Annotated in this window: 41 protein-coding genes (1 of these 41 running past the window's edge); 29 read left to right on the forward strand and 12 right to left on the reverse strand. The window is 69.5% G+C overall.

Annotation, left to right across the window (positions count from 1 at the left end):
* The 20 genes from AB0F44_RS20320 to AB0F44_RS20415 form a co-directional block, all read left to right on the forward strand.
* Positions 1–594: the 3' portion of an ABC transporter ATP-binding protein gene (locus AB0F44_RS20320; RefSeq protein WP_357358447.1), read on the forward strand. Its footprint begins 225 nt before the window's first position; 594 of the gene's 819 nt are visible here — the last part of the coding sequence; its start codon lies off the left edge, out of view; the stop codon is at positions 592–594.
* Positions 594–1,298, forward strand: coding sequence for an ABC transporter ATP-binding protein (locus AB0F44_RS20325; RefSeq protein WP_350665569.1), 705 nt, complete (start codon positions 594–596; stop codon positions 1,296–1,298). The genes AB0F44_RS20320 and AB0F44_RS20325 overlap by 1 nt, the downstream gene beginning before the upstream one ends.
* A 9-nt stretch (positions 1,299–1,307) precedes the next feature.
* Positions 1,308–2,186 carry a branched-chain amino acid ABC transporter permease gene (locus AB0F44_RS20330; RefSeq protein ID WP_357358449.1) on the forward strand — a complete coding sequence of 293 codons (879 nt, stop codon included), beginning with the start codon at positions 1,308–1,310 and terminating at the stop codon, positions 2,184–2,186.
* Between the two features lie 3 nt (positions 2,187–2,189).
* On the forward strand, positions 2,190–3,272 hold the full coding sequence (locus tag AB0F44_RS20335) for a branched-chain amino acid ABC transporter permease (RefSeq protein WP_357358451.1): 1,083 nt from the start codon (positions 2,190–2,192) through the stop codon (positions 3,270–3,272).
* Positions 3,269–4,597, forward strand: coding sequence for an ABC transporter substrate-binding protein (locus AB0F44_RS20340; RefSeq protein ID WP_357358453.1), 1,329 nt, complete (start codon positions 3,269–3,271; stop codon positions 4,595–4,597). Before AB0F44_RS20335 ends, AB0F44_RS20340 begins: the two co-directional genes overlap by 4 nt.
* 116 nt (positions 4,598–4,713) lie before the next feature.
* Positions 4,714–5,493 carry an SDR family oxidoreductase gene (locus tag AB0F44_RS20345; protein ID WP_350665576.1) on the forward strand — a complete coding sequence of 260 codons (780 nt, stop codon included), beginning with the start codon at positions 4,714–4,716 and terminating at the stop codon, positions 5,491–5,493.
* A 10-nt stretch (positions 5,494–5,503) separates the two neighbouring features.
* Positions 5,504–6,274, forward strand: coding sequence for a serine hydrolase (locus AB0F44_RS20350; protein WP_357358455.1), 771 nt, complete (start codon positions 5,504–5,506; stop codon positions 6,272–6,274).
* Entirely contained in the window at positions 6,271–7,431 is a 1,161-nt protein-coding gene (locus tag AB0F44_RS20355; protein WP_357358457.1) for a dipeptide epimerase, read from the forward strand. The genes AB0F44_RS20350 and AB0F44_RS20355 overlap by 4 nt, the downstream gene beginning before the upstream one ends.
* A complete protein-coding gene (locus AB0F44_RS20360) occupies positions 7,428–8,009 on the forward strand; it encodes a C40 family peptidase (RefSeq protein ID WP_357358459.1) in 582 nt (193 codons plus the stop codon). The genes AB0F44_RS20355 and AB0F44_RS20360 overlap by 4 nt, the downstream gene beginning before the upstream one ends.
* A gap of 85 nt (positions 8,010–8,094) precedes the next feature.
* Entirely contained in the window at positions 8,095–9,834 is a 1,740-nt protein-coding gene (locus tag AB0F44_RS20365) for a glycerol-3-phosphate dehydrogenase/oxidase (RefSeq protein WP_350665584.1), read from the forward strand.
* 43 nt (positions 9,835–9,877) lie between these two features.
* A complete protein-coding gene (locus AB0F44_RS20370; protein WP_357358461.1) occupies positions 9,878–10,477 on the forward strand; it encodes a hypothetical protein in 600 nt (199 codons plus the stop codon).
* A 48-nt stretch (positions 10,478–10,525) separates the two neighbouring features.
* Complete coding sequence (locus AB0F44_RS20375; RefSeq protein WP_357358463.1) at positions 10,526–12,148, forward strand: succinic semialdehyde dehydrogenase; 1,623 nt, start codon at positions 10,526–10,528, stop codon at positions 12,146–12,148.
* Positions 12,145–13,857 carry a GMC family oxidoreductase gene (locus tag AB0F44_RS20380; protein ID WP_357358464.1) on the forward strand — a complete coding sequence of 571 codons (1,713 nt, stop codon included), beginning with the start codon at positions 12,145–12,147 and terminating at the stop codon, positions 13,855–13,857. Before AB0F44_RS20375 ends, AB0F44_RS20380 begins: the two co-directional genes overlap by 4 nt.
* Positions 13,858–14,104: 247 nt before the next feature.
* Positions 14,105–15,679, forward strand: coding sequence for a glutamine-hydrolyzing GMP synthase (gene guaA, locus AB0F44_RS20385; RefSeq protein ID WP_357358466.1), 1,575 nt, complete (start codon positions 14,105–14,107; stop codon positions 15,677–15,679).
* A gap of 36 nt (positions 15,680–15,715) precedes the next feature.
* A complete protein-coding gene (locus AB0F44_RS20390) occupies positions 15,716–16,747 on the forward strand; it encodes a hypothetical protein (RefSeq protein WP_357358468.1) in 1,032 nt (343 codons plus the stop codon).
* Positions 16,748–16,814: 67 nt separating this feature from the next.
* Positions 16,815–17,156 (forward strand): DUF3140 domain-containing protein, encoded by a 342-nt coding sequence (locus AB0F44_RS20395; RefSeq protein WP_357358470.1) that lies wholly within the window; start codon positions 16,815–16,817, stop codon positions 17,154–17,156.
* Positions 17,153–17,788 (forward strand): UdgX family uracil-DNA binding protein, encoded by a 636-nt coding sequence (locus AB0F44_RS20400; RefSeq protein WP_357358472.1) that lies wholly within the window; start codon positions 17,153–17,155, stop codon positions 17,786–17,788. The genes AB0F44_RS20395 and AB0F44_RS20400 overlap by 4 nt, the downstream gene beginning before the upstream one ends.
* A gap of 76 nt (positions 17,789–17,864) precedes the next feature.
* Positions 17,865–18,236 (forward strand): DoxX family protein, encoded by a 372-nt coding sequence (locus AB0F44_RS20405; protein ID WP_357358474.1) that lies wholly within the window; start codon positions 17,865–17,867, stop codon positions 18,234–18,236.
* A gap of 184 nt (positions 18,237–18,420) precedes the next feature.
* A complete protein-coding gene (locus AB0F44_RS20410; protein ID WP_357358476.1) occupies positions 18,421–18,693 on the forward strand; it encodes a hypothetical protein in 273 nt (90 codons plus the stop codon).
* 10 nt (positions 18,694–18,703) lie between these two features.
* Positions 18,704–18,967: a hypothetical protein gene (locus AB0F44_RS20415; protein WP_357358477.1), complete on the forward strand. Its 264-nt coding sequence runs from the start codon at positions 18,704–18,706 to the stop codon at positions 18,965–18,967.
* Positions 18,968–18,997: 30 nt separating this feature from the next.
* Here the strand turns inward: AB0F44_RS20415 and AB0F44_RS20420 are convergent, their stop codons facing one another.
* Positions 18,998–19,639 carry a GntR family transcriptional regulator gene (locus AB0F44_RS20420; protein WP_357358479.1) on the reverse strand — a complete coding sequence of 214 codons (642 nt, stop codon included), beginning with the start codon at positions 19,637–19,639 and terminating at the stop codon, positions 18,998–19,000.
* Positions 19,640–19,786: 147 nt separating this feature from the next.
* On the opposite strand from AB0F44_RS20420, the gene AB0F44_RS20425 reads away from it, so the two are divergent.
* The 5 genes from AB0F44_RS20425 to AB0F44_RS20445 are packed head-to-tail and all read left to right on the forward strand — an operon-like array spanning position 19,787 to position 25,967.
* A complete protein-coding gene (locus AB0F44_RS20425; RefSeq protein WP_357358481.1) occupies positions 19,787–21,043 on the forward strand; it encodes an NRAMP family divalent metal transporter in 1,257 nt (418 codons plus the stop codon).
* 14 nt (positions 21,044–21,057) lie between these two features.
* Positions 21,058–21,831 carry a 5-oxoprolinase subunit PxpA gene (locus tag AB0F44_RS20430; RefSeq protein WP_357358483.1) on the forward strand — a complete coding sequence of 258 codons (774 nt, stop codon included), beginning with the start codon at positions 21,058–21,060 and terminating at the stop codon, positions 21,829–21,831.
* Complete coding sequence (locus AB0F44_RS20435; protein ID WP_357358485.1) at positions 21,828–22,622, forward strand: putative hydro-lyase; 795 nt, start codon at positions 21,828–21,830, stop codon at positions 22,620–22,622. Before AB0F44_RS20430 ends, AB0F44_RS20435 begins: the two co-directional genes overlap by 4 nt.
* Positions 22,619–24,241, forward strand: coding sequence for a 5-oxoprolinase/urea amidolyase family protein (locus AB0F44_RS20440; protein WP_357358487.1), 1,623 nt, complete (start codon positions 22,619–22,621; stop codon positions 24,239–24,241). The genes AB0F44_RS20435 and AB0F44_RS20440 overlap by 4 nt, the downstream gene beginning before the upstream one ends.
* Position 24,242: 1 nt before the next feature.
* Complete coding sequence (locus tag AB0F44_RS20445) at positions 24,243–25,967, forward strand: biotin carboxylase N-terminal domain-containing protein (RefSeq protein ID WP_357358488.1); 1,725 nt, start codon at positions 24,243–24,245, stop codon at positions 25,965–25,967.
* Here AB0F44_RS20445 and AB0F44_RS20450 read toward each other — a convergent pair.
* The 3 genes from AB0F44_RS20450 to AB0F44_RS20460 all read right to left on the reverse strand — a co-directional run bounded on the left by AB0F44_RS20450 (position 25,964) and on the right by AB0F44_RS20460 (position 28,238).
* Positions 25,964–26,815 (reverse strand): alpha/beta hydrolase, encoded by an 852-nt coding sequence (locus tag AB0F44_RS20450; RefSeq protein WP_357358490.1) that lies wholly within the window; start codon positions 26,813–26,815, stop codon positions 25,964–25,966. The genes AB0F44_RS20445 and AB0F44_RS20450 overlap by 4 nt on opposite strands.
* Before the next feature lie 10 nt (positions 26,816–26,825).
* Positions 26,826–27,878, reverse strand: coding sequence for an adenosine deaminase (locus tag AB0F44_RS20455; protein WP_357358492.1), 1,053 nt, complete (start codon positions 27,876–27,878; stop codon positions 26,826–26,828).
* A gap of 120 nt (positions 27,879–27,998) precedes the next feature.
* Positions 27,999–28,238 (reverse strand): hypothetical protein, encoded by a 240-nt coding sequence (locus AB0F44_RS20460; protein WP_357358494.1) that lies wholly within the window; start codon positions 28,236–28,238, stop codon positions 27,999–28,001.
* A gap of 126 nt (positions 28,239–28,364) precedes the next feature.
* On the opposite strand from AB0F44_RS20460, the gene AB0F44_RS20465 reads away from it, so the two are divergent.
* The gene (locus AB0F44_RS20465) at positions 28,365–28,760 is read left to right on the forward strand and encodes a VOC family protein (RefSeq protein WP_350841089.1); all 396 of its coding nucleotides are present in this window, start codon (positions 28,365–28,367) and stop codon (positions 28,758–28,760) included.
* Here AB0F44_RS20465 and AB0F44_RS20470 read toward each other — a convergent pair.
* Positions 28,757–29,215, reverse strand: coding sequence for a DUF5709 domain-containing protein (locus tag AB0F44_RS20470; protein ID WP_357358496.1), 459 nt, complete (start codon positions 29,213–29,215; stop codon positions 28,757–28,759). The genes AB0F44_RS20465 and AB0F44_RS20470 overlap by 4 nt on opposite strands.
* Before the next feature lie 127 nt (positions 29,216–29,342).
* Here AB0F44_RS20470 and AB0F44_RS20475 point away from each other — a divergent pair, with 127 nt between their 5' ends.
* Positions 29,343–30,884, forward strand: a complete 1,542-nt coding sequence (locus AB0F44_RS20475; RefSeq protein ID WP_357358498.1) for a sulfatase-like hydrolase/transferase — start codon at positions 29,343–29,345, stop codon at positions 30,882–30,884.
* Here AB0F44_RS20475 and AB0F44_RS20480 read toward each other — a convergent pair.
* Positions 30,869–31,837 (reverse strand): formylglycine-generating enzyme family protein, encoded by a 969-nt coding sequence (locus AB0F44_RS20480; RefSeq protein WP_357358499.1) that lies wholly within the window; start codon positions 31,835–31,837, stop codon positions 30,869–30,871. The genes AB0F44_RS20475 and AB0F44_RS20480 overlap by 16 nt on opposite strands.
* Positions 31,838–31,847: 10 nt before the next feature.
* Positions 31,848–33,062, reverse strand: a complete 1,215-nt coding sequence (locus AB0F44_RS20485) for a hypothetical protein (RefSeq protein ID WP_357358501.1) — start codon at positions 33,060–33,062, stop codon at positions 31,848–31,850.
* A 156-nt stretch (positions 33,063–33,218) separates the two neighbouring features.
* Between AB0F44_RS20485 and AB0F44_RS20490 the strand changes: the two genes are divergently transcribed.
* Complete coding sequence (locus tag AB0F44_RS20490; RefSeq protein WP_357358503.1) at positions 33,219–33,797, forward strand: nucleotidyltransferase domain-containing protein; 579 nt, start codon at positions 33,219–33,221, stop codon at positions 33,795–33,797.
* Positions 33,797–34,198: a HEPN domain-containing protein gene (locus AB0F44_RS20495; protein ID WP_357358505.1), complete on the forward strand. Its 402-nt coding sequence runs from the start codon at positions 33,797–33,799 to the stop codon at positions 34,196–34,198. The genes AB0F44_RS20490 and AB0F44_RS20495 overlap by 1 nt, the downstream gene beginning before the upstream one ends.
* Positions 34,199–34,347: 149 nt before the next feature.
* On the opposite strand, the gene AB0F44_RS20500 is transcribed toward AB0F44_RS20495, so the two are convergent.
* The 5 genes from AB0F44_RS20500 to AB0F44_RS20520 form a co-directional block, all read right to left on the reverse strand.
* Entirely contained in the window at positions 34,348–36,873 is a 2,526-nt protein-coding gene (locus AB0F44_RS20500; protein WP_357358507.1) for a bifunctional FO biosynthesis protein CofGH, read from the reverse strand.
* 37 nt (positions 36,874–36,910) lie between these two features.
* Positions 36,911–39,190 (reverse strand): serine/threonine-protein kinase, encoded by a 2,280-nt coding sequence (locus tag AB0F44_RS20505; protein ID WP_357358509.1) that lies wholly within the window; start codon positions 39,188–39,190, stop codon positions 36,911–36,913.
* Positions 39,191–39,304: 114 nt separating this feature from the next.
* Positions 39,305–40,483 carry a hypothetical protein gene (locus tag AB0F44_RS20510; protein ID WP_357358511.1) on the reverse strand — a complete coding sequence of 393 codons (1,179 nt, stop codon included), beginning with the start codon at positions 40,481–40,483 and terminating at the stop codon, positions 39,305–39,307.
* Between the two features lie 333 nt (positions 40,484–40,816).
* On the reverse strand, positions 40,817–43,090 hold the full coding sequence (locus tag AB0F44_RS20515) for an MMPL family transporter (protein ID WP_357358512.1): 2,274 nt from the start codon (positions 43,088–43,090) through the stop codon (positions 40,817–40,819).
* A gap of 92 nt (positions 43,091–43,182) precedes the next feature.
* A partial coding sequence (locus tag AB0F44_RS20520) for an LLM class flavin-dependent oxidoreductase (RefSeq protein ID WP_357358514.1) occupies positions 43,183–43,524 on the reverse strand: 342 nt, incomplete at its 5' end.

Raw genomic sequence — 43,524 nt, forward strand, 5'->3', positions numbered from 1 at the left:
CGTCCGTACCAGCTCGCCGGCCACGGCATCGCCCGGACCCTGCAGGGACTCGGGCTCTTCGAGCGGATGACGGTGCTCGACAACGTGATGGTCGGAGCCGACCGTCTCGCCCGCGCCGGCTTCGTACGCGGCCTGCTCGGGCTCGGCCACCGCGACGACGCCCGGCTGGCCGCCAAGGCTCGTGAGGTCCTCGGCGAGCTCGGTATCGAGTCGTACGCCGCCCGCTACCCGGGCAGCCTGCCTTACCCGATCCGGAAGAAGGTCGCGCTCGCGCGCGCCCTGGTGGCCGAGCCGGAGCTGCTGCTCCTCGACGAGCCCGCCAGTGGTCTGAGCGCCGAGGAGATGAGCGAGCTCGGCGAGATCATCACCGGGCTGACCGAGCGCACCGCCGTGATGCTCGTCGAGCACCACATGGACCTGGTGATGTCGGTCTGCCACCGGATCACCGTGCTCGACTTCGGCCGCGTCATCGCGGCCGGCTCACCCGACCAGATCCGCAACGACCCCGCCGTCCTCGCCGCCTACCTGGGTGACCAGGTCGAGCACGACGACGCCGCCGAGGTCCACGCCCTGACCGTCGCCGAGGAGGCCTGATGTTCGCCGTCGAAGACCTGAGCGCTGCGTACGGACCCGTCAAGGCGCTCAACGGCGTCACCTTCACCGCGTCGAGAGGCCAGGTCACCGCGGTCCTGGGCGCCAACGGCGCCGGCAAGACCACGCTGCTGCGCACGGTGTCCGGACTGGTGAAGTCCAGCAAGGGCAGCGTGAAGCTGGACGGCAAGGACATCACGCGCACCGCGACCGAGAAGCTGACCTCGTACGGCCTCTCCCACGTCCCGGAGGGGCGCGGCGTGATCGCCGAGCTGACCGTCACCGAGAACCTCCGGCTCGGCGGGCTGCACCGCGCGACCGGCTCCGAGCCGATGCCGGTCGAGCGGGTCTTCGAGCTCTTCCCGCGGCTGGGCGAGCGCCGCGAGGCCACGGCCCACATGCTCTCGGGTGGTGAGCGGCAGATGCTCGTCATCGGCCGTGCGCTGATGGCGCGGCCGACCGTACTCCTGCTCGACGAGCCCTCCCTGGGGCTCGCGCCCCGGGTGGTGGCCCAGATCTTCGACCTGCTCCGCGGGCTGGTGCAGACCGAGGAGCTCACCGTCGTCCTGGTCGAGCAGAACGCCCGCAGTGCCCTGTCCATCGCTGACCACGGAGTCGTGCTCAACCTCGGCAAGGTCGTCGCCTCGGCGCCGGCCGCCGAGCTGGCCGCCGACGAGCAGCTCCGCCACGCCTATCTCGGGTTCTGAGGAGCAGACATGCAGCAGTTTCTCGACACCACCCTCGGAGGGCTGGTCCTGGGCGCGGTCTACGCCGCGTTCGCGCTGGCCCTGTGCCTGATCTGGCGCTCGACCCGGATCGTCAACTTCGCCCAGGCGGCGATGGCGATGGTGACCACCTACATAGCTCTCTCGCTGATCAACGCCGACGTGCCCTACTGGGTCGCATTCATCGCCGCCATCGCCGCCGGCTTTGGGCTCGGCGCCGTGATCGAGCGGGTCATCATCCGCCCGGTCGAAGGCAAGGCCGAGCTCAATGCGGTGATCCTCACCCTCGGGCTGTTCATGGTGCTCCACGGCCTCACCGCGATCACCTTCGGCGTCCAGCACCGCGGCTTTCCGGCTCCGGTCAGCACCAACGCGATCAACGTCGGGGACACCTCGATCGGGATCACCCCGTTCGGCATCCTCACGATCGTCGTGGTCGCCGTCGTGATGGCCGGCCTCGTGGTCCTCTTCCGTTTCACCGACCTGGGGCTGCGGATGCGGGCCGCGGCGTTCAACGGCGAGGTCTCCCGGCTCCTGGGCGTACGCGTCGGCCGCATGCTCACCCTCGGCTGGGCGCTCGCCGCGGCCGTGGGTGCGGTGGCCGGAATGCTCATCGCCGGCGGCGACCTGGTGAACCCGGCGTTCATGGACCCGTTCGTGATCTACGGCTTCATCGCGGCCGTGCTGGGTGGCCTCGACTCGCCGCTCGGGTCGGTGATCGGCGGCCTGATCCTCGGGCTCTCGCTCTCCTACGTCACCGGCTACGTCGGTGAGCACCTGGCGCCGCTGGTCGCGCTCGGGATCTTGATGGTGGTGCTGCTGGTGCGTCCCAGCGGCCTCTTCGCGGCCGCCGCGGCCAGGAGGGTCTGACCCATGGAACGTCTGCGTTCTCTCGTCCGTCCGGTGACCTCGGTGCCGCTGGCACGTCACGTCATCGTCGCGCTCATCGCCTTCGTGGTCGCCATGGCCGTGATCGGCAGCTCGAGCCAATATCTGCAGACCCGCTATGCCGAGATGGCCTACTTCGCCATCGCCGCCGGCGGGCTCACGCTCCTGACCGGCCTCTCCGGCCAGCTCTCCCTGGGCCACGGCGCGCTCATGGCCGTCGGTGCGTACGCCGCAACCCTCGTGCTCGAGCGCACCGGTGGCGAGACCCTGGCCGACGTCTTCGTCGCCCTGCTCGTCGCGATCGCGGTCTGTGCCGTGGTCGGGGTGGTGGTCGGGGTCCCTGCGGCGCGGCTGCACGGGCCGTACATCGCCGGCGCGACGCTGACGCTGGCCGTCGCGGTGCCCCGGCTGGCCAACCAGTGGGAGTTTCTCGGCGGCGAACAGGGCCTCCAGGTGCCCGTGCCCCGCGCCACCGACCTCCCGGTCTGGATCCAGGACCTGGTCTGGTTCTTCACCGCCGTCGAGATCGACCAGTACTCCTTCCTCGCCTACCTCGGCTGGCTGCTGCTCGCGATCACCTTCGTGGCGCTCGCCAACCTGAGCCGGTCCCGGGTCGGTCGTCGCTGGCGGGCGGTGCGGGACGACGACGTCTCCGCCGAGCTGGCCGGCATCCACCTGGGCCGCGCCCGCGTGGTCGCCTTCACCGTCAGCGCCATGGCTGCCGGGCTCGCCGGCGGGCTGATGGCCATGAACGTACGTCTCACGGCACCGGGCGCGTTCACGATCACGCTCTCGCTGACCCTGCTGGCCGCGGTCGTCCTGGGCGGGCTCGGCAGCCTGACCGGAGCGCTCATCGGGGCCGGCGTACTCGCCTTCCTTCCTCACTTCGCCACCGATCTCGGGGAGTCGGTCGGGCTCAGCGCAACCCAGGCCGCAGAGGTCACCCCGGTGGTCTACGGGCTGGTGCTGATGCTCGTCATCCTCCTCGCTCCGGCGGGGATCGTCGGCAGCTTGCGCACTTTCCTGGCGCGCTCATCTCTCGGGTCAACCAAGGAGAAGACAACATGAGAAACACTGCACGCAGAGCCGTACAGGTCGTCTGTGTCCTCACCACTGCCTCCCTCCTCGCGGCCTGTGGCGCGGGGAAGGAAAGGCCGTCGGAGGACGGGACGGCGGTCGGCGTCACCGACAGTTCGATCAAGGTCGGTGCGCACTTCCCGCTGACCGGCCCGGCCGCACCCGGCTACTCGGAGATCCCCTCCGGCCATCAGGCGTTCTATGAGTACGTCAACGACAACGGTGGCGTCCACGGCCGAGACATCGAGATGGTCGTCAAGGACGACGCCTACAACCCGACCAACACCAGCGCCGTCACCAACGACATGATCCTGCAGGACGAGATCTTCGCGATGGTCGGCGGCCTCGGCACCCCCACGCACCGCGCGGTCGTGCAGCGGCTCAACGACGACGGCATCCCCGACCTGTTCGTCTCCAGCGGCTCGCTGCAGTGGGGCGACGACCCCTCCGCCTCGCCGATGACGTTCGGCTGGCAGCCGGACTACGAGATCGAGGGCAAGGTCATCGGTCAGTACGTCAAGGAGAACATGCCCGACGCCAAGGTCGGCCTCTTCCTGCAGGACGACGACTTCGGCGAGGACGGCGAGAAGGGCGCGCGGCAGTTCCTCGACGCCCAGATCGTCGACGTACAGAAGTACACGCCGGGTGGGTCGACCGACTTCTCCCCGCAGATGTCCTCGTTCAAGTCCAAGGGCGTCGACCTGGTGATCGGCTTCAACACGCCGTCCTACACCGCACTGAGCCAGATCGCCGCGCAGGGCGTCGGCTTCAAGTCGAAGTGGTTCTACTCGAACGTCGGCTCGGACCCGGCGCTCGTCGGCGGGCTGCTGGCCTCGATGACCAAGGGCAAGATCCCGGCCGAGCAGGGCGTGAAGCTGATGGACGGGATGATGACGACCGAGTACATCCCCGGCGTCGACGCTCCTGACGACGAGTGGGTCAAGCTCTGGCAGAAGGTCTGGGACGAGTACTCCAAGAAGGGCTCGGAGAAGCTGAGCAACTACCGGATCTACGGCATGTCGCAGGCCTACACCTTCGTCCAGGCGCTGCAGGCCAACGGCAAGGACCTGACCCGGGAGTCGATCGTGGAGACGATCGAGAAGGAGGGTTCCTCCTTCGAAGGGCCCGGGATGGCGCCCTTCCGGTTCTCCGAGGACTCCCACATGGGCATCTCCGGGATGAGCGTGGTCGAGATCAAGAGCGGTGCCTCCGAGCCGCTCACGCCGGTCCTCGTCACCGACATCGGCGACGCCCCCATCGAGGAGGACGACAGCGCCGCCTCGGACGCCCCGCCCTCGTCGGGCATCCCGGAGTGAGCACGGCCGAGTAATCCGGTACCACCTGATACTGATCAGTAGGTTGCCGCACGTTCACGGACCGGCCTCGGTTACAGTGATTAACCCTCACTAACGCCACTGGAGGTGGTCGGTCCGTGAACGTACTCGCACCCGGGAGCGGGGTGGTTGTGACCGGAGCAGCCCGAGGGATCGGGAGAGCTCTGGCCACGCGGTTCGCAGCGGAGGGGTGTCGCGTCGTCGTTGCCGACATCGACGACGCCGAGCTCCGCTCGGTGGCCGACTCGATCGGCGCCCTTGCGGTCCCCGGCGACGCCGCCTCGGCCGCCGGCACCGCGGCGCTCGTGGACGCTGCGCGGGAGGAGCTCGGCAAGATCGACGCCTGGTACGGCAACGCGGGAGTCGAGCGCGGCCGCGGCCTCGAGGCCTCCGACCACGCCTGGATGACCTCGTACGAGGTCAACGTCCTCGCCCACGTACGCGCCGCGCGGCTGCTGCTGCCGGAGTGGGTCGCCCGCGGTGCTGGCCGGTTCGTGGTCACCTCCTCCTCCGCAGGTCTCCTCACGCTGCTCGGCTCCCCCTCCTACGCGGCCACCGAGCACGCCGAGATCGCCTTCGCCGAGTGGCTCGCCGCCACCTACCGGCACCAGGGCGTCGTCGCTCAGGCGATCGTCGCGCGCAGCGTGAAGACGGCGATGCTCGAGCGCTCCTCCGGACTCCCGGGTTTCCGGTCGGCCGAGGGCGCGCTCACCGCTGAGGAAGTCGCCGACGCCGTCTGGGATGCCGGGCAGAGCTCGCAGTTCTGGATCTCCCTCGAGCCCGACGTGGCCGAGGAGTACGCCACGCGTGCCTCGGACGTCGACGCCTGGATCGACGACGTGAACCGTGTCCGGCAGGAGCTCGACCGGACCGACTAGTCTCAGCGACGTGGAACCTTTGGTCTCGACCTGGCTCAGCGGCCTCGACGGCATCCCGACCCAGGCCCAGAACGTCAACCAGCAGCACTATGCGGCGAGCCTGATGAAGGTGCCCGTCGCGATCGCCGCCTATCGGCTGCGCGACCGCGGGCTGCTGTCGCTGGACGAGCCGATCTCGGTGCATCCCGACTTCGACTCCGCCGTCGTCGGGTCGCGTTTCGAGATGGACCCGGCCGAGGACCAGGACCCCGACACCTGGGCGGCGGTCGGGTCTCCGCTGCCGCTGGGTGATCTCGTACGCCGCTCCCTGACCGTCTCCGGCAACCTGGCCGTCAACCTCGTGCTCGAGCGGGTCGGGCTCGAGGAGGTCGCCGCGGTGCTCGCCGACGCCGGCGTGACGCCGATGACGACGGTCTCGCGGGGAATCGAGGACGCGCCCGCCCGCGAGGCCGGGCTGCAGAACCTGGTGACCGCCAACGACATGGGCAAGCTGCTCACCAAGCTCGCCTCCGGCCGGCTGCTGTCGCCCGAGTCGACCGCCGAGGTGGAGGGGATCCTGGTCGCCCAGGAGTATCGCGACGCGATCCCGCTCGGGGTGCCCGAGGACGCCGTGGTCGGCAACAAGACCGGCTGGATCGACGGCGTACGCCACGACATGGCGATCATCCGGCCCGCCGAGGGCGAACCGCAGGTGATGGTCGTGCTCACGACCGGCCTGGACGACGACGAGTCGGAGTTCCGGATCAGCGAGGTCGCTCGCTATCTGTGGTCGACCCTGTGACTTCCCCGCGCATCGTCGCGGTGCGCACCCAGCGTGTCCGGGTGCCCCTGCACACCCCGTTCGTGACCGCCCTGCGGCGTACGGAGTTCGCGGAGACGGTCGTCGTCACGATCGAGGACTCCGACGCGTGCGTCGGCTGGGGCGAGGCGCCGCAGGTCTGGAGGGTCACCGGTGACTCGCTCGCCGGGTCCGCCGCGGCGTTGGAGGGACCCATCTCCGACGCGCTGGTCGGTGCCGCCGCCGAGCTGACCTCGGCGGGCCTGATCCAGGGCGCTGTCGTCGGCAACCGGTCGGCCAAGATGGCCGCCGACATCGCGCTGCACGATCTCGTCGCCCGGCGGGCTGGCCTGTCGATGACCGAGCACCTGACGTCCCATGCGTCACAGCGCTCAGGCACTTCCTGCACTTCTCGGGCAATGCAACACCAGAGAAGTGCAGGAATACCCGGTGAACCGGGTATTCCAACGCACCTCACCACCGACATGACCCTCTCCGTAGGCACCCCCGACGAGCTGGCGGAGGCGGCGGCGGCCCGAGCGCGAGACGGGTTCACGACGCTCAAGATCAAGGTCGGGACCGACGCCGCAGGCGATGCCGAGCGGGTGCTCGCGGTCCGCGAGGCGGCGCCGGGGTGCGTACTCCGGCTGGATGCCAACACCGGCTGGCGGGCGGACGAGGCGGTGGCGGTGCTGACCACCCTGGCCGACCGCGATGTCGAGCTGGAGTTCGTCGAGCAGCCCGTCGCCCGGCGTGACCTGGAGGCGATGGCGTACGTCCGGCGTCACCAGCCCTACAAGATCCTGGCCGACGAGTCGGTCTTTGACCTCGAGGATCTCGTCGACGTCATCCGGGCCGGAGCGGCTGATGCGGTCAACATCAAGCTGGCCAAGTGTGGCGGCCTGACGCCTGCGATCGAGCTGTTGGAGATCGCGAAGAGCCACGGCCTGGGGCGCCTCGTCGGCTGCATGATGGAGTCGCACCTCGGCATCGGCGCGGCCGCGGCCCTGGTTGCGGCAGCAGGCATCCCCGGCGAGCAGGACCTCGACGCGGGCTGGTGGGCGAAGACCAGTCCGTATATCGGTGGCATCGGCTACGACGGTCCCCGCATCCTGTTCCCCGACGCCCCCGGCCTCGGCATCGAAGGAGTCCTCCCGTGACCACCGTCAACCAGCCCACCTTCGTCGTGGCCGAGCCCGCCGACGACGCCGAGCACGAGACCGAGGTCGTTCCCGGCGAGGAGATCGTCGTCCTGAAGACGCAGGGCGAGTGGGCGTACGTCGTCGTCCCGTCCCATGCATCGACGAAGGACGAGCGGGGCTATCCCGGCTGGCTGCCGACGTCCTCCCTGGCCGAGCCCGTGGCCACGATGCTGAGCAAGGCTCGGAGCTATCTCGGCGTCCCCTACGTCTGGGGCGGCACCACCGACGCCGGCATCGACTGCTCCGGCCTGATCTTCCGAGCAGCGGAGGCCATCGGCGTACGTCTCCCGCGAGACGCCCGCGATCAGGCCGCCGCGCTCGAGCCGATCGACCTCGACGACGTCACTGAAGGCGACCTCTACTTCTTCGCCCAGGACCGCGGCGACCGCATCACCCACGTCGCCATCGCGACCGCGCCACCCGAGCCAGACGGCGTACGCCCGATGATCCACGCCGACGGCGACAAGATGGTCGTCGTCGAGGAGCCGATGGCTCCGGACCGCCTCCCCACCCTCGTCAGCGCCGCCCGTCTGTGACGGCTGCGTGACGTATCAACCGGCGCCGGTGAATTTCTCGCGCGCCAGAAGTGACAATTCGGCGTGGTGAGTTAACTTCGAACGTATGACTCGTACAGGGGCACTGAGTCCACACAGCCGCGACCTCGCGATCGGCACGATGGTCGGTGCTGCGGGGGAGACCGAGCTCGACGTACTCGTCGTCGGTGGGGGTGTGACCGGTGCCGGAGTGGCGCTGGACGCCGTCACCAGAGGCCTGAGCACGGGGCTGGTGGAGCAGCGCGACCTGGCCTCGGGAACGAGCTCGCGGAGCTCGAAGCTCGTCCACGGCGGACTTCGCTACCTCGAGATGCTCGACTTCGAGCTGGTCCGCGAGGCGCTCCAGGAGCGTGGGCTGCTGCTCAACACCCTGGCCCCGCACCTGGTCCGGCCGGTGCCGTTCCTCTACCCGCTGACCAACCCCGTGTGGGAGCGCGCCTACATCGGCGCCGGCCTGGCGCTCTACGACGGGATGGCCAGCTTCGGGCCGCTCTCCGGGATGGGCAACTCCGGCCTGCCGCGCCACCGTCACCTCACCCGCAGGGGCGTCGCCCGGATCGCCCCCGACTTCCGCACCGACGCGATCACCGGCGCGATCCAGTACTACGACGCCCAGGTCGATGACGCTCGCCTGGTCATGACGATCGCCCGCACCGCCGCCTCCCACGGCGCCCACATCGCGACCCGGGTCCAGGTCACCGGGTTCCTGCGCGAGGGCGAGCGGGTCGTTGGGGTTCGGGCCCGCGACCTCGAGCACGACCAGGACCTGGTCATCCGGGCCAAGACGGTCGTCAACGCCGCCGGGGTGTGGACCGACGAGATCCAGGACATGGTCGGCGGCCGCGGCGCCCTGCACGTCAAGGCGTCCAAGGGCATCCACCTCGTCGTCCCGCGCGACCGGATCCGCTCCGAGTCGGGCTTCATCGTCCGCACCGAGAAGTCGGTCCTCTTCGTGATCCCGTGGGGCCGCCACTGGATCATCGGCACCACCGACACCCCGTGGACCTACGACCTCGCCCACCCGGCGGCGTCCAAGACCGACATCGAGTACGTCCTGGAGCACGTCAACGCGATCCTGCGCGTGCCGCTCGACCTCGAGGACGTCGAGGGCGTGTACGCCGGGCTCCGCCCGCTCCTGACCGGCGAGTCCGACCAGACCGCCGGTCTCAGCCGCGAGCACACCGTGGTCACGCCGCTGCCGGGTCTGGTGCTGATCGCCGGAGGCAAGCTGACGACCTACCGGGTGATGGCCAAGGACGCCGTCGACGCCGCTGCCCACTCGCTCGGCACGACCACCAACATGACCCTGCGCGACTCGATCACCGACAAGGTGCGTCTTGTCGGTGCCGAGGGCTTCGAGACCCGCTCGAACCAGCGGGTCCTGCTCGCTCGCCGTTCTGGTTTGCACGTCGCCCGTATCGACCACCTCCTGGGTCGCCACGGCGGCCTGATCGACGACGTGCTCGACCTCATTCAGGAGCGTCGCCCGCTCGCGCTGCCACTGGAAGGCGCCGAGGACTACCTGGCCGCCGAGGTCGTCTACGCCGTCAACAACGAGGGCGCCCGCCACCTCGACGACGTGCTCGAACGCCGCACCCGGATCTCGATGGAGACCTTCGACCGCGGCGTGAGCGCTGCCCCGGGAGTCGCCAAGATCATGGCCGACGAGCTCGGCTGGGACGAGCAGCGCGCCAAGGAGGAGGTCGACCACTACCTGCGCCGCATCGAGGCCGAGCGCCGCTCCCAGCTGCAGGTCACCGACGAGGAGGCAGACCGCGCGCGGCTGGAGGTTGAAGACCTCGTCTGAATTGCCGTGGCGGAGCAAGCGGTTGACGTAGCACTCTGTCGACATGTTCCTGGTCGCTGATCCCCCCGAGCCGCTGGCCACCGAAGATTTCGTGCTCGCGCCGCTTCGCCCCGAGCTGCTCGACCTGGACACCGAGGCCTACCTGGCCAGCCCGGACGTGATCCGCGACCACAGCTGCGGCAGGTGGCCGCTGGAGGGCTTCGGCAGCGACGACAACCTGCCGCTGGTGATCCGGCACTGGTCCGACCACCAGGCGAAACGGGCCTTCACCTACCTCTTCCTCGACCCCGAGGGCACCTCCTCGCTCGGCTGTCTCTACGTGCAGCCCCTGTTCCCCTATCTGGAGGCGATGGGCGCCGACGCCCAGACCCTGCTCAGGTACGCAGGTGGGTCCACCGCCCGGGTCACCTACTGGCTCCGACAGGACCGAAAGCCCGAGCTCGCCGCATCGGTCGCCGAGCGGCTGGACGAGTGGCTGCGTACGAAATGGCCGTTGGACGCCTATCTCTACCGAGCCGCGCCGGCGGAGGAGTGCACCGTGCATGCGCTCGACCGACTGCCGCTCGACCGCGTCGACATCGACCTTCCGGCCGAGCGTCACGACTATCTGTGGTGGGCCGCGGATGTTCGCATGGTGAGTTAGTGGGACGGCTGTCTGGCTTCCGAGACGCCCGTCACATACCCTCGGTACATGAGCGCATCGAACCCGACTTCTTCCGGCGGCCCGATCGTCGAGGGCCCGCTCGATCCCGAGCACGACGCCACGGCGTCCCTGGCCCTCGAGCCTGACTATGTCGCCCGCCTGACCGGCCGCGTCGTGGCGACCACGGGGGAGTCCCGAGAGGTCATCAGTCCGCTCAACGGGGCGCCGCTGGCGCACATCCCGCAGTCGAGCGATGACGATGTCGCCGCGGCCTTCGCCAAGGCCCGGGTCGCGCAGGAGAAGTGGGCTGCGACCCCGGTCGCCGAGCGCGAGCGCATCCTGATCAAGCTGCACGACCTGGTCCTCGACCGGCAGGACGAGATCCTCGACCTGATCGTGCTGGAGTCGGGCAAGGCCCGCAAGCACGCCTTCGACGAGCCGCTGCACATCGCGCTGACCGCCCGCTACTACGGGCGTCGGAGCAGCAAGATCCTCGACACCGAGCGCAAGCTCGGCGTCATCCCGGTGCTCACTCGGGTCGAGCTCAACCACGTACCGAAGGGCGTCGTCGGCATCATCAGCCCGTGGAACTACCCGTTCACGATGGCGCTGTGCGACGGCATCGCCGCGATCGCCGCGGGCAACGCGGTCGTCATCAAGCCCGACTCGCAGACCATGCTCAGCGCACTCCTTGGCGCCGAGCTGCTCGCAGAGGCCGGGCTCCCGGAGAACCTGTGGACCGTCGTCGCCGGCCCGGGCTCGAAGATCGGCACCAGCATCATCCAGCGCGCTGACTACGTCTGCTTCACCGGCTCGACCAACACGGGCAAGCTCGTCGCCAAACAGGCCGCGGAGCGCCTGATCGGCGCCAGCCTCGAGCTCGGCGGGAAGAACCCGATGCTGGTGCTCCGGGACGCCGACATCGAAAAGGCCGCCGAGGGCGCGACCCGCGCGGTCTTCTCCAACTCCGGTCAGCTGTGCGTGAGCGTCGAGCGGCTCTTCGTCGACGACAAGGTCTACGACCGGTTCGTGGAGCGCTTCGTCGCCCGCACCCAGGCGATGACCCTCGGCGCCACCCTGGGCTGGGAGAACGACATGGGCACCCTGATCTCGCAGGCCCAGGTCGACACCGCGACCGCCCACGTCGAGGACGCCGTCTCCAAGGGCGCCCGCGTGCTCACCGGCGGCAAGGCCCGCCCCGACCTGGCGCCGTTCTTCTTCGAGCCGACCATCCTCGAGGGTGTCACCCCGGAGATGACCTGCTTCGGCAACGAGACCTTCGGCCCGGTCGTCTCGATCTACCGCTTCCACAGCGAGGAGGAGGCGATCGAGCGCGCCAACGACGGTGAGTACGGCCTCAACGGCTCCATCTACAGCCGCGACACCTCGCGCGCCCGCCGCATCGCCCGCCAGGTCAAGTGCGGCACGATCAACATCAACGAGGCCTTCGGCGCCACCTTCGCGAGCATCGACGCCCCGATGGGCGGCATGCGCGAGTCCGGCCAGGGCCGTCGCCAGGGTGTCGAGGGCATCCTCCGCTACACCGAGACCCAGTCGGTCGCGTCCCAGGCCATCCTGCGCTTCGCCCCGCAGTTCGGGATGAGTGACCAGGCGTACGCCAAGTTCATGACCGCCTCGCTTCGCGTGCTGAAGTCGCTGGGCCGCGCATGACCCATTACGACGTACTCATCATCGGGTCGGGCTTCGGGGGATCGGTCAGCGCGCTGCGCCTGACCGAGAAGGGCTACTCCGTCGGAGTGGTCGAGGCGGGTCGCCGGTTCAGCGACGACGAGCTGCCCAACACCTCCTTCGACCTGCGCAAATACCTCTGGGCGCCGGCGATCGGCTGCTACGGGATCCAGCGCATCGACATGGTCAAGGACGCAGTCATCATGGCCGGCGCCGGGGTCGGCGGTGGATCGCTGGTCTACGCCAACACCCTCTACGAGCCGCTCGACCCGTTCTACGAGGACCCGTCCTGGAGTCACATCACCGACTGGAAGGACGAGCTCGCTCCCTACTACGAGCAGGCCAAGCGGATGCTCGGCGTCACCCTCTATCCCCATCTGACTCCTGCCGACGAGGTCATGCAGAAGGTCGCGGCCGAGGCCGGACGCGGGGACACCTTCCACAAGGCGCCGGTCGGCGTCTTCTTCGGCGGCCCGGGCCACGTGGCCGGGCAAGAGGTGGCCGACCCCTACTTCGGCGGGGAGGGCCCCGACCGGCGCGCGTGCACCAACTGCGGCGAGTGCATGACCGGCTGCCGCCACAACGCGAAGAACACCCTGGTCAAGAACTACCTCTACCTGGCGGAGAAGAACGGCGCCGAGGTGCACCCGCTGACCACGGTCACCCGCGTCTACCCGGCCAAGACCGGAAGCGGGTACGTCATCGAGACCCGCTCCACGAAGGCCAAGCTGGGCATCGGCCGCACGAAGCGGTTCACCGCCGACCAGGTGGTCTTCTCGGCGGCCTCGCTCGGCACCCAGAAGCTGCTCCACAAGCTCAAGCGCACCGGCGACCTCCCGCAGATCTCGCCGCGCCTGGGTGAGCTGACCCGCACCAACTCCGAGTCGATCCTGGGCGCGATCGCCCCGGACAACGCCATCGACTACACCGAGGGCGTGGCGATCACCTCCTCGTGGCACCCCGACGAGCACACCCACATCGAGCCGGTCCGCTACGGGCACGGCAGCAATGCGATCGCGGCGATGCAGACGGTGCTCACCGAAGGTGGTCCCCGGCGGTTCCGCCGGTGGCTCAAGGAGATGTGGCTGCAGCGCCGGTCGCTGCGTACGTTCTACGACTTCAAGCACTGGTCCGAGCGCACCGTCATCGCGCTGGTCATGCAGGCGCTGGACAACTCGATCACCACCTTCCCGAAGCGCACGATCTTCGGGTGGCGGATGTCGTCGAAGCAGGGTCACGGCAAGCCCAACCCGACCTGGATCCCGGCCGGCCTCGACGCCGTACGGAAGATGGCCGGGGTGATGAGCTCGGGCGAGAAGCAGGGGTATGCCGGCGGCACGATCGGGGAGCCGTTCAACAAGCCGATGACCGCCCACTTCATCGGTGGCTGCACCATCGGCGACTCGGTGGACACCGGCGTGATCGACCCCTACCAGCGGCTCTACGGCTACGACGGCCTGCACGTCGTCGACGGCTCCGCGATCTCCGCCAACCTGGGCGTGAACCCGTCGCTGACGATCACCGCACAGGCCGAGCGGGCGATGGCGTTCTGGCCCAACAAGGACCAGGCCGACCCGCGGCCGGATCTCGGTGCCGGCTACGCGCGGATCCAGCCCGTCACGCCGTCCTCGCCCGCGGTGCCCGCGAGTGCGCCGGCCGCCCTGCAACTGCCCATCGTTGACGTATCGTGACCGACCTGTTGCCTTGGTGACACGGGCTGCGCAGGAATTTTCTGGCAGGAAGTTTTTAGTTGACCCGTAACCGTGGTTAAAAGGGCTCGTTGGAGTGATCAGACCCGGGATTGCTCCCTCCCTAATACATGCCGGGTCTTTCGTCCGGGACAGTTCTGCCTCGGGCAATCAGGGCCCGACCACCTCCCTCCCCGGTCGGGCCCTGGTGCATTTCGCGGGCGACGTACGCGCTCGTTAGGATTCGTGCATGACGCAGGCTCCTGGGGCGGAAGAGCACGATCTGGTTCTCGTGGTGGACTTCGGTGCGCAGTATGCGCAGCTGATCGCCCGCCGCGTTCGTGAGGCGAAGGTCTACTCCGAGATCGTGCCGCACTCGATGCCGGTCGAGGAGATGCTCGCCAAGAACCCGAAGGCGATCATCCTCTCCGGCGGCCCCTCGAGCGTGTACGCCGAGGGCGCTCCCGCCATCGACAACACCCTGTTCACCGCGGGCACCCCGGTGTTCGGGATGTGCTACGGATTCCAGCTGATGGCCCAGGGCCTGGGCGGGACCGTCGATGACAACGGCGCGCGGGAGTACGGACGTACGCCGGTCACCGTCGGCGTCTCCGGCACGCTGCTCAAGGACATCCCGCCTGCCCACAACGTGTGGATGTCGCACGGCGACTCGGTCTCCGAGGCGCCCGAGGGCTTCACGGTGCTCGCCAGCACCGCGGACACCCCGGTGGCGGCCTTCGAGAACGTCGACAAACAGCTGGCGGGCGTGCAGTGGCACCCCGAGGTGCTCCACTCCGAGCACGGCCAGAAGGTGCTCGAGCACTTCCTGTGGGACATCGCCGGCGCGCGCCAGACCTGGACCATCGGCAACATCGCCGAGGACCAGATCGAGCGGGTCCGCGAGCAGGTCGGTGACCACCGCGCGATCTGCGCGCTCTCGGGTGGTGTCGACTCCGCGGTCGCCGCAGCCATCGTCGCCAAGGCGATCGGTGACCGGCTGACCTGCGTCTACGTCGACCACGGCCTGATGCGGAAGAACGAGTCGGTCGCGATCGAGAAGGCGTTCCGGGAGTCGACCGGCGCCGAGCTGAAGATCGTCGACGCCGAGAAGGAGTTCCTCGACGCGCTCGCCGGGGTCACCGACCCGGAGGAGAAGCGCAAGATCATCGGGCGCGAGTTCATCCGCTGCTTCGAGCGCGCCGAGGTCGAGATCCTCGGCGACAGCGACGAGAAGGTCGCCTTCCTCGTCCAGGGCACCCTCTACCCCGACGTCGTCGAGTCCGGCGGCGGTGCCGGCACCTCCAACATCAAGTCCCACCACAACGTCGGCGGCCTCCCCGAGGACCTCGAGTTCGAGCTGGTCGAGCCGCTGCGTGAGCTCTTCAAGGACGAGGTACGCGCCGTCGGCTCCCAGCTCGGCCTGCCCGACGAGATCGTCCAGCGCCAGCCGTTCCCCGGCCCCGGCCTGGGCATCCGCATCATCGGCGAGGTCACCAAGGAGCGGCTCGACATCCTCCGCGAGGCCGACGCGATCGCCCGCGAGGAGATGACCCTCGCCGGTCTCGACCGCGACATCTGGCAGATGCCGGTCGTGCTGCTCGCCGACGTCCGCTCGGTCGGAGTCCAGGGTGACGGCCGCACCTACGGCCACCCCGTCGTGCTCCGCCCGGTCACCTCCGAGGACGCGATGACCGCCGACTGGGCCCGGCTGCCCTACGAGGTCATGGAGCGCATCTCCACCCGGATCACCAACGAGGTGAGCGAGATCAACCGGGTCACCGTCGACATCACCTCGAAGCCCCCGGGCACCATCGAGTGGGAATGAGCGGGGGACCGGCTCCGTCCGTGGACAATGTCCTCCATGACTGAGCCGGATCTCGCTCGACGACTCCTCGACGCCCACGTCGCCCATGAGATGGCGGCGATGCGCGGCGTACGCTTCCTCGATCTCGTCACCGGCGAGATCGACTTCGCGCTGCGCGCGGCCAGTGAGCTGACCCTCGACCAGGTGATGCCTCGCGACCTGATCAAGGAGGTCGCGCTGAAGTACGTCAGCAACTTCCGGCTCCCGGGCGCGATCCCGGAGGTGGCCGGGGCGCTCGCGACGAGGCTCAAGGCGCATCCCGCCAACGACACCCCGCTTGGCAAGGTGGTCAGCCGGCCGCGGATCGCCGAGCTGGTCGAGGCCCTCGTCGAGATGCGTACGCTGCGCCAGCAGGTCCTGCGCAGCCTGGCCGAGAACTCCGGGATCCAGGCCGGCGTCGGCACCTTGATGCGCGGCACCGCGCGGGGCGCGGTCGACACCGGCCGCAGGCTCGCCGACAACCTCCCGGGCGGCTCCCTCGGCTTCTCGATCGCCGAACGCGTCGCCGGCCGGATGGCCGACACGGTGAAGGGCACCCCCGTCGGCGCGGCCGTGGACCAGAGCGCCCGCGAGCTCGCGGAGCGGGGCGCCGGAGCGCTGCTCGGCTACCTCTCTGACACCGCCGCGAGCTCGGTCACCGACGAGGAGGTGCACGACGCGCTGCTGGAGGTCTGGGACGCGCTCGCGACCCGTCCGGTGCGCGAGCTCGCCGACCTGATCGACGACGAGCAGCTGGTCGCGCTCTTCGTCGGGCTCTACCAGGTCTGGCTCGACGTCCGGGACTCCGAGTACCTCCAGGCCCTGGTCGACACGGGTGTCGACTTCTTCTTCGACACCTATGGGAGCTTCACCCTCGACCGGCTCCTGGAGGAGTGGGGTCTGGGCCGCGACGACCTGATCGAGGAGGCGCTCCGATTCGGCCCGCCGGTGATCGAGGCGCTCGCCGAGGCGGGTGTTCTCGAGCAGCTGGTCCGCCGCCGGCTCTCGAGCTTCTACGACTCACCGGAGGCTCAGGCTCTCCTGGGGTGATGCCCCGTGTGTTCGGCCGCTGAGCTGGGTACCGGATCGGAGCAGTCGATCAGGTAGGAGGCACGAGATGGCCGAGACGATCGTCGACGACAGGCTCTGGGAGAACTTCCACCGCGCGGTGAACATGACCTCGCGCGACCTGCGGCAGTGGCTCGCAGTGCAAGGCGCGGGGGAGACGACCGAGACCGAACCGGACCGGGCGGGCAGCGAGCTCGGTCATCGGGTGGCCGACATCCTCGGCAAGCGCCGGGCCGACGTGACCCCGGACGACGTGGACGTCATGCAGCGGGTCGTCGACAAGGTCACCGATCTACGCGGCGGGGACACCGGCGAGTGGGAGCCGATCGCGGGCGATGCGCAGTGGCGGCACCGGCTGATGAACGTCGGCCACGACCCGTTGACCCCGTGAGTGCCGCGGAGTGGGTGCCGGAGTCACCGACGCTGTCCGACCTGCGCAGCGCCGTCCAGAATTGCCGTGGCTGCGAGCTCTACCGCGATGCGACCCAGGGCGTGATGGGCGAGGGGCGTACGCCGGCGCCGCTGATGCTGCTCGGCGAGCAGCCGGGTGATCGCGAGGACCGCGAGGGCGAGCCGTTCGTCGGTCCGGCGGGCGGCATCCTCCACGAGGCGCTCGCCGAGGCCGGGATCGAGCCGGAGGAGACGTACACGACGAACGTCGTGAAGCACTTCCGCCACCGCCTCTCGGGCAAGCGCCGCATCCACCAGTCGCCCACGAGCAAGCAGGTCGGCGCCTGCGCTCCGTGGCTGGCGGCAGAGCTGGATCTGGTACGTCCCAGCGGGGTCGTCCTGCTCGGCGGCACCGCCGGCAAGGCGCTGTACGGCTCGTCCTTCCGTGTCGGTGAGGCACGCGGCCACCTCCTCGAATGGCCCGAGCCCATCGCCACGGAGACCCTCGACCCCTGGGTCCTCGCGACGACCCACCCCTCCGCTGTCCTCAGGGCGGAGGACGAGAGGCAGGCGACGTACGACGGTCTGGTCGCGGATCTGAAGGTCGCCGCCGCTGCTCTCGAGAAAAAGTGAAAGGCGATGTCGAGATCGCCGGTGCACGCTCGACGCGTGGGTAATAGCAACACCACCCACCCCTGAGGAGATCGAGATGAGCACCAACGCACAACGAGCCGGCTGGGTCATCACCGTCCTGGTCACCCTGTTCCTCGGCTTCGACATCGTCACGCACCTGCTACAGGTCGAGCCCGTCATGGACTTCAACGACAAGATCGGCGCTCCGGGCTGGTTCCCCGTCGTATGCGGTGTCGTCCTCGGCCTGTCGCTGGTCGCCTACCACGTCCCGGCCACCCGGGCGATGGGGACGATCCTGATCACCGCCTACCTCGGCGGCGCGGTCACGGTGAACCTTGTCTTCGGGCAGCCCGCCTTCAACACCGTCTTCGCCATTGCCACCGCGGTCCTCGTCTGGGCCGGCGCTTGGCCCCGCGACGAGCGCCTGCGAGCTTTGACTGCCGCGTGAGGCGGAGGAACGTGGAGACGGCTGTACGCCGGCATGAACGGCATGCAGCGACTGAGTTCGGGGCGACCGAGGATGTCGGTGATCCGGATTACCGTTCCTGTGCATGAGATGGAGCTACCCGGCGATGGCGGACGGCACGAGTGTGCCGTTCCGTCCGTCGGAGCGCCCACATATCTCAGCGTGGATGAGCGCACACATCCTCGAGCGGCACCAAGCCACGTCCGAGTCCGAACGGGAGTGGCCCAGGAAGTCGAAGTTTCCCGCTGACTGGAGCGCAGTTCAGATCATCGCTTCAGTAGATCTCGCACTCGCAGACCCCGACCGTCCGCCGATACGTCTCGGCGACAAGATTCGCTTCGAGCGGGTTGTCGACGGTCAACTCGTCCGCGTACAGGTGCGGGACGATATGGAGCCGCCCGAGATCTGGAACGCCTATCCCGTGGACAGTGAGGGCTAGCATGGTTGTCATGAACGTCGAGGACTTCGCCTATGGCGTGCTGATGGAGGCACTGCCGTCCATCCCCGCTGATGTGCTCGAGGTCATCGCGGACGACATCGACGCAGGTGAATACCTGACGTCCTTGATCGAACTGATCGAACGAGCCCCGGAGACCGTCTCCGTGGCGGTCGTCGATGCCCTGGAGGGCCATCTCGCGACCCTCCCCGAAGGGCCGCACCGCAGGGTTGGTGCCGATGCGGTGGCCCGACTCCGGCACCTCAAGAGCGCCTGACCTCACCGGAGGTCTTCAAGCGTCTATCGCCTAGCCGCGACGCAGTCGCGTGAACGCTCCGAGCACTGTCTGCTCGGAGAGGATGAGGTAGCCGCGCAGCTCCTCAGCGGCCGCAGGTCCTCCCCGCTCGAGGAAGGTCTCGAGCAGGGAGCGGTTGCGTGTGACGAACGGCGCGTGCAGGGCCTCAGGGTTGTCGATCTCGAGGAACGCGAGCCGCAGCTCGGCGGCGATGTCGCGGAACAGGCGCTCCAGGCGCGGGCTGTCGGCGAGGGCGACGATGGCGTCGTGGAACGCCATGTTGGCGGTGCCCACCGTGCGCCAGTCGCGCGCTTCGAGGCTGGTCTCGCCCAGCTCCACCGCCTCGCGCATCGCGGTCACCGCGGGATGCAGCGGGGAGCCCGCGGCCAGGGCGGCGGGCTCGACGTAGCGCCGTGCCCGATAGATGTCGACGACGTCCGCCACGGTGGGGGAGGCGACTGAGACCCCGCGATGGGGTACGTGCTCGATGAGCCCCTGCTCCGCCAGCACGCGGAACGCCTCACGAAGCGTGTTGCGCGAGACCCCGAGCTTCTCGGCGAGGGAGATCTCCGACAGCCGGGTGCCGGGCGCGAACTCGCCGTCGATGATCCGCCGGCGCAGGGCGTTCGTCAGGGTGTCCTCGACATCGGGCATGACCGCATCCTAAGGGAATCGCATCCGCGGACAATCGAAACGCCATTTTAACAATGACGGGTGTTGTTGTAGAACAATCTGTGCCATCTTGTACTACACAAAGAGTGTGGCCCCAGCCACACAGCCCGTTGATGGCAGGAGTCCCCCATGACAGAGACGACCAGCGCCGAGCGCGCGAAGAGCTTCGCCCGTTCCCGCCGAGGACCCATCCTCGGCGCCATCTTCCTGATGGCCACCTCGGCCATCGGCCCCGGCTTCATCACCCAGACCGCGACTTTCACCGCGCAGCTCGGCGCGGCGTTCGCCTTCGCGATCCTGGCCTCGATCCTGATCGACTTCGCGCTGCAGATGAACGTGTGGCGCATCATCACCGTCGCCGGCAAACGCGCCGGCGACCTGGCGAACGAGGCGGTGCCGTACTCCGGTCACATGCTGGCGACGCTCATCGTGATCGGCGGTCTGGCGTTCAACATCGGCAACATCGCGGGTGCCGGGCTCGGCCTGAACGCCCTGCTGGGCCTCGAACCGAAGGTCGGCGGCCTGCTCTCGGCACTGCTCGCGATCGGCATCTTCATGTACAAGCGGGCCGGCCGCGTCGTCGACATGGTCGTGCTCGGGCTCGGTCTGCTGATGATCGGGCTGACGCTCTTCGTCGCGATCGCGTCGCAGCCTCCGGTCGGCGACGCGCTGCGCCAGACCTTCGTGCCTGACACGCTCAACTTCGCGACGATCACCACGATCGTGGGCGGCACCGTCGGCGGCTACATCACCTACGCCGGCGCCCACCGCTACCTCGACTCCGGCCTGACCGGCCCCGAGCACGTCCCGGCTGTGCACCGTGCCTCGATGAGCGGCATCCTCGTCACCGGGATCATGCGGTACGTACTCTTCCTCGCGATCCTCGGTGTCGTGGCCTCGGGCGTCACCCTCGACTTCTCGAGCCAGGCGGCCAACCCGGCCGGTCAGGCGTTCGGCGCGGTGCTCGGTGACGCGGGTATCCGCATCTTCGGTGCGATCTTCTGGGCCGCTGCGATCACCTCCGTCATCGGCGCCGCCTACACCTCGGCCACCTTCATCTCGACCTTCTCGAAGAAGCTCGGAGCAGGCTGGCCGCTGCAGCTCGCGACCGTCGCCTTCATCGTGGTCTCCCTCGTCCTCTACCTGCTGATCGGCGCCGCACCCGCGGCTATCCTGGTCTTCGTCGGCGGCTTCAACGGTCTGATCCTCCCGATCGGCATGACGATCTTCATGTACATCGGCTGGTTCCGTCAGCGCGACGTCCTCCGCGGCTACCGCTACCCGGTGTGGCTGCTGGCTCTGGGGACGATCGCGACCCTGCTCAGCTGGTACATGGGCATCGTCTCGATCCGCCCGATCTTCGCCTTCATCGGCATTGGAGCGTGAGCACCGTGAACGACATGGCAGCAACCATCGACCTGAACTCCGACCTCGGTGAGAACGCGCCCGACCGGGTGGTCGCCGACGACGCGGCGATGCTCGCGATCGTCTCGAGCGCCAACGTCGCCTGCGGGTTCCACGCCGGCACCCCCGAGGGGATCCGTACGACGCTCGCCGACGCCGTCGCCAACGGCGTCACGATCGGCGCGCACCCCGGCTATCGCGACTACGAGGGCTTCGGACGACGCGCCATGGACATCGACTCCGCGACGCTCCAAGCACACGTCGAGTACCAGCTCGGCGCCCTGCTCGGCCTGACCTCGTCGGTCGGCGGCGCCGTCCGGTACGTGAAGCCGCACGGCGCGCTCTACAACACGATCGCCCGCGACGAGCGACAGGCGCGGGACGTGGTCGCCGCGGTCAAGGCGATCGACCCGTCACTCGTGCTGCTCGGGCTCGCGGGCGGCGTCGTGCTCGACGTCGCCGAGAGCGCCGGGCTCGCGACGGCCGCGGAGGCCTTCGCGGACCGCGCCTACACGCCCGGCGGCGAGCTCGTCTCGCGCGCCGAGCCCGGTGCGGTGCTGCACGACGCCGAAGCCGTCGCGGCCCGCATGCTGCGGCTCGCGCGCGAGGGTGTGGTCGAGGCGATCGACGGCACCGACGTCGCCGTACGCGCCGACTCGATCTGCGTGCACGGCGACAGCGACGGGGCGATCCGCATGGCTGCCGCGACCCGCGCCCTGCTCGAGGCCGAGGGCATCGTGATCGCGCCGTTCGCCGGAGCCGTGGCATGACCGCGAGCATCACGCAGCTCGCCGCGGCTCGCGCCGCGCGCACCTCCTACCGGGCGGGCGACGTCGCACCGACGAGCGGCGTCGCCCACGGCCTGGTGCAGGCCAACCTGATCTCTGTGCCGGCCGACTGGGCCTTCGAGGTGCTGCTCTTCGCGCAGCGCAACCCGAAGCCGTGCCCGGTGCTCGAGGTGCTCGACCCGGGCGCGTACGAGTCGACGCTGGCGCCCGGATCCGACCTGCGGACCGACATCCCGGCGTACCGGATCTGGCGTAACGGCGTGCTGACCGAGGAGGTCACGGACGCGAGCGCGGCGTGGGTGGAGCACCCCGACCTGGTCTCGTTCCTGATCGGCTGCAGCTTCACGTTCGAGGCGGGCCTGGCCGACGCCGAGATCCCGATCCGTCACCAGGAGCTCGGCCGCAACGTGCCGATGTACCGGACGTCCCGCCCGTGCGCCCCCGCCGGGCGCCTGCGCGGCGACATGGTCGTCTCGATGCGCCCGATCCCCGCTGATCGCGTCGCTGATGCCGTACGCATCTCCGGGCGCTATCCGGCGGTGCACGGTGCGCCGGTGCACGTCGGCGACCCGGCCTCGCTCGGTATCGCTGACCTCGCCGCTCCCGAGTTCGGGGACCCGCCGGAGGTGCGCGACGGCGAGGTGCCGGTGTTCTGGGCGTGCGGGGTCACGCCGCAGGCCGCGATCATGGACTCGCGCCCGCCGTTCGCGCTCACCCACGCGCCCGGTCACATGTTCATCACCGACGTACGGGATGCGGAGTATCTGGCGTGAGGCGCGTTCTCATCGCATCGGATCAGGCGCTGCTGGTCGAGGAGGACGACCTCGAGGGCGCGATGCGGCTGCACGCGGCCCTCGTGGCCGCGCCACCGACCGGCGTCGTCGAGCTGGTGCCTGCCGCTCGGACGGTGCTCGTCCGGTTCGACCCGACGCTGATCGACGAGGTGAGCCTCGCCACGGAGCTGGGTCGCGTCGAAGCCGTCCACGGTGGTCTTCCGACCGCTGGTTCGGTGACCATCGGCGTCCGCTATGACGGGCAGGACCTCGACGAGGTCGCCGACCTGCTCGGGGTCAGCGCCGAGCAGGTCATCGCGCGCCACACGGACGCGACCTGGCGGGTGGCCTTCACCGGCTACGCGCCGGGCTTCGGCTACCTCGTCGGCGACGACCCGCTCTTCGACGTACCGCGGCGCTCCTCACCGCGCACCCGTATCCCGGCCGGCTCGGTCGGGCTGGCGGGGACGTTCTCGGGGGTCTACCCACGGGAGAGCCCGGGAGGCTGGCAGCTGATCGGGCGTACGGACGCACCGATGTGGGACCTGCACCGGGGGCCGCCCGCCCTGCTCGCGCCCGGGATGACCGTGCGGTTCGAGCGGCTCGAGCGGGAGTCGGTCTCGGTCGCCGCGCCCGCTGTGCAGGCCGACGCCGCGGATCATCCCTTTGCCGTCGAGGTCGTACGCCCCGGCCTGCAGCTGGTGCTCGAGGACCTCGGCCGCTCCGGCCATGCCGCGCTCGGTGTCTCCGCGTCGGGAACGGCCGACCGCCGCGCCCTGCGGGCCGCGAACCGCGCCGTGGGGAACGCCCCGGGAGCGGCAGGTTTCGAGCTCGCCGGTGGCGGCGCGGTCCTGCGCTTCACCGGCCCCGCGGTCGTGGCGGTCGCGGGCGCCCCCGCCGAGACGACGATCGTACGCACCGACGGCCCGCCGCTCCCCGTCGAGCACGGCGCCGCCACCGCGCTCGAGGACGGCGAGGAGCTGCGTCTCGGCGCGGTGAGCGCCGGCCTGCGCGCCGTGATCGCGGTGCGCGGCGGTCTCGATCTTCCGTCGGCGCTCGGCAGCCTCTCCAGCGACACGCTCGCGGGCCTCGGCCCCGGCGACCTCGGCGGACGGCCCCTGCGCGCCGGCGACGTCGTGCCGCTGCGGGGACCCGCGGCCGCGCCGTACGCGGTCGACCCCTGCCCGGCTCCCGCCGACCCGCTGCCCGCTCCCGGTGACACGGTCGAGCTGCGCATCGTGCTCGGCCCGCGCGAGGACTGGTTCACCCCTGCCGGCGTACGCACCCTCGTCGAGCAGGAGTGGACCGTCACGCCCCGCTCCGACCGGGTCGGCGTACGTCTCGAGGGCGCCGTCCCGCTCGAGCGAGACGTCGCCGGCGAGCTGCCGAGCGAAGGGGCGGTGACCGGCGCGATCCAGGTGCCACCCGACGGCCAGCCCGTGCTGTTCCTTCCGGACCACCCGCTCACCGGCGGCTATCCGATCATCGGCGCGGTCATCGACCGCGACCTGGACCTGGCCGGGCAGCTGCCGCCCGGGGTCCGCATCCGCTTCCGACCCGTCGCGCCCACTGTGCCTATTTTGCCTATTGGGCCGACGACCGAGATCCGAGGAGACTGACATGCGCAGGGTGCTCATCGCCAACAGGGGAGAGATCGCCGTCCGCGTCGTGCGGGCCGTTGCCGAGGCCGGCCTCGTGTCGGTCGCCGTCTACGCCGACCAGGACGCCGACGCGCTGCACGTGCGTCTTGCCGACGAGGCGTACGTACTCGGTGGGTCCACCGCCGCCGAGTCCTACCTCAGCATCGAGTGGCTCATGGCCGCGGCGCAGGCCTCCGGCGCCGACGCGGTGCATCCGGGCTACGGGTTCCTGTCGGAGAGCGCCGAGTTCGCGCGCGCCGTCGAGGCCGCCGGCCTGATCTGGATCGGACCGAGTCCCGAGAGCATCGACAGCCTCGGCGACAAGATCACCGCACGCCGGATCGCGCAGAGCGTCGGCGCACCGCTGGTCGCGGGCACCGACCGGCCGCTGGAGTCGGCCGACGAGGCGGTCGCGTTCGCGCGCGAGCACGGGCTTCCCATCGCGATCAAGGCAGCCTTCGGTGGCGGTGGCCGCGGGCTGAAGGTCGCCCGCGAGCTCGACGACGTCGCCGACGCCTTCGACTCCGCCTCGCGCGAGGCGCTGGCCGCGTTCGGCCGGGGTGAGTGCTTCGTCGAGCGGTTCCTGGAGCGTCCGCGGCACATCGAGGCGCAGGTGCTCGGCGACGGCACCGGGCACGTCGTGGTCGTCGGCGACCGGGACTGCTCGCTGCAGCGCCGCAACCAGAAGCTCGTCGAGGAGGCGCCCGCCCCGGGTCTGACGGACGAGCAGCGTCGCCGCATCCACGACGCGGCGCGCGACATCTGCGCGGCGGTCTCCTACCGCGGTGCCGGGACCGTCGAGTTCCTGATGGGCGAGGACGGGGTGATCTCGTTCCTCGAGGTGAACACCCGCCTGCAGGTCGAGCACCCGATCACCGAGGCGGTCACCGGCGTCGACCTCGTCGCGGAGCAGCTGCGGATCGCCGCGGGCGAGGGACTCTCCTTCTCGGAGACGCCGGCGCCGACGGGCCACGCGATCGAGCTGCGAATCAACGCCGAGGACCCGGGCCGCGGCTTCCTGCCGAGCCCCGGCGTCGTGACGAGCCTGCGCGTGCCGGCGGGGCCTGGCGTCCGCTGGGATGCCGGGATCGAGGCGGGCGACACGGTGCAGAGCGCCTTCGACTCGTTGATCGCCAAGCTGATCGTGCACGCGCCGGACCGGGACACCGCCGTCGTACGCGCTCGCCGCGCGCTCCGCGAGCTCAGCGTCGAGGGGGTCGCGACCGTCGTACCTTTCGCTCGTGTCCTGCTCGATGACCCGGCCTTCTCGACCGCCGGGTTCGCGGTCCACACGCAGTGGATCGAGACCACGCTGATGCCGCGCCTGGAGGCGCAGCGGCGACCCGAGCCGGCGCCCGTGCAGCCGCTTCGGCGGGTGCCGATCGAGATCGACGGTCGCCGGGTGATGCTGGGGCTTCCCGACGACCTGTTGCGGGGGCTCGCCGCGGGCGGAACGGCGACGGCCGATGCCGGACCGGCAGCCGTCGCCGACCCAGCCGTCCTCGAGGCCACCGTCCCCGGCGTACTCGTCGACTGGCTCGTCCCCGACGGCGAGCAGGTCACCGAGGGCCAGGACGTCGCGGTCATCGATGCCATGAAGATGGAGACCCGCGTCGCCGCACACCGTGCGGGCGTGCTCTCCCGCGGCACCGACGTGGGTGGGACGGTCACGATCGGGGACGTGCTCGGGAAGATCGAGGTCTAGCTCGTGTGATCGATGATCGCCGGGATCACCTTGTCCCACGTGGAGGGCGGGGGCGGCTCGTGGCCGACGCCGTCGAGGACGAGGAGCGTCGCATTGGGGATGTCGCGGGCGAGGATCTCGCCGTGGCCGATCGGGAACAGCGGGTCGCGGGTGCCGTGGATGACCAGCGTCGGGGCGGCGATGTCGGCCAGGGTCGCCTCGACCGGCTCGCCGTCGCTCATCGCCTGGTGGTTGGCGAAGCTCGGCCGCATGTCCGGCGTGCGACGTACGACCCGCTCGATGACCGCTCGCATCCTGACCTCGTCATAGCCCTCGGGGACGAACGCACGCTGGTCCTCGACCAGCATCGACACCAGAGCTTCGTGGTCGTCGGGATCAGGGACCGTGGTGGTGGCCGCCTTCGCGAAGAAGTCGGCCAGCTCCTCGCCGATCGGTGGCAGGTCGGGTACGCCGTCGAAGGCCGGCGAGGTCTCGTTGAGGATCAGCGTCTCGACCCGGTCCGGATAGAGCACCGCCGCACACTGGGCCAGTGCCCCGCCCATCGAGATGCCGAAGATGTGGCCCTTGTCGAGGCCGAAGGCGTCGAGCAGAGCCGGAATGTCCGCGATCATGTCGCGCCCGGTATAGCCCGGCTCTCCCGGCGGCCAGGTCGTCGAGCGGCCGGTGTCGCGGTGGTCGTAGCGGATCACGAACCTCCGACCCGCGGCCAGCGCCTGGCAGAAGTCGTCCTCCCAGTAGTCCATCGAGGCGCTCATCCCACCGACGAGCAGGATCGGCGGGTCCGCCGGACTCCCGAACGTCTCGACGCACAGCTCGATCCCGTTGACCGCCAGTGTCAGTTCGCCCATGGCGACAACCTTAAGACGTGGCGTACGCGTCGATCTCGGCGCGCAGCCGGGCCTTGACGTCGTCGGGTGCGTAGGAGACGTCGACCGCGGCACGGGCGAGGTCGGCGATGCCGGCGGTGTCGAGGCTGAGGAGGTCGGCCGCGATCTCGTACTCCTGGTTGAGCGTGGTCGCGAACATCGGCGGGTCGTCGGAGTTGATCGTGACCGGCACGCCGGCATCGACGAACGTCTTCAGCGGGTGCTCCTCGAGCGTCGCGACGGCGCCGGTGGCGACGTTGGACGAGGGGCAGACCTCGAGCGGGATCCGGTGCTCGGCGAGGTGGGCGAGCAAGGCGGGATCCTGGGCTGCCGAGGTGCCGTGGCCGATCCGCTCGGCCTTCAGCACGGTCAGGGCGTCCCAGATCGTCTGCGGTCCGGTCGTCTCGCCGGCGTGCGGCAGCGAGCGGAGTCCCGCGGCACGGGCTGCGTCGAAGTGCCTCTCGAACTGCGGCCGGGGAACCCCCACCTCCGGCCCGCCCAGGCCGAACCCGACGAGCGCCTCGGGGCCGTGGTCGACGGCGTACGCCAGTGTCGCATCGGCCGCCGGAATCCCGGACTCGCCCGGGATGTCGTAGATCCAGCGCAGCGTGATCCCGAAGTCGCGCTCGGCGCCCACCCGCGCGTCCTCGAGCGCCTCGGTGTAGGCCTCGATCGCCATCCCGGTGTGCCCGGCCTGCCCGGGCTCGCGCACGGCCAGATCCGGGCGTACGGAGGTGTAGGGCGTGCAGGTCAGCTCGGCGTAACGGACCTGCTGGGTCTGCGCCAGGTCGCGCGCGATCTCGTAGGTCAGATAGCGGATGTCCTCCGGCGTACGGACCAGGTCGACGACCGAGAGGTAGACCTCGATGAAGTGCGCGAAGTCGCTGAACGTGAAGTACTCCCGCAGCAGCTCGATATCCGCCGGCACCGTCCCCGGATGCCGCGCAGCCAGCTCCGCGACGATCCGCGGCGAAGCCGACCCGACGTGGTGGACATGGAGCTCGGCCTTCGGCAGCCTGGCGATAAAGGTCTTCAGGTCACTCACGCCCCGATCCTCACACGCGGGTTCGCCCTCCCGCGACTCCCTTTTCTGCGACTGCACTAGACGATGACACCTCGTGAATCCGTTCACTAGGTGTCATCGGCATGTGCAGCACTCGGCGGGTTACGCGGCGTACGTCACCGTATCCGGCCAGGCCCCCGTGGCCACCGCCTCCTTGTACGCCTTCATGAGGATCTTGGCCGCTGCGGAATCGAGCGCGGAGTCAGGCACAGAAAGCTGCTCGCCAACCTCGGCCTTCGCGATGGTGACCACGCTGGATCGCGCGGCTCCGGGCCACTCGATGGCGTACGTGACCGACCGGCCGTCCTCGAACGCCTTCCTGCCCTCAGCCAGCATGCCCATCAGCGGTCTGCCTCTCGTGCCGGGCGCGATACCCGCTCCGTGTACGCGGAGACAATGTAACCTCAGGATCGGGTGCACATCCACCAGCGCCAGGGGCGGATGATCGCCTGAACCGAGGAGACGAAGATGCGGGCGATCCACCACTGGGACCTCTGGGTCGACGACTTCGAGACCGCCTCGGGGGAGTGGGGCTGGCTCTTCGGCGAGCTCGGCTGGGAGGCCGGGGAGAAGGGCCACTTCTGGGAGGCGCCGGACGGGACGTACGTCTTCATGGAGCACTCCAAGGACCAGCACGGCACACAGGATCGGCTCCGACCCGGCGTGAACCACATCGCGTTCATGATCGACGACCGAGACCAGCTCGACAGGATCCGTGCGGCGTCGACCGAGCACGGCTGGCACGAGATGTACGCCGACCGCTACCCGCACGCCGGCGGCGACGAGCACACGGCGCTCTACCTGGAGAGCTCTGAGGGGTTCGAGGTCGAGATCGTGCTGGAGATCGAAGACCTCACCGCTTAGCGGTAGTCGTCCCCGTCGTCGCCGTCGTCGATGATGTGGATGGCGGCCTCCTCGGCGGAGGCGCCGGCGCCGTCGATGCCGGCATCGATCCCGTAGAGCTCGGACTCTGCATCCTCGCCCTCGCCGCCGTCGGGGTCGACCAGTCGGCCCGCTCGCTTGTTGCCGACCTCGCGGCCGTCGGGGTCGTCGCTCTCCTCGGCGTCGTCGTACTCGACCGCGTAGGGATCCGGCTCCGGCACCTCCTGGTGGCGGCGCTGGTCTATGCACTCCCGGTGCTCCTCCTCCCAGGGCGTGTTGCCGTAGTCGGTGGAGTAGTGGTCGGCGGTGACGATGCCGTGGTCGAGCTCGTCGCGCACCTCACCTTCGAGAACGTCCCCGGAGAGCGCGTCCTCCCCGGTGATCTGGTCCTCGTCGTCGACACTGTAGTCGCCGTAGTTCTCGCGCGATTCGCTCACTTGAGTCTCCTGATCAGCCGGGCATTGGGGCCATGACGGCCCCCTTCGGTAACGTTAACCCGGTCCGGTATGGAGTGGAACCGGACGGAAACATACGACGCGGGGATCGACCAAGGGAGCAGACCAGATGGCGCCTCGCGCCCGATTGGCGGTGGCGGCTGTTGCCGTGCTCGCCGGCGCCTCGATCGCGCTCGGCGTGATGCCTGAATCGGCCGGTCCGCTGGGGTCTTTGGGGTCTCTGGCCGGGAACGCCTTCGCGCGCGACGACGAGGGCGTGGTGCCTTCGACGCCGACGGCGACGCCCGACTGGGCGCCCTACTCCACCCAGCCCAACATCCTGATGATCACGGCGGACGATCTCGCCTACGAGGATCTCGAGTTCATGCCCCACACCCGCAGCCTCCTGGCCGCGCAGGGCACCTCGCTGACCGAGGCGATCGCTCCCACGCCGATCTGCGTGCCGGCCCGTGCGTCGCTGCTGACCGGGCAGTACAGCCAGAACCACGACACCGTGACGATCAACGGCGAACGCGGTGGCTACGAGTCGATGGACCACACCGGCACGCTGCCCGAGGCGCTGCAGGACGCCGGCTACGACACCCTCTTCGCCGGCAAGTACCTCAACGGCTACGGCCTCAACGGGACCGCCAAGGATGTGCCGCCCGGGTGGACCGACTGGCGGGCGACGACCGACATGTCGACCTACAACTTCATCCGGCCGCGGGTCAACCACAACGGCAAGCTCACGACCTACAACCGCTACACGACGTACGTCATGCGGGACCAGGCCAACGAGATGATCTCGGCGCCCGAGCGCGCCGACAAGCCGTGGTACATGTGGCTCAACTACGTGGCGCCGCACCACGGCGGGCCCAATGAGCCGGAAGACCCGGAGGGCACCAGCACGACCAGGCCGGCAGAGGAGGACAAGCACTCCTTCGACGGTCTCGAGCTGCCGGACACTCCCTACATGTTCCGCACCCCGACCGACGCGCCGCGGATCTCGGCCTCCCGCAAGCACTTCGACGCACAGGGCCGCGCCGAGCTGCGGATCGCGCACGAGCAGCGGGTCGAGGCCGTCCAGTCGCTCGACCGCGCTGTCGCCAGCCACGTACTCCGCCTGCAGGAGACCGGCCAGCTCGACAACACCATCATCATCTTCACCTCCGACAACGGCTACACCACCGGCGGCCACAACATCAACGGCAAACTGATGCACTACCGCGAGACGCAGCGGATCCCGGTGATCCTGCGTGGCCCGGGCATCCCGGCCGGACGGTCCCTGGCCACCGGGATCGGCAACCCCGACATCGCCACCACGATCATGGCGGTCGCCGGCGCCGAGCCGGGGCGGACGCAGGACGGCGTCAACATCATGCCGTGGCTCAACGCCCCCGCGCAGAACCGGGTGATCCCGCTCTCCGCCTGGCGCGTCAACGACGGCTACAAGCAGATCTACTCAGGGATCCGCTTCGGTGACTGGACCTACGCCCGCTTCTCCGACGGCAGCGAAGAGCTCTACAACCTAGCCGACGACCCCTACCAGATCCGCTCGCTCGCTCTGCTCCCCGAGTACGCCGACGAGCTCGCCGAGCTGCGCGGGCTGAGCGAGAAGTACGCGACCTGCGCGGGTGACGAGTGCCCGAAGGAGTTCTACCCCGCCGGCTGATCCGGGGGTAGATCGGCCGCGCAGCGGAACCCGAGGTTGCCCGCGGTCGAGTCGGGCGGGCTGCTGGAGCGCGCCGAGAGCCGGTAGCGGTGGCAGTAGGAGTCGTGGCACAGGTAGGAGCCGCCGCGCATGACCCGGGTCAGGCCCTCGGCCGGGCCCCGCGGGTCTGCGGAGGGGCCGGACTCGACGAGGTCGGCGTAGTAGGTCGGCGAGAACCAGTCCGCGCACCACTCCCAGACGTTGCCGATCATCTGGAACATCCCGAAACCGTTGGGATCGTACGTCCGTACCGGCGCGGTCGTGACGAACCCGTCGTCGGCGGTGTTGGTGTCGGGGAAGACTCCCTGCCAGACGTTGGCGTGGTGGGTGCCATCCTGCTCCAGGTCGTCACCCCACGGGAACCGTGAGCCGGTGATGCCGCCGCGGGCGGCGTACTCCCACTCGGCTTCGGTCGGCAGCCTCGTCCCGGCCCAGTCGCAATAGGCCAGTGCGTCGTCGTGGGAGACGTGCACGACCGGGTGGTTGCCCCGACGGCCGACGTTGGTGCCGGGACCCTCCGGTGCCCGCCAGGAGGCGGCGCGTACGCCGAGCCACCAGGGTGCCTCGGGCGAGCGGCCCAGGATGTCGCGCGGTGAGCCGTCGAAGGCCAGGTGGAAGACGGCCGAGAAGCCCTCTCGCTCGGCCGTGGTGACGTGGCCGGTCGCCTTCACGAACCGGGCGAACTCCTCGTTGGTGACCGCGGTCGCGTCTAGCCGGAAGCCGGGCAGGTCGACTGGGTGCACCGGACCTTCGCCGTCGGCCTGGTAGCCCTCGCCGAACGAGTCCCCGGCGGCGTACGTCCCTCCGGGGAGGTCCACGAGGGTCCGGCGGCGCTTGCGGGGCAGAGCCGGCGGGCGTCGAGCCGGGTCAGGGCTGGGCCCACGGGTCGCGCCGAAGGTGAGGTCGGAAGGCACGCCCACAAGCCTACGAGCCGGGATATATCGCCTTCAGACTGCCCGCACTGGCGACGACCTTGCCCTTCTTGCCGGTGACCAGGATGCCCGGCGCCCGAGCCTTGCCCGCGTCGTCGGCCTTGACCGTGACGCTGCAGGCCGGCTTCTTGCCCGGGCACTTGAAATCACCCGATGGTCGGTAGGTGACCTTCACGCTCTGGTTGTCCGACAGGCCCTCGACGTAGGCAGCCATGTAGGCGCACTTGGGCATCCCCTTCGGGCAGGCATGCTTGTACGTGCGCCACTCCATCCGGGCCGCGGCCGCCTTGCCGCAGAGTCTGGCCGGCTCGCCGGTGCGGACCGTGCCCCAGGCGTACGTCACCTTGGTGGTCGCCTGCACGCACGCCTCGGTGCCGCCCTTCGCGACCGGCAGGGTGTAGGTGAGCTCCGGGTCCTCGCCGGCGGTCGGCTGCGCGGCGCCGTCGTCGATGGAGGCGATGCCGGAGGTGACCGCCGGGGCGGTGATCTTCAGGGTGACCTCGCGGTAGCCCGCGGCGGCGGCGCCAACCGGCGCCTCGGGCGTGCGGGCGTAGCAGCTGTCGAGGTGGGTGATCGCGTCGACATTCTTGGCGGCGAGGTCCTCGTCGGTGAGCCGCAGGTTGGTGACGGCCAGGACGCCGGCGATCGCGGGGCGCCCGACCTCCCGCAGACATCGCGCGTCGTCGAGCGTCCAGGCGCCCGCGACCTGCTTGCTCCAGCTGTTGGCGCCACCGTCGGCGCAGCCGAGCAGCTCCGCGTACCACTGCGAGCCCAGCGCCGAGGGCCACTCGCCGGCGTAGCTGAACCCGCCGGCGGTCTTGGTGACCACTCCCGCATCGGCGAGTGCGGCGCTGCCCTTGTCCTTGACCACGGCGTCCGCGGCGCAGCGGATCTGCTCGGGGTCGGCCCAGGCCGGGGTGTCGCCGGCGAGGGCGAGAGTGCGCGCGGCGTCCTTCTCGTCCCCGCGCATCGGCCCGATCTCTCCGGTGAAGTACGCCCATGCCGAGGTGCCGAGGAAGGCCACCGTGACGAGCACGCCGACGCTCACGAGCCAGCGCAGCGCCAGGCGTACGGGGCGGCTCCGGTCGCGCCGACGCCGTGGCATCGGGGGCAGCCCGAGCCGACGCCGACGGGCCTCCTCAGCCGCCGCGTTGGCCAGCTCGGTGGGTTTCGGTTGTTGTTGAGCGGTGCTGCCGGGTTCGGACATCTCACTCTTCCTCGAGACGGTTCAGCGAGGATCGTAGAGGTTAGCCGTTTCCGATACCCCCTGCCACTTCCCGATGGGGGGCATGGGCCCCATATGACCGGCGTGCCGGTCATATGACTGGAATTCCAGTCATATGACCCTTAAAGTGTTCCTATGATGATCGGGCAGCCTTTCGGAGGCGTTCTTCCCGGAGCCCGGGGGGCGGTCCTCGCCGCCCTGCTGCGCTCAGGGGATCCGCTGACCGGACGTCAGATCCATGCTTTGGTACGCGATGACTTCAGTCTCTGGTCGGTGCAGGAGGCTCTCAAGGCTTGGGAGCAGATCGGCGTCATCGAGTCCCGTCCTGTCGGTCCTGCGTACATCTACGGCGTCAACGACGACCACGTCGCGGTCCCGCCGCTCCGTGCACTGGTCGATCCACTCGCCTCGTTGACCGAGGTCGTCGCCACGAACGTGGGCGATGAGGTTGATGCGGTCGTGCTGTTCGGGTCCATCGCGCGAGGCGAGGCCACGGCGGAGAGCGATGTCGATCTGGCGGTCATCGCGCCGGACGGGTGGGACGGCGGCGTCGACCTCCAGAGCGCCGTACGGGCGCGACTCGGCAACGACTGTGACGTCCTGGTTCTCACCCCTGAGGAGTTTGCCGATCCCGGCGAGCCGGTGAACGCCGAGATCGCCCGCGACGGCGTTGCGCTTGTGGGTCGGATGCCGCGTCGTCGCCGTGGGATCGCGTAATGGTGAGGGCGGAGCAGTCGAATCACGCCAAGGCCTATCTGAGGAAGGCCGAGGAGTACATCGAGTCGGCAGAGGACAACCTCGAGTTAGAGCGCTACACCCCGGCGGCCGGCGACTCGATCCATGCCGGGATCAGCGCGAAGGACGCCATCGTCACCTCACTCGTCGGGACGACCGGCAAGAGCAAGGACCACGCCGCTGCTGTCAAGGAGCTCGGCCGCGTCCTCGCCAAGCGGCCGGATGGCGCCCCGGCAGAGCGATCGCTGCGGGAATTGGTGTCGGCGAAGGCAGAGGTCGAGTACGGGGCCGCACTCATCGGTCATACGAAGGCGGAGACGCTCGTACGCCGCGCCCGATCGCTCGTCGATCTGGCCGTCTCGATCGTTCGTCTGGGACGCTGACCTGGTCTATCGCGCAAGGTCGTGCCGAAGGCGTACGCCAAAATCGACGAGCTGTCGGAAGTGCTCCCGCATTCCGTCGTCGGGCCGGTCTGCTGGAACCTCTCCCAGGTAGAACGGTGCGACGAGTCGTCGCTCCACCCGCCGCAGGTTCATCGCGTCCCGTATAACGTCGTCCGTTCGCGTACGTCCCGGCCGATACCTACACCGATCTCCTCGAGCTCGGCGACGGTCTTTGCCGAGCCGTGCTCGGAGCCGGCCATCCGGGAGATGGTCTCCTCCATCAGGGTGCCGCCGAGGTCGTTGGCGCCGGCTTGGAGCATGGCTCTGGTGCCGTCGATGCCGAGCTTGACCCAGGAGGTCTGGATGTTGTCGATGCGGCCGTGGAGCATGATCCGCGCCAGCGCGTGGACGGCGAGGTTGTCGCGCATCGTCGGGCCGGGGCGGGCTGCGCCAGCGAGGTAGATCGGGGCGCTGGTGTGGACGAAGGGGAGGGGTACGAACTCGGTGAACCCGGCGTTTCCATGCTCGCGTGCCTTGTCCTGGATGCCTGCGAGGACGCGTAGGTGGCCGACCCAGTGGCGTGGGTTGTCGACGTGGCCGTACATCATCGTCGAGGTCGTCGGGACGCCGACGCGGTGGGCGGTGGAGACGATCTCGATCCAGGTCTTGGCGGGTAGCTTGCCCTTGGTCAGGACCCAGCGGACCTCGTCATCGAGGATCTCGGCCGCCGTGCCCGGGAGCGAGCCCAGCCCGGCCTCGCGGACCTTGATCAGGAAGTCCTCGATGGACAGGCCGGTGCGGGAGGTGCCGTTGACGATCTCCATCGGGGAGAAGGCGTGCACGTGCATCTCCGGCACTCGCTGCTTGACGGCCTGGACGAGGTCGAAGTACGCCGTCGAGGGGAGCTCGGGGTCGATACCGCCCTGCATGCACACCTCGGTGGCGCCGAGGTTCCACGCCTCCTCGGCGCGGTCGGCGACCTGGTCCAGATCCAGGGAGTACGCATCCGCGTCGGTCTTGCGCTGGGCGAAGGCGCAGAACCGGCAGCCGACGTAGCAGACGTTGGTGAAGTTGATGTTGCGGTTGACGACGTACGTCACGGTGTCGCCGTTGACCTCTTGGCGCAGGTCATCGGCGAGGTTGGTGACCTGGCGCAGCAGGTCGCCCTCGGCGGTCATCAGGGTCAGCGCGTGCTCGTCGGAGAGGTTGCCGGGGTCCTTCTCGGCCGCGGCGAGAGCCTCGTGCCCCTCGGCGTGGAGGACCGCCGGTGCACCGGTCGCGGTGGCTGCCTCCCGCACGGCGTCCCAGTCGCCGTAGACGGTCTCGAAGTCGTCGCGGCGGTCGTTGGTGCGTCCGGTGGTGTCGACCGAGGCGTGCAGGTCGACCCGGCCGGCCGCGGTGAAGCCACCGTCGGGCTCCTGCCACGGGTGCCCCTCGGGCCGGATGCCGTCACGGGCCAGCCCGTCCTCATCGGCGAGGGCCTCGACGTGGGAGAGGACGCGCGGGTCGATCCAGGCCTGCCCGTCGCGCAGGGTGCCGTTGACGTACTCGGGGTGGACGGTCAGCCGCGGCCGGAGCTGGAAGCCGGCCTCGGCGGACACCTGGCGCAGCGCGTCCAGCGAGGGCCAGGGGCGCTCGGGGTTGACGTGGTCGGGAGTCAGCGGCGAGACGCCGCCCCAGTCGTCGATCCCGGCGCCGAGCAGCGCCCGGCACTCGTCGAGGTCGACCAGATTGGGCGGTGCCTGGACCCGGGCCTTGGGGCCGAGGACGATCCGGGTGACCGCGATCGCGGCCAGATACTCATCCAGTCCCAGGTCGTCGACATGGCGCATCGCGGTCGACGGCTTGGCCCGGAAGTTCTGCACGATGATCTCCTGCAGCCCGGCGTAGGCCTTGTGCACCTTCCGCAGCGCGAAGATGGTCTCCGCACGCTCGGTGAGGTTCTCGCCGATGCCGACCAGGAGCCCGGAGGTGAACGGGATCGAGAGGCGACCGGCGTCCTCGAGCACCCGTAGGCGCACCGCCGGGTCCTTGTCGGGCGAGCCGTAGTGGGCCTCGCCCTTGGTCTCGAACAGACGTCGGCTCGTGGTCTCGAGCATCATTCCCATCGACGGCGAGACCGGCTTGAGCCGGTTCATCTCCTCCCACGACATCACCCCGGGGTTGAGGTGGGGGAGCAGGCCGGTCTCCTCGAGCACCCGGATCGCCATCGCGCGCACGTAGTCAAGGGTCGACTCATAGCCGCGGGACTCCAGCCACTCCCGTGCCTCGGGCCACCGGTCCTCGGGCCGGTCGCCGAGGGTGAACAGCGCCTCCAGACAACCGAGCTTGGCGCCCTCGGCGGCGATCTCGAGGATCTCATCAGGGCTCAGGTAGGGCTCGCGGCCCTCCCGCTCCGCCTGTCCCGGCGTCTCCACGAACGTGCAGTAGTGACATCGGTCCCGGCACAGCTTGGTGACCGGGATGAAGACCTTCGGGGAGTACGTCACCGTCTCCGGTCGTCCGGCCGCGACCAGTCCGGCGTCACGTACCTTCGCCGCGGCGGTGGTGAGTCGTTCGAGGTCATCGCCCCTGGCCGCGAGGAGTGCCGAAGCCTCCGCCACGTCCAGGGCTGCGCCGCGTTCGGCCCGGGCCAGCGCCCGGCGGATCTGCTGAGGTGTCGGCTGCTCGCTCATCACCAAGCAGCCTAGTAGGCACCGCCCAGTTGTCGAACTAGTTGTCGATCTGGGCGCTTGCTCCGGGGGCCGTGGCGACGAACTTGGCGGTCCAGTCCTTCGGGCCCGACCAGTCGACGATGGCTCCCTTGCCCTCACCGTCGGGGCCGCCGGGCCAGACGCACTTCGCGTTCTTCGCGTCCGAGCACTTGCCGCCGTTGAGCGTGAGCTTCACGTTGAACTGCTTGCCGGGCTGGAACCCCTCGAAGGTGAGCCGCCAGGTGTTGCACTCGACCTTCTGCTTCGTATAGATCGGGTCGGTGCACTTGTCCTGCTTGATCCACTCGAGCTTCTTCGCCTGAGCCTTGCCGCACGCCTCGGCGTCGGTGGCCTTCTCGGTGCCCCAGGCGAAGGTGACGGTGGTCTTGACCGCGATGCAGCCCTCGACGCCGCCCTCGGTCACGGGGAGCTCGTAGGAGGAGCCCTTGAGCTCCTCGAAGCTGCTGCTGCCCTTCTTGGCGATGCCGATCACCGACTGCCCGCCGGGAGCGGTGGGCTCCTGCACATCGAAGTCGACCTGCATGTAGGCGGGCTTGGGGGTCACCTTGGCGCCGAGGGCGTCGGCCTTGACGTAGCACGCATCGAGGGCCTCGACGGCCTTCTCCTTGGCCGGGCCGGCGGCACCGGGGTCGCCGTCCTTGAGGAGGTCGTCGACCGCGATCAGGCCGGCCATGGAGGTCTTGTCGACCTCCTTCTCCATGCAGCGGGTGTCGCCGACCTTCCAGTTGTCGCCGATCTCGGTCGCCCAGGACTCGGTGCAGTCGAGCAGGCCCCGGCTGAAGTTCATCGCGTCGTCCGCGGGCCACTCGCCGGTGTAGGTCCAGTCGTCGCCGGCGTCCACGACTCCGTGGGAGCGCAGCTCGGCGGCGGGAACCTTCCCGACCAGGGTCTCGGCCGCGCAGGTCATCTGGTCCTCGGTGGCCCAGCCCGGCTTGGGTACGCCGCTGGCGATCGCCTCCGCCGCCTTGCCGTCGTCGCCGTGGAGACCGAAGATGCCGAAGCCCTGGGTGAAGATGCCGACGCCGACGAGCAGAACCGCGGCGACCCCGCCGCCGACGATGGTGTAGAGCTTCTTCTTGTCGCCGCCGTCGCCCTGGCCGGCGCTGGAGTGGTGGGACGGCAGCCACTCGGGCTGGCCGCCGCCGGTGCCGCCGGTGCCGCCGGTCGAGGACGCAGCGGCCGCGGCAGCAGCGGCCTGAGGCAGGCCCTTGCCGCTGTGCACGACCGTGGAGTCGGTCTCGTTGGCGAGCGGGGCGGGAGTCGGGGTGCCTTCGCCCGGGCGCTTGACGATCGTCGGCTGGGCCTCTGCCTCGGGGGCGTTGGCGCCGGCCCCGGAGTTGCCGTCCGCGGTGGTGTCCCAGGTGACCCCCGGACGGGAGCCGAGATCAGCGGCGCCCGCCCCGGCGACAGCGCCGATGACGCCGCCACCGAGACCGGACTCCTCGAGCCGGTCGGCGGCCTTGTCGAGGGCCTTGGAGAGCTCGGCCGCGGTGCGGAAGCGGTTCTCCGGCTTCTTCGCCAGCGCCCGCTGGATGATCGGGTTGATCAGGTCGGCGCCGGGCGTCGAGGCGGGCAGCCTCGGCACGGGGCTGTTGATGTGGGCGCTCATCAGCTCGAAGTCGGTGCCGACGTAGGGGGCCTTGCCGGTCAGGCAGGCCCACAGCAGGCAGCCGGCGGCGTAGATGTCGCCCGAGGCGGTCGCCTGCTCACCCATGTGACGCTCGGGCGACATGTAGGGCAGCGAGCCCACCACCGAGCCGGCCCGGGTCACATTGGAGTCGCCCTCGGTCGCGATGCCGAAGTCGGTGAGGTAGGGGACGAGCTCGCCTTCCTGGCGCTCCCACAGGAGCACATTGGACGGCTTCACGTCGCGGTGGACCACGCCGGCGCGGTGGGCGTCGAAGAGCGCGTCGCTGACGTCACCGACCAAGCGCAGGGCCTGGACGGTCTCCAGCGGGCCCTTGGTCTTCAGCCAGCCGTGCAGGTCGCCATCCGGGACGTACTCGGTGACGAGGTAGACGGTGCCCTCGACCTCGCCGTATTCGATGATCTGAACGATGTTGCGCGAGCGCAGCTTGGCCAGGATGTTGGCTTCCCGCTCGAAGCGGGTGATGAAGTCCTTGTCGACCGTGAGCGAGGGCAGCACGAGCTTGAGTGCCACCTTGCGTCGCAGTGCCGGGTCCTTCGCCTGGTAGACGACACCCATGCCACCTTGACCCAGGACCCGCTCGATCACGTAGCGACCGAACTGCTCGCCTTCCTGGGGGAACGCAACCATCTTTAGAACCTCGCCCTGATTTTTTTACCCGATTCCAGACCTCTGCCGAAACCCTAGCGTCCCCTTAACGATCGTCGTGCGGCAACGCCACGGGCGAGACCAATTGTTAAGACACTAGTTAGGAAGTACGGCCTTGAGACCGTCGACCTCGGCGGTGAACCGGTCCTTCCAGCCCTTCGGTGCGGTCCAGTTGGTCCACGTGCCACTCGGCTTGGTGACGAAGGCCGTGTCCGAGCACGATCCGGAGGCCGACCGGCAGTCTCCGCCGTTGAGCTTCAGCTTGATCGTGACGCTGGAGAGGAGCTCGTAGCCCTCGTAGTGGAGCGTCCAGGAACTGCACGGGGCGTACTTCGGCTGGGCGCACGACTTGTCCTTGGTCCACCACAGCCGGCGGTCCTTCGCCTTACCGCAGGCCTCGCTCTCGCTGGTCTTGGTGGTGCCCCAGGGGTAGCTGATCGAGGCCTGGAAGGTCGCGCAGCCCTCCTGGCCGCCTTCACGGACGGGGATGTTGATCTTGCCGCCGTTCACCGGCGCCCATTCGGAGGAGTCGGCGGACTTCGCCTGCACGACCACCTCGCTGCCCTCGACGGTCGGCGACGTGACCGCGAAGTCGACGCCGAGCACGGCGGGAGTCGCCGTCGCGGCCGGCGCAGTGAGCTCGTCGCTCACGTAGCATTCGTCCAGCGCCGCGACCGCCTTCTCGGCCTGCTTCGTGACGCCGGCGTCCTCGACCTCCATGACCTGCGTGGTGATCAGGCCGGCCATCGCGGTCTCGTCGACGTCGCCGAGGCAGTCGGTGTCGGTCAGCGCCCACTCCTTGCCGATCGTCTTGCTCCAGTCACCGGAGCAGGAGAGCAGACCCTCGGAGTACGTCGTCGCCTGCTGTCCCCGCCACGCGCCGGTGTAGGTCACCGACTCGCCGGAGATCTGGATCAGCCCGGCCTTGCGCAGGGCATCGCTGCGCTCGTCCTTGACCAGCTGCTCGGCGGCACACTTGGCATCCCCGGCCGAGGCCCAGGTCGGCTTCGGCGCGTCCGCGGCGATCGCCACCACCGCCTTCTTGTCCTCGGCGCTCAGCGGGCCGAACCCGAGACGCCCGGTGAAGAACGCCCACGCCCCGGTGCCGAGCAGCGCGACGAGCACCACGGCGCCGGCGGCACCCAGCCCGATCAGCAGCCCCTTGTTGCTCTTCTTCGGCTGTTGGTGGTGCGGCGGCAGCCCATAGCCCGAGGCGTACGCAACCGGCGGCTGCCCCGGAGGCGGCCCGTAGCCGCTGGGCGGGGCCGCGGGCATCGCCGTCGTGGGCGGCGGCGGAGGTGGTGCCGTCGGCGGCTGGGCAGGCGGGGGAAACGACGGAGGGGGCGACGACGGCGGAGCCGACGACGGGGGAGGCGGAGGCGGCGGAGTGGGGCTCGAGCCGGGGATCCGGGTCGCGTCCGGGTCGATGGGGTTCGCCGGCTCAGGCGCCGGAGGCGGCGTCGGCCGCGGCGTACCGGGTCTCGTCTTGTCCTGGTCGTCTGGCCCCATGTCGCACGCCCCGCATGTCAGTGAAGTGGAGCGACCGGGCCGAGCGACCCGAGTCGTAGGCACATCGTAAAGACACTTCGCGGAATTCGCAGCAGGCCCTCAGTACCGACCAGGATCGCGCGGCCGCGGCTGCTGCGGATGGCCCCGAAGATCCGGTCGGCCCCGCAGGTCTCGAGGGGGTCGCGGGCCGCGCATGGGCGGGGGCTGGGGCGAGGGCATCGGCCTCCGACCGGCCGCCGGATGAGGCGAACGAATTTTCGTTCGCCCGCGGGCCAGCCCGCTCGGCCACCAGATGACGTCGCCCAGGTCGAGGTTGATGGCGGTGACCAGGATGGAGCGGACGACGAGAGTGTCGAGGAGTACGCCGAGGGCGATCGCCAGGCCGATCTCGATGAAGCTCACGTGCGGCAGCGTGGTGAGCACCGCGAAAGTCGCGGCCAGGACGATGCCGGCGCTGGTGATGACGCCGCCGGTCGCCGAGAGGGCGACCAGCGAGGCACGCCGGGTGTCGCCGTGCTCGACGACCTCCTCGCGGACCCGGTGCATGAGAAAGATGTTGTAGTCGATGCCCAGCGCGACCAGGAACACGAAGACGAACAGCGGGAACTCGCGGCCCTGCCCGGCGAACCCCATCGCGTCGAAGATGACCGCCGAGAGGCCGAGCGCGGCGCCGAAGCTGAGCACGACCGTGGCCATCAGCAGCAGCGGGGAGAGGACCGAGCGGAGCAGGATCATCAAGATGATCAGCACCAACCCGAGCACCAGCGGCATCACGACCTTGGTGTCCCGGTCGGTCGCCGAGGCCATGTCGAGCTGGATCGCGGCGGTGCCGGTGGCGAGTGCGTCCGCGCCGTCGACGGTGTGGACGACGCTGCGTACGTCCTCGACGGTGTCGAACGACGCCTTCGACATGGGGTCGGTGGCCAGCGGGACCGCGGTCAGCGCGACCTCGTGGGTGCCGTCGGTGACCGGGGTGACGCCGTCGTAGCCCGCCTTCGTCAGCGCCTCGACGACGTCCTTCTCGGTGCCCTGGGCCGAGACGACCTGGATCGGGTTGGAGGGGTCGCCGAGATCGTGCTCCTCGAGCACCCGGTCGCCGATCAGCGACGGGAAGTCCTTGGTGTAGGTCTCCGAGCTGTCCAGCGTGGTGATGTTGAGCATCGAGAGCCCGCCGCAGCAGGCAAGCAGCACCGCGGCGGTCCCGATCCAGACCGCCCGGGGCCGCTTCCGGATCCAGCCGCCGAGCCGTGTCCAGATTCCGCCGCTCTTCTCACCGGAGGTGCCGTACGCCGGCTTGACCGGCCAGAACACCCAGCGGCCGGTGATCACCAGCAGGGCCGGGAGCAGGGTCAGCATCACGACCAGACCGGCGACGATGCCGATCGCGCAGACCGGGCCGAGGCTGGCCGTCGACCCCATCGTCGCGACCATCAGGCCGAGCATGCCGACGGTCACGGTGCCGGCCGAGGCGATGATCGCGGGTGCCGATCCGCGCAGCGCCGCCGCCATCGCCTTGTGCCGGTCCTCGTGACGCCCCAGTTCCTCGCGATATCGGGCGATGAGCAGCAGCGCGTAGTCGGTGCCGGCGCCGAAGACGAGTACGTCGAGGATCGCCCGGTTCATCTGGTTGAGGGTCAGTCCGGCGTACATCGCGCAGAGATAGACGACGCCCATCGAGACGACCAGCGCGACCAGCACCGAGACGAGCGGGAGGAACCACAGCACCGGGCTGCGGTAGGTGATCAGCAGGATCACGATGACCACGCCGGCGGCGGCGTAGAGCAGCGCACCGCCGATGCCGGCGCCGGCCTCCATCTGGTCGGCCGTGGAACCGCCCGCGCCGCCGATGTAGACGTCGACGCCGTCGATCTTCGTCATCTCGACCAGGTCGTCGCGCAGATCGAGCAGCGCGGTCGGGTCCTCGTCGGCGTAGTTGACCACGAGCGAGACCGTGGCGACCTCACCGTCGGGGGAGACCAGACCGTGCTTCTGGCCCTTCTTCTCCCCGGTCGGGTAGGCGATCGCCGGCATCACCGGCTGATCGGGCTTGCTCTCCTGGGTGACCACGCCGTCCAACGACGCGATCTCCGGGATCTGCAGCACGATCGCGGTGTAGTCGGACTTCGTCAGACCACCGTCGCGGTGATAGACGATCGTCGTGGTCAGGTCGTCGGGGTCCTGCACCTTGGCGAGCTCGTCGATCGCCTGGGTCGACTCCGCGTTGGCCGGAAGCCAGTCGGAGTTGTCGTGGGACTCGACATCGCCCAGCTTGCCGGTCAGCGGACCCATCAGGACCAGCATCACCAGCCAGAAGCCGAGCACGACCCACTTGGTGACGGGCCCGGTGATGGCGCTGACGATCCGCTCAGACATACGTCCATGCAACCAATGCCCGTGGGGGCAGCGTCACATCGGGACGGCCGGGACCGCCGTGGGTGTAAGGGAGTTCACAGCCGCCCAGGGGTCTAGGCCAGCCACTCCTTGACCTGGGCGATCGACGCGAGACCGTCGGTGCCGAAGGCGGGCGTCACCTGGAGACTGGTCACGCCGGCCTCCTTGAACGCCGCGATCCGCTCCTTCACGAACGACTCCGGCCCGACCAGGTTGCCGGCCTCGAGCCAGGCCTCGGGGACCTCGGCCTCGGCGTCGCGCTTGTGGCCGTCGAGGTAGAGATCCTGGATCTTCTTGGCCGCGTCACCGAAGCCGTACTTCACGGCCATGTCGTTGTAGAAGTTCTTGCCGCGGGCGCCCATGCCGCCGACGTACAGCGCCAGCAGTCCGCGCATCGTGTCGCGGTGGCGCTTGGC

The organism is Nocardioides sp. NPDC023903 (assembly GCF_040639295.1).
Lineage (GTDB): Bacteria > Actinomycetota > Actinomycetes > Propionibacteriales > Nocardioidaceae > Nocardioides.

Excerpts from the sequence above, each read along its gene's own strand:
- AB0F44_RS20485 (WP_357358501.1), bottom strand. The coding sequence starts at position 33,062 with ATGTCCGAACCCGGCAGCACCGCTCAACAACAACCGAAACCCACCGAG.
- AB0F44_RS20505 (WP_357358509.1), bottom strand. The coding sequence starts at position 39,190 with ATGGTTGCGTTCCCCCAGGAAGGCGAGCAGTTCGGTCGCTACGTGATC.
- AB0F44_RS20450 (WP_357358490.1), bottom strand. The coding sequence starts at position 26,815 with ATGGGCGAACTGACACTGGCGGTCAACGGGATCGAGCTGTGCGTCGAG.
- AB0F44_RS20415 (WP_357358477.1), top strand. The coding sequence starts at position 18,704 with ATGAACGTCGAGGACTTCGCCTATGGCGTGCTGATGGAGGCACTGCCG.
- AB0F44_RS20495 (WP_357358505.1), top strand. The coding sequence starts at position 33,797 with ATGGTGAGGGCGGAGCAGTCGAATCACGCCAAGGCCTATCTGAGGAAG.
- AB0F44_RS20325 (WP_350665569.1), top strand. The coding sequence starts at position 594 with ATGTTCGCCGTCGAAGACCTGAGCGCTGCGTACGGACCCGTCAAGGCG.
- AB0F44_RS20510 (WP_357358511.1), bottom strand. The coding sequence starts at position 40,483 with ATGCCCGCGGCCCCGCCCAGCGGCTACGGGCCGCCTCCGGGGCAGCCG.
- AB0F44_RS20390 (WP_357358468.1), top strand. The coding sequence starts at position 15,716 with ATGACTGAGCCGGATCTCGCTCGACGACTCCTCGACGCCCACGTCGCC.
- AB0F44_RS20395 (WP_357358470.1), top strand. The coding sequence starts at position 16,815 with ATGGCCGAGACGATCGTCGACGACAGGCTCTGGGAGAACTTCCACCGC.
- AB0F44_RS20430 (WP_357358483.1), top strand. The coding sequence starts at position 21,058 with ATGGCAGCAACCATCGACCTGAACTCCGACCTCGGTGAGAACGCGCCC.
- AB0F44_RS20445 (WP_357358488.1), top strand. The coding sequence starts at position 24,243 with ATGCGCAGGGTGCTCATCGCCAACAGGGGAGAGATCGCCGTCCGCGTC.
- AB0F44_RS20335 (WP_357358451.1), top strand. The coding sequence starts at position 2,190 with ATGGAACGTCTGCGTTCTCTCGTCCGTCCGGTGACCTCGGTGCCGCTG.
- AB0F44_RS20425 (WP_357358481.1), top strand. The coding sequence starts at position 19,787 with ATGACAGAGACGACCAGCGCCGAGCGCGCGAAGAGCTTCGCCCGTTCC.
- AB0F44_RS20330 (WP_357358449.1), top strand. The coding sequence starts at position 1,308 with ATGCAGCAGTTTCTCGACACCACCCTCGGAGGGCTGGTCCTGGGCGCG.
- AB0F44_RS20475 (WP_357358498.1), top strand. The coding sequence starts at position 29,343 with ATGGCGCCTCGCGCCCGATTGGCGGTGGCGGCTGTTGCCGTGCTCGCC.
- AB0F44_RS20490 (WP_357358503.1), top strand. The coding sequence starts at position 33,219 with ATGATCGGGCAGCCTTTCGGAGGCGTTCTTCCCGGAGCCCGGGGGGCG.
- AB0F44_RS20380 (WP_357358464.1), top strand. The coding sequence starts at position 12,145 with ATGACCCATTACGACGTACTCATCATCGGGTCGGGCTTCGGGGGATCG.
- AB0F44_RS20435 (WP_357358485.1), top strand. The coding sequence starts at position 21,828 with ATGACCGCGAGCATCACGCAGCTCGCCGCGGCTCGCGCCGCGCGCACC.
- AB0F44_RS20500 (WP_357358507.1), bottom strand. The coding sequence starts at position 36,873 with ATGAGCGAGCAGCCGACACCTCAGCAGATCCGCCGGGCGCTGGCCCGG.
- guaA (WP_357358466.1), top strand. The coding sequence starts at position 14,105 with ATGACGCAGGCTCCTGGGGCGGAAGAGCACGATCTGGTTCTCGTGGTG.
- AB0F44_RS20375 (WP_357358463.1), top strand. The coding sequence starts at position 10,526 with ATGAGCGCATCGAACCCGACTTCTTCCGGCGGCCCGATCGTCGAGGGC.
- AB0F44_RS20465 (WP_350841089.1), top strand. The coding sequence starts at position 28,365 with ATGCGGGCGATCCACCACTGGGACCTCTGGGTCGACGACTTCGAGACC.
- AB0F44_RS20410 (WP_357358476.1), top strand. The coding sequence starts at position 18,421 with ATGAGCGCACACATCCTCGAGCGGCACCAAGCCACGTCCGAGTCCGAA.
- AB0F44_RS20370 (WP_357358461.1), top strand. The coding sequence starts at position 9,878 with ATGTTCCTGGTCGCTGATCCCCCCGAGCCGCTGGCCACCGAAGATTTC.
- AB0F44_RS20420 (WP_357358479.1), bottom strand. The coding sequence starts at position 19,639 with ATGCCCGATGTCGAGGACACCCTGACGAACGCCCTGCGCCGGCGGATC.
- AB0F44_RS20405 (WP_357358474.1), top strand. The coding sequence starts at position 17,865 with ATGAGCACCAACGCACAACGAGCCGGCTGGGTCATCACCGTCCTGGTC.
- AB0F44_RS20515 (WP_357358512.1), bottom strand. The coding sequence starts at position 43,090 with ATGTCTGAGCGGATCGTCAGCGCCATCACCGGGCCCGTCACCAAGTGG.
- AB0F44_RS20460 (WP_357358494.1), bottom strand. The coding sequence starts at position 28,238 with ATGGGCATGCTGGCTGAGGGCAGGAAGGCGTTCGAGGACGGCCGGTCG.
- AB0F44_RS20340 (WP_357358453.1), top strand. The coding sequence starts at position 3,269 with ATGAGAAACACTGCACGCAGAGCCGTACAGGTCGTCTGTGTCCTCACC.
- AB0F44_RS20365 (WP_350665584.1), top strand. The coding sequence starts at position 8,095 with ATGACTCGTACAGGGGCACTGAGTCCACACAGCCGCGACCTCGCGATC.